The sequence below is a fragment of the Streptomyces luteireticuli genome, from assembly GCF_041519305.1.
In the GTDB taxonomy this organism is placed as follows: domain Bacteria; phylum Actinomycetota; class Actinomycetes; order Streptomycetales; family Streptomycetaceae; genus Streptomyces; species Streptomyces luteireticuli.
On record NZ_CP167927.1, the window covers coordinates 6,017,183 to 6,074,853 of the forward strand.

At 72.0% G+C, this 57,671-nt stretch carries 47 protein-coding genes (1 of these 47 cut by a window edge); 38 read left to right on the forward strand and 9 right to left on the reverse strand.

Features of this window, described 5'->3' with window-relative positions; genetic code table 11:
- The 11 genes from AB8735_RS27180 to AB8735_RS27230 all read left to right on the forward strand — a co-directional run.
- On the forward strand, positions 1–125 hold the final stretch of the coding sequence (locus AB8735_RS27180; protein WP_372409975.1) for a PucR family transcriptional regulator. 1,438 nt of this gene lie to the left of the window's left edge; the window shows 125 of its 1,563 coding nt (coding positions 1,439–1,563); its start codon lies off the left edge, out of view; it ends in the stop codon at positions 123–125.
- A gap of 286 nt (positions 126–411) precedes the next feature.
- Positions 412–1,866: an aldehyde dehydrogenase family protein gene (locus tag AB8735_RS27185; protein ID WP_344030653.1), complete on the forward strand. Its 1,455-nt coding sequence runs from the start codon at positions 412–414 to the stop codon at positions 1,864–1,866.
- A gap of 355 nt (positions 1,867–2,221) precedes the next feature.
- Entirely contained in the window at positions 2,222–3,382 is a 1,161-nt protein-coding gene (locus tag AB8735_RS27190; RefSeq protein WP_372409977.1) for a sensor histidine kinase, read from the forward strand.
- A 43-nt stretch (positions 3,383–3,425) separates the two neighbouring features.
- Entirely contained in the window at positions 3,426–4,133 is a 708-nt protein-coding gene (locus AB8735_RS27195) for a response regulator transcription factor (protein WP_344030648.1), read from the forward strand.
- 141 nt (positions 4,134–4,274) lie between these two features.
- On the forward strand, positions 4,275–6,209 hold the full coding sequence (locus tag AB8735_RS27200) for an acyl-CoA dehydrogenase family protein (protein WP_344030645.1): 1,935 nt from the start codon (positions 4,275–4,277) through the stop codon (positions 6,207–6,209).
- A 503-nt stretch (positions 6,210–6,712) separates the two neighbouring features.
- Positions 6,713–7,972 (forward strand): 1-deoxy-D-xylulose-5-phosphate reductoisomerase, encoded by a 1,260-nt coding sequence (gene dxr / locus AB8735_RS27205; RefSeq protein WP_372409978.1) that lies wholly within the window; start codon positions 6,713–6,715, stop codon positions 7,970–7,972.
- Complete coding sequence (locus AB8735_RS27210; protein ID WP_344030639.1) at positions 7,969–9,270, forward strand: site-2 protease family protein; 1,302 nt, start codon at positions 7,969–7,971, stop codon at positions 9,268–9,270. Before dxr ends, AB8735_RS27210 begins: the two co-directional genes overlap by 4 nt.
- A 172-nt stretch (positions 9,271–9,442) precedes the next feature.
- Entirely contained in the window at positions 9,443–10,603 is a 1,161-nt protein-coding gene (gene ispG, locus AB8735_RS27215) for a flavodoxin-dependent (E)-4-hydroxy-3-methylbut-2-enyl-diphosphate synthase (protein WP_344030636.1), read from the forward strand.
- Positions 10,604–10,765: 162 nt separating this feature from the next.
- Entirely contained in the window at positions 10,766–11,611 is an 846-nt protein-coding gene (locus tag AB8735_RS27220) for a GNAT family N-acetyltransferase (protein WP_344030632.1), read from the forward strand.
- A gap of 41 nt (positions 11,612–11,652) precedes the next feature.
- On the forward strand, positions 11,653–12,186 hold the full coding sequence (locus AB8735_RS27225) for a GNAT family N-acetyltransferase (RefSeq protein ID WP_344030630.1): 534 nt from the start codon (positions 11,653–11,655) through the stop codon (positions 12,184–12,186).
- A gap of 42 nt (positions 12,187–12,228) precedes the next feature.
- Positions 12,229–13,923, forward strand: coding sequence for a proline--tRNA ligase (locus tag AB8735_RS27230; RefSeq protein WP_372409980.1), 1,695 nt, complete (start codon positions 12,229–12,231; stop codon positions 13,921–13,923).
- Between the two features lie 185 nt (positions 13,924–14,108).
- Here AB8735_RS27230 and AB8735_RS27235 read toward each other — a convergent pair whose 3' ends face one another.
- The 3 genes from AB8735_RS27235 to AB8735_RS27245 are packed head-to-tail and all read right to left on the reverse strand — an operon-like array spanning position 14,109 to position 15,987.
- Complete coding sequence (locus AB8735_RS27235) at positions 14,109–14,993, reverse strand: aminoglycoside phosphotransferase family protein (RefSeq protein WP_372409982.1); 885 nt, start codon at positions 14,991–14,993, stop codon at positions 14,109–14,111.
- 29 nt (positions 14,994–15,022) lie between these two features.
- Positions 15,023–15,490, reverse strand: coding sequence for a DUF4439 domain-containing protein (locus AB8735_RS27240; RefSeq protein WP_372409984.1), 468 nt, complete (start codon positions 15,488–15,490; stop codon positions 15,023–15,025).
- Positions 15,487–15,987, reverse strand: a complete 501-nt coding sequence (locus tag AB8735_RS27245; protein WP_372411922.1) for a hypothetical protein — start codon at positions 15,985–15,987, stop codon at positions 15,487–15,489. The genes AB8735_RS27240 and AB8735_RS27245 overlap by 4 nt, the downstream gene beginning before the upstream one ends.
- Before the next feature lie 169 nt (positions 15,988–16,156).
- On the opposite strand from AB8735_RS27245, the gene rimP reads away from it, so the two are divergent.
- From rimP to AB8735_RS27290, 9 genes are all read left to right on the forward strand, one after another.
- Positions 16,157–16,681 carry a ribosome maturation factor RimP gene (gene rimP, locus AB8735_RS27250; protein WP_344030618.1) on the forward strand — a complete coding sequence of 175 codons (525 nt, stop codon included), beginning with the start codon at positions 16,157–16,159 and terminating at the stop codon, positions 16,679–16,681.
- Positions 16,682–16,683: 2 nt separating this feature from the next.
- Positions 16,684–17,676, forward strand: a complete 993-nt coding sequence (nusA, locus tag AB8735_RS27255; RefSeq protein ID WP_344030615.1) for a transcription termination factor NusA — start codon at positions 16,684–16,686, stop codon at positions 17,674–17,676.
- A 158-nt stretch (positions 17,677–17,834) separates the two neighbouring features.
- Positions 17,835–18,131: a YlxR family protein gene (locus tag AB8735_RS27260; protein WP_344030612.1), complete on the forward strand. Its 297-nt coding sequence runs from the start codon at positions 17,835–17,837 to the stop codon at positions 18,129–18,131.
- Between the two features lie 172 nt (positions 18,132–18,303).
- The gene (infB, locus tag AB8735_RS27265) at positions 18,304–21,333 is read left to right on the forward strand and encodes a translation initiation factor IF-2 (RefSeq protein ID WP_372409986.1); all 3,030 of its coding nucleotides are present in this window, start codon (positions 18,304–18,306) and stop codon (positions 21,331–21,333) included.
- 137 nt (positions 21,334–21,470) lie between these two features.
- Positions 21,471–21,767, forward strand: a complete 297-nt coding sequence (locus tag AB8735_RS27270) for a DUF503 domain-containing protein (RefSeq protein ID WP_344030602.1) — start codon at positions 21,471–21,473, stop codon at positions 21,765–21,767.
- A 23-nt stretch (positions 21,768–21,790) separates the two neighbouring features.
- The gene (gene rbfA, locus AB8735_RS27275; RefSeq protein ID WP_344030599.1) at positions 21,791–22,231 is read left to right on the forward strand and encodes a 30S ribosome-binding factor RbfA; all 441 of its coding nucleotides are present in this window, start codon (positions 21,791–21,793) and stop codon (positions 22,229–22,231) included.
- Positions 22,231–23,133 carry a tRNA pseudouridine(55) synthase TruB gene (gene truB / locus AB8735_RS27280; RefSeq protein ID WP_344030596.1) on the forward strand — a complete coding sequence of 301 codons (903 nt, stop codon included), beginning with the start codon at positions 22,231–22,233 and terminating at the stop codon, positions 23,131–23,133. Before rbfA ends, truB begins: the two co-directional genes overlap by 1 nt.
- Before the next feature lie 289 nt (positions 23,134–23,422).
- Entirely contained in the window at positions 23,423–27,259 is a 3,837-nt protein-coding gene (locus AB8735_RS27285) for a trypsin-like peptidase domain-containing protein (RefSeq protein ID WP_372409988.1), read from the forward strand.
- A 51-nt stretch (positions 27,260–27,310) separates the two neighbouring features.
- Positions 27,311–28,270, forward strand: a complete 960-nt coding sequence (locus AB8735_RS27290; RefSeq protein ID WP_344030591.1) for a bifunctional riboflavin kinase/FAD synthetase — start codon at positions 27,311–27,313, stop codon at positions 28,268–28,270.
- 118 nt (positions 28,271–28,388) lie between these two features.
- Here the strand turns inward: AB8735_RS27290 and AB8735_RS27295 are convergent, their stop codons facing one another.
- From AB8735_RS27295 to eccE, 3 genes are all read right to left on the reverse strand, one after another.
- Positions 28,389–30,899 (reverse strand): SCO5717 family growth-regulating ATPase, encoded by a 2,511-nt coding sequence (locus AB8735_RS27295; RefSeq protein WP_372409989.1) that lies wholly within the window; start codon positions 30,897–30,899, stop codon positions 28,389–28,391.
- A gap of 209 nt (positions 30,900–31,108) precedes the next feature.
- Entirely contained in the window at positions 31,109–31,891 is a 783-nt protein-coding gene (locus AB8735_RS27300; protein ID WP_372409990.1) for a hypothetical protein, read from the reverse strand.
- Entirely contained in the window at positions 31,891–33,174 is a 1,284-nt protein-coding gene (gene eccE, locus AB8735_RS27305) for a type VII secretion protein EccE (RefSeq protein ID WP_372409991.1), read from the reverse strand. The genes AB8735_RS27300 and eccE overlap by 1 nt, the downstream gene beginning before the upstream one ends.
- 284 nt (positions 33,175–33,458) lie before the next feature.
- On the opposite strand from eccE, the gene eccB reads away from it, so the two are divergent.
- The 7 genes from eccB to AB8735_RS27340 all read left to right on the forward strand — a co-directional run bounded on the left by eccB (position 33,459) and on the right by AB8735_RS27340 (position 40,531).
- On the forward strand, positions 33,459–35,000 hold the full coding sequence (eccB, locus tag AB8735_RS27310) for a type VII secretion protein EccB (RefSeq protein ID WP_372409993.1): 1,542 nt from the start codon (positions 33,459–33,461) through the stop codon (positions 34,998–35,000).
- A gap of 11 nt (positions 35,001–35,011) precedes the next feature.
- Positions 35,012–36,247 carry a type VII secretion-associated serine protease mycosin gene (gene mycP / locus AB8735_RS27315; RefSeq protein WP_372409995.1) on the forward strand — a complete coding sequence of 412 codons (1,236 nt, stop codon included), beginning with the start codon at positions 35,012–35,014 and terminating at the stop codon, positions 36,245–36,247.
- A gap of 200 nt (positions 36,248–36,447) precedes the next feature.
- Positions 36,448–36,789, forward strand: coding sequence for a WXG100 family type VII secretion target (locus AB8735_RS27320; RefSeq protein WP_372409996.1), 342 nt, complete (start codon positions 36,448–36,450; stop codon positions 36,787–36,789).
- Between the two features lie 43 nt (positions 36,790–36,832).
- Entirely contained in the window at positions 36,833–37,114 is a 282-nt protein-coding gene (locus AB8735_RS27325; protein WP_344030571.1) for a WXG100 family type VII secretion target, read from the forward strand.
- Between the two features lie 106 nt (positions 37,115–37,220).
- The gene (locus AB8735_RS27330; RefSeq protein ID WP_344030568.1) at positions 37,221–37,682 is read left to right on the forward strand and encodes a hypothetical protein; all 462 of its coding nucleotides are present in this window, start codon (positions 37,221–37,223) and stop codon (positions 37,680–37,682) included.
- Between the two features lie 53 nt (positions 37,683–37,735).
- Positions 37,736–39,226 carry a WXG100 family type VII secretion target gene (locus AB8735_RS27335; protein WP_372410000.1) on the forward strand — a complete coding sequence of 497 codons (1,491 nt, stop codon included), beginning with the start codon at positions 37,736–37,738 and terminating at the stop codon, positions 39,224–39,226.
- A gap of 153 nt (positions 39,227–39,379) precedes the next feature.
- Complete coding sequence (locus tag AB8735_RS27340; protein ID WP_372410002.1) at positions 39,380–40,531, forward strand: S8 family serine peptidase; 1,152 nt, start codon at positions 39,380–39,382, stop codon at positions 40,529–40,531.
- 95 nt (positions 40,532–40,626) lie between these two features.
- Here AB8735_RS27340 and AB8735_RS27345 read toward each other — a convergent pair whose 3' ends face one another.
- Positions 40,627–40,887: a DUF397 domain-containing protein gene (locus tag AB8735_RS27345; protein WP_372410004.1), complete on the reverse strand. Its 261-nt coding sequence runs from the start codon at positions 40,885–40,887 to the stop codon at positions 40,627–40,629.
- A gap of 281 nt (positions 40,888–41,168) precedes the next feature.
- Here AB8735_RS27345 and AB8735_RS27350 point away from each other — a divergent pair, with 281 nt between their 5' ends.
- The 5 genes from AB8735_RS27350 to AB8735_RS27370 are packed head-to-tail and all read left to right on the forward strand — an operon-like array spanning position 41,169 to position 45,542.
- Entirely contained in the window at positions 41,169–42,941 is a 1,773-nt protein-coding gene (locus AB8735_RS27350; protein WP_344030557.1) for a YwqJ-related putative deaminase, read from the forward strand.
- 33 nt (positions 42,942–42,974) lie between these two features.
- On the forward strand, positions 42,975–43,451 hold the full coding sequence (locus tag AB8735_RS27355) for an SUKH-3 domain-containing protein (RefSeq protein ID WP_372410006.1): 477 nt from the start codon (positions 42,975–42,977) through the stop codon (positions 43,449–43,451).
- On the forward strand, positions 43,444–43,833 hold the full coding sequence (locus AB8735_RS27360; RefSeq protein ID WP_372410009.1) for a YwqJ-related putative deaminase: 390 nt from the start codon (positions 43,444–43,446) through the stop codon (positions 43,831–43,833). The genes AB8735_RS27355 and AB8735_RS27360 overlap by 8 nt, the downstream gene beginning before the upstream one ends.
- Positions 43,830–44,780 (forward strand): SUKH-3 domain-containing protein, encoded by a 951-nt coding sequence (locus tag AB8735_RS27365; protein WP_372410010.1) that lies wholly within the window; start codon positions 43,830–43,832, stop codon positions 44,778–44,780. Before AB8735_RS27360 ends, AB8735_RS27365 begins: the two co-directional genes overlap by 4 nt.
- Before the next feature lie 48 nt (positions 44,781–44,828).
- Complete coding sequence (locus tag AB8735_RS27370; protein WP_372410011.1) at positions 44,829–45,542, forward strand: SUKH-3 domain-containing protein; 714 nt, start codon at positions 44,829–44,831, stop codon at positions 45,540–45,542.
- 547 nt (positions 45,543–46,089) lie between these two features.
- Here AB8735_RS27370 and eccCa read toward each other — a convergent pair.
- Positions 46,090–50,049, reverse strand: coding sequence for a type VII secretion protein EccCa (gene eccCa / locus AB8735_RS27375; protein ID WP_372410012.1), 3,960 nt, complete (start codon positions 50,047–50,049; stop codon positions 46,090–46,092).
- A 204-nt stretch (positions 50,050–50,253) separates the two neighbouring features.
- Between eccCa and eccD the strand changes: the two genes are divergently transcribed.
- The 6 genes from eccD (at position 50,254) to AB8735_RS27405 (ending at position 57,321) form a co-directional block, all read left to right on the forward strand.
- Positions 50,254–51,723 (forward strand): type VII secretion integral membrane protein EccD, encoded by a 1,470-nt coding sequence (gene eccD, locus AB8735_RS27380; RefSeq protein ID WP_372410013.1) that lies wholly within the window; start codon positions 50,254–50,256, stop codon positions 51,721–51,723.
- Positions 51,724–51,902: 179 nt separating this feature from the next.
- Positions 51,903–52,190, forward strand: coding sequence for a 30S ribosomal protein S15 (gene rpsO / locus AB8735_RS27385; RefSeq protein ID WP_199891303.1), 288 nt, complete (start codon positions 51,903–51,905; stop codon positions 52,188–52,190).
- Positions 52,191–52,479: 289 nt separating this feature from the next.
- On the forward strand, positions 52,480–54,699 hold the full coding sequence (locus AB8735_RS27390) for a polyribonucleotide nucleotidyltransferase (RefSeq protein WP_344030531.1): 2,220 nt from the start codon (positions 52,480–52,482) through the stop codon (positions 54,697–54,699).
- On the forward strand, positions 54,696–56,075 hold the full coding sequence (locus AB8735_RS27395; protein ID WP_344030528.1) for a pitrilysin family protein: 1,380 nt from the start codon (positions 54,696–54,698) through the stop codon (positions 56,073–56,075). Before AB8735_RS27390 ends, AB8735_RS27395 begins: the two co-directional genes overlap by 4 nt.
- A 36-nt stretch (positions 56,076–56,111) precedes the next feature.
- Positions 56,112–56,864, forward strand: coding sequence for a 4-hydroxy-tetrahydrodipicolinate reductase (dapB, locus tag AB8735_RS27400; RefSeq protein ID WP_372410015.1), 753 nt, complete (start codon positions 56,112–56,114; stop codon positions 56,862–56,864).
- A gap of 4 nt (positions 56,865–56,868) precedes the next feature.
- Complete coding sequence (locus tag AB8735_RS27405; RefSeq protein WP_372410016.1) at positions 56,869–57,321, forward strand: hypothetical protein; 453 nt, start codon at positions 56,869–56,871, stop codon at positions 57,319–57,321.
- Positions 57,322–57,399: 78 nt separating this feature from the next.
- Here the strand turns inward: AB8735_RS27405 and AB8735_RS27410 are convergent, their stop codons facing one another.
- The gene (locus AB8735_RS27410) at positions 57,400–57,639 is read right to left on the reverse strand and encodes a hypothetical protein (protein WP_344030519.1); all 240 of its coding nucleotides are present in this window, start codon (positions 57,637–57,639) and stop codon (positions 57,400–57,402) included.
- Positions 57,640–57,671 lie beyond the last annotated feature (32 nt).

Sequence of the window (57,671 nt, forward strand, 5' to 3'; positions counted from 1 at the left end):
ATACGCTGCGGTACCGGATGCGGCGGGTGGAGGAGATTCTGGGGCGGTCGCTGGACGATCCGGATGTGCGGATGGAGTTGTGGCTGGCGTTGAAGGCGACGTCCCCGGCTTCGCCGGGGGAGTGAGCCCCCGCCCCGCCCTTTCACCGTTTCTTTGCGCTCCGCGCGGGTGTCCTCAAACGCCGGACGGGCTGAAATCAGCCCGTCCGGCGTTTGAGGACGAACGCGGCGCAGCCGCGTTGCCCCGCGCGGGAGCGCAAAGAAACGGTGAAAGGGCGGGACCGGGGCATCCTCCCCACCCGCCGATCCGGCGCACCGACAACACCCACCGCTCCACCACGGACAAACAACAGCTCGCCCGGTGCGCCCTACGGTGAGGGCGAACATCCACCACTCCGGAAGGGCCGGGCCCATGACCTCTTCCCCCGCTCCGCACGCCTTCTGGCTGGCCGGCCGCAAGGCCACCGGCGAGGAGTCCTTCGACGTCCACAACTCCTGGGACGGCCGGCTCGTCGGCACGGTCAGCGTGCCGACCGAGGCGCAGGTCGAGGAGGCCGTCGCCGCCGCGCACGCCGTGCGCGAGGAGTTCGCCGCGACGCCCGCCCACGTCCGGACCGCCGCCCTCGACCACGTCGCCAAGCGCCTCACGGAGCGCACCGAGGAGATCGCCCAGCTGATCTCCGCCGAGAACGGCAAGCCGATCAAGTGGGCCCGTGGCGAGGTCGGCCGCGCCGTCTCCGTCTTCCGCTGGGCCGCCGAGGAGGCGCGCCGTTTCAACGCCGGTGACGCCCAGCGCCTGGACACCGACCCGGGCTCCACCGGCCGCCTCGCCCTCACCCGCCGCTTCCCGCGCGGCGCCGTGCTGGGCATCGCGCCCTTCAACTTCCCGCTCAACCTGGCCGCGCACAAGGTCGCCCCCGCCATCGCCGTGGGTGCCCCGATCATCCTCAAGCCGGCCCCGGCGACCCCGCTCTCCTCCCTCGTCCTCGGCGAGCTGCTGGCCGAGACCGAGCTGCCGGCCGGCTCGTGGAGCGTGCTGACCGTCCCCAACGACCGCATGCCCGCGCTCGTCCGGGACGAGCGGCTGCCGGTCATCTCCTTCACCGGCTCCGGCCCCGTCGGCTGGTCGATCCTCGACTCCGTCCCGCGCAAGCACGTCACCCTGGAGCTGGGCGGCAACGGCGCGGCCGTCGTCCTCGCCGACTGGTCCTCCGAGGCGGACCTGGACTGGGCCGCGCAGCGCATCGCGACCTTCTCCAACTACCAGGGCGGCCAGTCCTGCATCTCCGTGCAGCGGGTCATCGCCGACGCGTCGCTGTACGAGCGCCTGGTGCCCAAGGTCGTCGCGGCCGTCGAGGCCCAGGTCACCGGCGACCCGTCGGACGCCGCCACCGACGTCGGCCCCCTCGTCAGCGAGGACGCCGCCAAGCGCGTCGAGTCCTGGGTGGACGAGGCCGTCGCCGCCGGGGCGAAGCTGCTCGCGGGCGGGAAGCGCGAGGGCGCGACCTACGCCCCGACCGTCCTGGCCGACGTCCCCGCCGGCACCACCCTCGCCTGCGAGGAGGTCTTCGGCCCGGTCCTCACCCTCTCGAAGGCCGACGGCGAGGACGCCGCCTTCGCCGCCGTCAACGACTCGCCGTACGGCCTCCAGGCGGGCGTGTTCACCCACGACCTGCAGACCGCCTTCCGCGCGCACCGCGCGCTGGAGACCGGCGGCGTGGTCATCGGCGACGTCCCGTCCTACCGCGCCGACCAGATGCCCTACGGCGGCGCCAAGCAGTCCGGCGTGGGCCGCGAGGGCGTGCGCTACGCCATGGACGACTACACCTACGAGCGGGTGCTCGTCCTGACGGGCCTGGCGCTGTAACGCGCTCTGCAACGCGCCGGCAGTGCGCTCCGGGACCGGTCCCGGAGCGCACTGCCTCCCCCGTGCCGTCGGCACGTTCTTCCCCCGTGTCCCCCGTGACCGTCCGGGGTGCCGACGCGAACGACTCTAGGGAGGCGGCGGGCGGGGGCCATCCCCCGCCCGGTTGAATCCCGGGTCAACTCCCGCGGTATCCCGTCGCTTTCCCTCCAACCGGCGCGGCAGGCGGCATCACCTCCACCGGGCCGATGCCCCGCCGCGCGACACGTGGGACGCTGCGGCGGTGCGGACGGCAGTGGTGCGGACACGGACGCGTGTACAGGCGCTGAGACGACGTGTCGCGGGGTGGCCGCCATGGGTGCGGGACTCGCCGCTGGCGGTGGGCTGCACCGCGACGGGGCTGCTCTACGCCGGCAACCCGTCGACCCTGGGCGATCCCTGGGACCGGCCCGACGCCCTGGGCTACGTGCTGATCTGCGTCATCAACCTGAGCCTGGCGGCCCGTCGGCTGGCGCCCGTCCCCATTTTCGCCCTGACCGGTGTCCTGTGGCTCTGGTACATCGCCGCCGGTTTCTGGCCGGTCATCAACGGCATCGCCCCGATCGTGATGCTGTACACGGTCGCGGCGAGCCGTCCCCGGTGGTGGGCCCTGGCCTGCGGTGTGGGCTTCGCGGTGTGCATGGAGGCGGGGGCGGTGTTCAGCGACACCGACAGCATGCCGAACGTCGCCGCCCAGGCCGTGGTGCTGAACTGCATCGTGCTGAAGTACGGCTTCACCGCGCGCCAACTCGCCGAGCGCAACGCGGCCTTGTCCGGGCTGGCGGCCCAACTGTTCCGGCAGCGCGAGGAGAACGCCCGCCGCGCCGTCGCGGAGGAGCGGGTCCGCATCGCCCGTGAACTGCACGACGTGGTCGCCCACCACATGTCCGTCGTATCGGTGCAGGCCGGGCTCGCCGACTACGTCTTCGCCACCGACCCGGACACCGCCCACGCCGCACTGGGCACGATCTCGGCCACCAGCGGGGAGGCCCTGGACGAACTGCGCCGGCTGCTGGCCGTGCTCCGCGTCGGCCCCGAGGGCGCGGAGCAGGCAGGGGACTTCCTGTACCAGCCGATGCCCGGACTGGACCGGCTGGAGGCGACCGTCGAGCGGGTACGGGCGGCCGGCGTGCACGTGGACCTGGAGGTCGTGGGGGAGCGGCGGCCCCTTCCGGCGGGTCCCGACCTGTGCGCGTACCGGGTCGTCCAGGAGGCGCTGACGAACGTCATCAAGCACGCCGGCGCCGCCCGCGCCGCCGTCCGCGTCGAATTCCGGCCGCACGAGCTGGAGTTGAGCGTCACCGACGACGGCCGGTCCGCGGGCCGGCGGCGGGGAAACGATCCGGCCAACTCGCCGGCCCCCGGCGGACACGGATTGCTGGGCATGCGCGAACGCGCCAGGATCTACGGGGGAAAGGTCGTGGCCGGCCCGCGGGCGGACGGCGGTTTCGAGGTCCGGCTGACCCTTCCCCTCCAGTGATCTCCAGCGATCTCCAGTGATCCGGCGGGGAACGGGGCGGGCCATGACCTTCGAGCAGGGCGGCGCGGAGGAGATACGCGTCCTCGTCGTCGACGACCAGATCCTCATCCGGGCCGGGGTGGCGGCCCTGCTGCGCGCCGCCCCCGGGATGGCCGTGGTGGCCGAGGCCGCGGACGGGCAGGAAGCCGTCGACCTCGCCGTCGCCCACCGCCCGGACGTCGTCCTCATGGACATCCGCATGCCTGGCCTCAGCGGCATCACCGCCACCGAGCGCATCCTCGCCGCCGGCCTCGACCCGGCACCCCGGATCCTCGTCCTCACCACCTTCGACCTCGACGAGTACGTCTACGCCGCGCTGCGCGCCGGAGCCGCCGGCTTCCTGCTCAAGGACGCCGGGCCGCAGCGGCTGCTGGCCGCCGTCACCGCCGTGGCGGGCGGCGACACCCTCTTCTCGCCCAGCGTCACGCGCCGCCTCGTCGAGGCGTTCACCGGCGACGCCGGGCGGCGGACCGACCCCGGCCCCCCGCGGGGCGGGACCCTCGACGCGCTCACCGGCCGCGAACGGGAGGTGCTGCGCCACACCGGGCGCGGCCTGTCCAATGTGGAGATCGCCACCGAGCTCGTCATCAGCGAGGCCACCGTCAAGACCCACCTCAACCGCGCCATGGCCAAACTCGGCCTGTGCAGCCGCGCCCAGGCCGTGGTCCTCGCCTACGAGAGCGGACTCGTGACGCCGGGCGCGCGACACTGAGACGCGCCCTCCGTCCGCGCACCGGGCGCCGGAACCGTGCACGCGGTCTGGTAGACACCGTCCGGATCGGGTACATACGGACGGGTAGCACCGGTCGGTAGTGACCGGGACGACGCCACGACTCGAGCGGCGAGGTGCCACATGTCCGCACCATCCGTACGGCCGGTCTCCGAGCGAGAAGCCCGCCAGGTCGCCGAGGCGGCCCGCGAGCAGGGCTGGAAGAAGCCCAGCTTCGCCAAGGAGCTGTTCCTCGGCAGGTTCCGGCTCGACCTCATCCACCCGTACCCGACGCCCGCTCCGGAGGACGTGCGGCGCGGCGAGGAGTTCCTCGCCCGGCTGCGCGACTTCTGCGAGACCCGGATCGACAGCGCCCGCATCGAGCGCGAGGCACGGATCCCCGACGAGACCGTGCGCGGCCTCAAGGAGCTCGGCGCCCTCGGCATGAAGATCGACGTCAAGTACGGCGGCCTCGGTCTCACCCAGGTCTACTACAACAAGGCCCTGACCCTGGTGGGCTCCGTCAGCCCCGTCGTGGGCGCGCTCCTCTCCGCCCACCAGTCCATCGGCGTCCCCCAGCCGGTCAAGCTCTTCGGCACCCAGGAGCAGAAGGACCTCTTCCTGCCGCGCTGCGCCCGCACCGACATCTCGGCCTTCCTCCTCACCGAGCCGGACGTCGGCTCCGACCCGGCGCGGCTGGCCACCTCCGCCGTGCCCGACGGCGACGACTACGTCCTCGACGGCGTCAAGCTCTGGACGACCAACGGTGTCGTCGCCGACCTGCTGGTCGTCATGGCCCGGGTGCCGAGGAGCGAGGGGCACAAGGGCGGCATCACGGCCTTCGTCGTCGAGGCGACGGCCGAGGGCGTCACCGTCGAGAACCGCAACGCGTTCATGGGCCTGCGCGGCATCGAGAACGGCGTCACCCGCTTCCACCAGGTCCGGGTGCCCGCGGCCCACCGCATCGGCCCCGAGGGCGCCGGGCTGAAGATCGCGCTGACCACGCTGAACACCGGGCGGCTGTCCATCCCCGCCATGTGCGTCTCCGCCGGAAAGTGGTGCCTGAAGATCTCCCGAGAGTGGTCCGCCGCCCGGGAGCAGTGGGGCAAATCCATCGCCAGGCACGAGGCCGTGGGCTCGAAGATCTCCTTCATCGCCGCCACGACCTTCGCCCTGGAGGCGATCCTCGACCTCTCCAGCCAGATGGCTGACGAGGACCGCAACGACATCCGCATCGAGGCGGCCCTCGCCAAGCTCTACGGCAGCGAGATGGCCTGGCTGATGACCGACGAGCTCGTCCAGATCCGCGGCGGGCGCGGCTACGAGAGCGCGGCGTCGCTGGCCGCGCGCGGCGAACGGGCCGTCCCCGCCGAGCAGATGCTCCGCGACGCGCGCATCAACCGGATCTTCGAGGGCTCGACCGAGATCATGCACCTGCTCATCGCGCGGGAGGCGGTGGACGCCCACCTCTCCGTCGCCGGCGACCTCATCGACCCCGAGAAGTCCCTCGGCGACAAGGCCAGGGCGGGGGCCCGGGCCGGCGGCTTCTACGCCCGCTGGCTGCCGAAGCTGGTCGCCGGCCCGGGCCAGCTGCCGACCAGCTATACCGCGTTCCACCCGGCCGGGTGCCGCGACCTCTCCGGGCACCTGCGCTACGTCGAACGCTCCTCGCGCCGGCTCGCGCGCTCCACCTTCTACGCCATGTCGCGCTGGCAGGGCCGACTGGAGACCAAACAGGGCTTCCTGGGGCGCGTGGTGGACATCGGGGCCGAGCTCTTCGCGATGAGCGCGGCGTGCGTACGCGCCGAACGACTGCGCTCGGAGGGCGCGCACGGGACGGAGGCGTACGAGCTCGCGGACGCGTTCTGCCGCCAGGCGCGGGTGCGGGCGGACGAGCTGTTCGCCCGCCTGTGGACGAACACGGACGGGGTGGACCGGAAGGTGGTGGGGCGGGTGATGTCCGGGTCGTACGAGTGGCTGGAGGCGGGCATCCTCGACCCGAGCGGCGACGGCCCCTGGATCGCGGACGCGACGCCGGGCCCGTCGAAGGCGGAGAACGTCCACCGGCCGGTCGACTGAGCGCGCCGGGGGCGGGGCGGGGCGCCCTGCGGGCGGTTGGGTGCCCCTGCCCCGCCCTTTCACCTCCCCCAGAGGGGGTGCCCCCATTCCGGGGCTCCGCCCCGGGGCCCGGCACCGCGCTTCGCGCGGGTGGGCGGGGCTTCGCCCCTGCGCCCCACCGGGGGCTGCGCCCCCTGACCCCCCGCAAACCGCGCTTCGCGCGGTTGTCCTCAAGCGCCGGACGGGCTGAATAGCCCGTCCGGCGCTTGAGGACAATGCGGCGCAGCCGCATTGCGGGGCCCGGGGCGGAGCCCGAAGCAGGGGTGCAGGGGGCGCAGCCCCCGCCCACCCGCGCGAAGCGCGATACCCACGCCCACCGCGCCGAGCGCGGGCCCCGCGCGCCCCCGCGCGCCACGGGGTTCCGAAGGGGGCCGAGCCCCCTTCGGAAGAGGGTTGGGGCGGGACCGGGGCGAGAATCCCGGCCGCCCGCCCGGCACCGCCGCGCGTGCGGCAACAATAGGGGGATGACCGACTCCCTCGCTGACCCCCATCTGCGCTATTCCGCCCCCCTCCCCCCGGGCACCCCGCGCGAGATCGTCATCCTCGGCTCGACCGGCTCGATCGGCACCCAGGCCATCGACCTTGTGCTCCGCAACCCCGGGCGGTTCCGGGTGACGGGCCTGTCCGCCGCCGGCGGCCGGGTCGAGCTGCTCGCGGAGCAGGCGCACCGGCTGAGGGTGGCCAGGGTCGGCATCGCCCGGCGGGACAAGGCGCCCGCGCTGCGCGAGGCGCTGGAGCAGCGGTACGGGAGCGAGCCGCTGCCGGAGATCCTCGCCGGGCCGGACGCGGCCACGGAGCTGGCCGGCAGCGAGTGCCACACCGTCCTCAACGGCATCACGGGGTCGATCGGCCTGGCCCCGACCCTGGCCGCCCTGGAGGCCGGCCGGTCGCTGGCGCTGGCGAACAAGGAGTCGCTGATCGTCGGCGGTCCGCTGGTGAAGGCCGTGGCCAAGCCGGGGCAGATCGTCCCGGTGGACTCCGAGCACGCCGCACTGTTCCAGGCGCTGCTGGGCGGGGCCCGTTCCGAGGTCCGCAAGCTGGTGGTCACCGCGTCCGGCGGCCCGTTCCGCGGCCGGACGAAGGACGAGCTGGCGGCGGTCACCCCGGCGGACGCCCTCGCGCATCCGACCTGGTCGATGGGCCCGGTGATCACCGTCAACTCGGCGACCCTGGTCAACAAGGGCCTGGAGGTGATCGAGGCGCACCTGCTCTACGACATCCCCTTCGACCGCATCGAGGTCGTCGTCCACCCGCAGTCCTACGTCCACTCGATGGTGGAGTTCACGGACGGTTCGACGCTGGCCCAGGCGACCCCGCCGGACATGCGCGGCCCGATCGCGATCGGCCTGGGCTGGCCCGAGCGGGTGCCCGACGCCGCCCCGGCGTTCGACTGGTCTAAGGCCTCGACCTGGGAGTTCTTCCCGCTGGACGAGGAGGCGTTCCCCTCGGTCGCCCTGGCCCGGCACGTCGGCACCCTGGGCGGCACGGCCCCGGCGGTCTTCAACGCGGCGAACGAGGAGTGCGTGGACGCGTTCCTCGCCGGCGCGCTGCCGTTCAATGGCATCGTGGACACCGTCGCCGAGGTCGTCGCGGAGCACGGCACCCCCGCCGCGGGAACTTCCCTGACGCTCCCGGACGTCCTGGAGGCGGAGGCCTGGGCCCGTGCCCGGGCCCGTGAACTGGCGGCCCGTACGGCCGCAACGACCTCGGAGGCCCGCGCATGACGACACTGATGACGGTCCTCGGGATAGTCGTCTTCGTGGTGGGCCTGCTCTTCTCGATCGCCTGGCACGAGCTGGGCCACCTCTCCACGGCCAAGATGTTCGGCATCCGGGTCCCGCAGTACATGGTCGGCTTCGGGCCGACGCTGTTCTCGCGGAAGAAGGGCGACACCGAGTACGGCGTCAAGGCCGTCCCGCTGGGCGGCTACATCCGCATGATCGGCATGTTCCCGCCCGGCGAGGACGGGAAGATCGCGGCCCGCTCCACCTCGCCCTGGCGGGGCATGATCGAGGACGCCCGGTCGGCGGCGTTCGAGGAGCTCCAGCCCGGCGACGAGTCGCGGCTGTTCTACACGCGCAAGCCCTGGAAGCGCGTGATCGTGATGTTCGCCGGCCCGTTCATGAACCTGGTGCTGGCCGTCGCGCTGTTCCTCGGCATCCTGATGACCTTCGGCATCAGCACCGAGACCACCCAGGTCAGCTCCGTGCAGGACTGCGTGGTCAAGGCGTCGTCCGCCACCGACACCTGTCCCAAGGACGCCCCGAAGTCCCCGGCCAACGCGGCGGGCCTCAAGCCCAAGGACAAGATCGTCGCCTTCAACGGCGAGCCCACGCCGGACTGGAAGACGATCCAGCAGGACATCCGCAGGACCACCGGCCCGGCGACGATCACCGTCGAGCGGGACGGCAAGCGCCTCGACCTGCACGCCAGCCTGATCGAGAACCAGGTCCAGAAGTACGACGGCAAGGGCAACCCGATCCGCGGCGAGTACGTCACGGCGGGCTTCCTGGGCTTCGCGCCCGCCCGCGGCGTCGTCCCGCAGTCCTTCGGCCAGTCCGTGGACCGCATGGGCGACATGGTCCAGTCCGGTGTGGAGTCGCTGGTCAGCCTGCCGGCCAAGATCCCGGACCTGTGGAACGCGGCCTTCGACGGGGGCGAGCGCAAGGCCGACTCCCCGATGGGCGTCGTCGGCGCCGCCCGGGTCGGCGGCGAGGTGTTCAACCTCGACATCCCGCCGTCCCAGCAGATCGCGACGATGCTGCTCCTGCTGGCGGGCTTCAACCTGTCACTGTTCCTGTTCAACATGCTGCCGCTGCTGCCGCTGGACGGCGGGCACATCGCCGGGGCGCTCTGGGAATCCCTGCGGCGGGCCGTCGCCAAGGTCTTCCGCCGGCCCGACCCGGGCCCCTTCGACGTGGCCAAGCTGATGCCGGTCGCCTATGTCGTGGCGGGCGTCTTCATCTGCTTCACGCTGCTGGTGCTCGTCGCCGACGTGGTCAACCCCGTGCGTCTGACCTGATCCGCGGCGGGGAGGCGGGCGAGGGCGGCCGGACACGTTCCGTGTCCGGCCACCTCTCGTTCGTGTGGTGTTCGAGGCGGGATGTGCCTCGGGGGGATCGCTTGCCGTAACCTCGGATGCCGGAGCCCGCCGATATCGGGACCATGATTCAGACCTTGGGGTTGCTCGCCAGATGACTGCCATTTCGCTGGGAATGCCGTCCGTTCCGACCAAGCTCGCCGACCGCAGGGTCAGCCGCAAGATCCAGGTCGGTTCCGTGGCCGTCGGAGGCGACGCCCCCGTGTCGGTGCAGTCGATGACGACGACGCGGACGTCGGACATCGGTGCGACGTTGCAGCAGATCGCGGAGCTGACGGCGTCGGGCTGCCAGATCGTGCGCGTGGCCTGTCCCACGCAGGACGACGCCGATGCGTTGAAGATCATTGCCGCCAAGTCGCAGATTCCGGTGATCGCGGACATCCACTTCCAGCCGAAGTACGTCTTCGCCGCCATCGACGCCGGCTGCGCCGCGGTCCGCGTGAACCCCGGCAACATCAAGCAGTTCGACGACAAGGTGAAGGAGATCGCCAAGGCGGCCTCCGACGCCGGCACCCCCATCCGCATCGGTGTCAACGCCGGCTCGCTGGACCGGCGCCTGCTGCAGAAGTACGGCAAGGCCACCCCCGAGGCCCTGGTCGAGTCGGCGCTGTGGGAGGCGTCGCTCTTCGAGGAGCACGGTTTCCGGGACATCAAGATCTCGGTCAAGCACAACGACCCGGTCGTGATGGTCAACGCCTACCGCCAGCTGGCCGCCCAGTGCGACTACCCGCTGCACCTGGGCGTCACCGAGGCCGGTCCGGCGTTCCAGGGCACCATCAAGTCCGCGGTGGCCTTCGGCGCCCTGCTGTCCGAGGGCATCGGCGACACGATCCGCGTCTCCCTCTCCGCCCCGCCGGCGGAGGAGGTCAAGGTCGGCATCCAGATCCTGGAGTCGCTGAACCTGCGCCAGCGCCGTCTGGAGATCGTCTCCTGCCCGTCCTGCGGCCGCGCCCAGGTGGACGTCTACAAGCTGGCGGACGAGGTGACCGCGGGCCTGGACGGCATGGAGGTCCCGCTGCGGGTGGCGGTCATGGGCTGCGTCGTCAACGGTCCGGGCGAGGCCCGCGAGGCCGACCTCGGTGTGGCCTCGGGCAACGGCAAGGGCCAGATCTTCGTGAAGGGCGAGGTCATCAAGACCGTCCCCGAGTCGAAGATCGTCGAGACCCTCATCGAAGAGGCCCAGAAGCTCGCCGCACAGATGGAGAAGGAGGGCGTCGCCTCGGGCACGCCCACCGTCGTCGCCGCGGGCGAGTAGCGGTCGCGGCACCGCCGGCGGGGACGGCGTCATGTCCCCGCCCGCGGAGGGCTGCCCGCGGGAGCGGAGAGGTACTGTGTCTGCCCGGGGGAACACCCCCGGACACCCGCCCAGGACCCCATCCCCCGGCCTCCGGCCCGCGACGGTGAGGCAATCCCACACGTGCTGACGACGACCACCACCAAGGTCCTCGAGCCCGGCGAACTCGACGCCGCCCTCGCCGTCCTCGACCGGGAGCCGGTCGCCAACGCCTTCGTCGCCGCCCGCGTCCGGGTCGCCGGGCTCGACCCCTGGCGGCTCGGCGGCGAGATGTGGGGCTGGTACACGGACGGGCGCCTCGAATCGCTCTGCTACGCCGGCGCCAACCTCGTCCCCATCTGCGCCGGCCCCGAGGCCGTCCGCGCCTTCGCCGACCGCGCCCGCCGCGCGGGCCGCCGCTGCTCCTCCATCGTCGGCCCCGCCGGGCCCACCGCCGCGCTCTGGTCGCTCCTCGAACCGCACTGGGGCCCGGCCCGCGAGGTCCGCCCCCATCAGCCGCTGATGGTCACCCGCACCCTCCCGGCGGACATCGAGCCCGACCCGTTCGTCCGCCGCGTCCGCAAGGACGAGATGGAAACGATCCTGCCCGCGTGCGTGGCCATGTTCACCGAAGAGGTCGGGGTCTCGCCGCTCGCCGGGGACGGCGGGCTCCTCTACCAGGCCCGCGTCGCCGAACTCGTCGGCTCCGGACGCTCCTTCGCCCGCATCGAGGACGGCCGCGTCGTCTTCAAGGCCGAGATCGGCGCCGCCACCGACCGCGCCTGCCAGATCCAGGGCGTCTGGGTCGCCCCCGAGCACCGCGGCCGCGGCCTGTCCGTCACCGGCATGGCCGCCGTACTGCGCTACGCCCTGCGGGACGTCGCCCCCGTCGCCAGCCTCTACGTCAACGACTACAACGCCGCGGCGCGGGCGGCGTACCGGCGGGTGGGCTTCGTGGAGGACGGCGCGTTCATGAGCGTGCTGTTCTGACCCGGGTCCGGTGGGGCCTGCCGGCCGGGTAGCCTCCGGGCATGGATGACATCGTGGTCGGGCCGCTCGACCTCGCCGCGCGGGTGGACGACGCGCTGGCCGTACAGGCGCTGGCCTTCGGGCTCAGCGCGGAGGAGGTCGGCGTCCGGCGCCACATCGTGCTCCGCCACCTCACCAGCCCCGGCGCCCGGGCCCTCGGGGCGACGACGGAGGACGGGCGGCTGGTCGGCTTCGTCTACGGCATGCCCAACGACCGCCGGCACTGGTGGTCCACCGTCGTCGAGCCGTATCTGCGGGCCACCGGGCACGAGGACTGGCTCGACGACGTCTTTGTGATCACCGAGCTGCATGTCCACCCCGCGTTCCAGAACCGGCGCATCGGTCGCACGCTCATCACCGGCCTCACCGCCGACGCCGGGGAACCGCGCTCGATCCTCTCCGCGATCGACACCGAGAGCCCGGCGCGGGCGCTGTACCGCAAGCTGGGCTACCGGGACCTGGCCCGGCAGGTGGTCTTCCCGAGCGCGGCGAGCCCGTACGTGGTGATGGGCGCGGAGTTGCCGTTGTCGGGCTGAAATCGGGTGAAGGATGCCCGGGTCCGCCGCTAATCTCCGCGCATGACCCATGTCCAGCGCCTGTCCACCCTGCTGTTCAAGACCCTGCGCGACGACCCGGCGGACGCCGAGACCGCCAGCCACCGGCTGCTGGTCCGCGCCGGCTACGTCCGCCGGACCGCCGCCGGCGTCTGGACCTGGCTGCCACTGGGCAAGCGGGTGCTGGACAACGTCGCCCGGGTGGTGCGCGAGGAGATGGACGCCATCGGCGGCCAGGAGGTCCTGCTGCCCGCGCTGCTCCCCAAGGAGCCCTACGAGGTCAGCGGGCGCTGGAAGGAGTACGGCGACCTCCTCTTCCGCCTCCGGGACCGCAAGGGTGCCGACTATCTGCTCGGCCCCACGCACGAGGAGGTCTTCGCCCTCACGGTCAAGGACCAGTGCACGTCCTACAAGGACCTGCCCGTGATCCTCTATCAGGTCCAGAACAAGTACCGCGACGAGGCCCGGCCCCGCTCGGGGGTCCTGCGCGGCCGCGAGTTCCTGATGAAGGACGCGTACTCCTTCGATGTCACGGACGGGGGCCTGGCCGAGTCGTACCGGCTCCACCGGCAGGCGTACGTGCGGATCTTCGAGCGGCTCGGGCTGGACCACCGGATCGTCTCCGCCGTCTCCGGCGCGATGGGCGGCTCGGCGTCCGAGGAGTTCCTCGCCCCGGCGGCGGCCGGGGAGGACACGTTCGCGGACTGCCCCCGGTGCGACTACGCGGCCAACACGGAGGCGGTCACCGTGGCCGCCGGGCCGGTCGCGGACACCGCCCACGGCGCACCGCGGGAGCTGGACACCCCCGCGACCCCCACCATCGAGTCGCTCGCCGCACACCTGGACGTGCCCGCCTCGGCGATCCTCAAGAACGTCCTGGTCAAGGTGGACGGCGAGATCGTGGCCGTCGGCGTGCCCGGCGACCGCGAGGTGGACCTCGGCCGCCTCGCCGAGCACCTCGCCCCCGCCGAGGTGGAGCTGGTGACCGCGGACGACTTCGCCGGCCGGCCCGGGCTGGTCCGCGGCTACGTGGGCCCGCAGGGGCTCGACGTGCCCTACTACGCCGATCCCCGGGTGGCCCCCGGCACGGCCTGGATCACCGGCGCCAACAAGCCGGACACCCATGTGCGCGACGTCGTCTGCGGACGCGACTTCACGGTCGACCGGTACCTGGACGTGGTCGTCGTCGAGCCGGGCGACCCCTGCCCCCGCTGCGGCGCGGGGCTGGAGATCGGCCGGGCGATCGAGATCGGCCACATCTTCCAGCTGGGGCGCAAGTACGCCGACGCGTTCGGCCTGGACGTCCTCGGCCCCGAGGGCAGGCCGGTGCGCGTCACCATGGGCTCCTACGGCATCGGCGTCTCGCGCGCCGTCGCCGCGCTCGCCGAGCAGACGCACGACGAGCACGGGCTGTGCTGGCCGCGCGAGGTCGCCCCCGCGGATGTGCACGTCGTCGCGGCCGGGAAGACCGGGCAGATCGAATTGGCCCTGGACGTAGCGGCGTTGCTCGCGGACGCGGGGGTGCGGGTGCTGGTCGACGACCGGGCGGGGGTGTCGGCCGGGGTGAAGTTCGCGGATGCGGAGTTGATCGGGGTGCCGACGCTTTTGATCGTGGGACGGGGTGCGGCCGAGGGCCGCGTCGAGGTCCGGGACCGGAAGTCCGGGGCGCGGGAGGAGTTGACGGTGGAGGAGGCGGTGGCGCGCCTTACGGCGGGTTGAGCCCCGGACCCGCCCTTTCACCGTTTCTTTGCGCTCCGCGCGGGTGTCCTCAAGCGCCGGACGGGCTGATATTCAGCCCGTCCGGCGTTTGAGGACTTCGCCCGAAGGGCGAATGGGGGTCCGGGGGTCTCCCCCGGAAGAAACGGTGAAAGGGCGGGACCGGGGCACAAAACCGCGCAGCGGCCCTACAGCAACGCCGCGAACTCCAGGAGCAATTCGCTCCGCTCCCGCACCCCCGCCTCCACCGTCCGGAACAGCGTCCACCCCCGCAGCCGCTCCCGGTCCACCTCCAGCGAATCCGCCAGCTTCGCGACCCGCCGGCGGACGATCGCCGCCGCTCCCGGCGAGGCCAGCAGCGTGTCGGCACGGTCCCGGACGAGCGAGGCCAGGTCGTAGGCGCGGTCGCCGACCAGGGGGCGGGGCGAGACGGCCAGCCAGGGCACGCGGTCCGCCGAGAGCACCTTGCCCTGGCGGTAGTCGCCGTGCAGCAGGCACGCCGACTCCCCGCCCGCCAGCGCGTCCCGCAGTTCCAGCGCCTCGTCCACAAGGGCGCGGGCCTCCACGGGCCAGGTGTCCGCCCGCAACTCCCCGGCCAGGGCGGCCGTGTGCTCGTCCACGGACGGGAGCGGGAAGTCCTCCGGCGGCGCCACCCACAGCCGCTGGAGCGTCGCCGACGCCTCCAGCAGCGCCTTCTGCTCCGGCAGGGACCGCAGGCTCACGTCCCCGTGCAACCGCTCCAGCAGCAGTGCCCCCTCCTCCGGCTCCGCCCGCAGCACCCGCACGGCGCCGAAGCCGTTCCAGTGCTCCAGCGCGGCGAGTTCGGCCGCGGCCCGGCCGTCGGGGAGGGCGAGCTTGAGCAGGGCAGGAGTGCCGTCGGAGCGCCGGACGAGGACGGCCATGCTGGACCGCCCGCCCGGGGTCTGCACCCGTTCGGGTGTCAGCTCCCAGCGCTCCAGGTACTCCTGAACGGTCATCGGGAGGCTCGCGAGCCACTGCCGCGCGCCCCCCGTCGCGCCTGCCGCGCGCACCAACCGCTCCGGCGGTTCGAGGCGGTCGTTCGCCTGGCCCATCCCTGTGCCGTCCCCTTCGTTCTTGCTGGTCAGGGCCGCGCCGTGGGGGAAGTCCGCTCGGCGAGCCCAGGGAAGGCTACGCCAGTGCCGCGCCAGCGGACCGCCCGCACCGCCGCCTCGCGCAGCGCGGCCGCCGCCTCGGTGCGCAGGCCGCCCCGGGCAGCCGGCACGAGGTCGGCGTAGACGGCCGCCACCCGGCTCTCCAGCTCCGCCGCGAGCCGTACGGCGGCGTCCGCGTCCGGCACGGGGAAGGGCAGGGCGTATGCCGCGGTGGCCGCCGCCGGGGTGCCGCCCAGGTCGTGGACGGCGCGCCGCATGGCGTCCCGGCGGGCGCGGTGCGCCTCGTACGCCTCACGGGCCTCCTTGGCCCGGTCCTCGGCAACCCGGGCGCCGACGACCCCGTATCCGTAGACGGCGGCGTACTCGGCGGCCAGCGCCGCCTGGGCGGCGGTCAGGGCGGTGTCCGCGGCAGCGGTCGCGGCGGGGGAGTCCGTCATGCCTCCACCCCCAGCAGATAGGCGTGGGCGGCGCCCGCGGCGGCCACCGAGGCGAGGAGGCGGGCGAGTTCGGGCGATGCGGAGCCGAGGGCCGCGGCCCGGTCGTCGGCGGTGCGCCGCTCGGCGTCGGCGAGCGCGGCGAGCGCGGACTTCTCGTCCCCGGGAACGGACGGGGAGGAGGGCGCGGAGGGGGAAGGGGAAGGAGAGGCGGGCGAGGAGCCGAACGCCTCGGCGTGCCGGGCGACTTCGGCCCGCAGCGGGCGCAGCCGCCCGGCGAGCCCGGCGTGCGCGGCGATCGTCGCGTCGTACGCGGCCAGCAGCGTCGCCGAGTCCCGTCCGGCGCGGGCGCGCAGCCGCTCCTCGGCGCGGGCGCGTTCGTCCGCCTTCCCGTCGTGTCCGCCGGAGCAGCCGGTGACGAGCAGCGCCGCCGCGCCCCCGGCCAGCAGCGTCCGTCTGCGCGGGCCGTTCCCGGCCCGTGTCGTCGTCGTGAGCGCCACGTTCCTCTTTCCGCCGTCTCCCCTGATGATCACCGCACGTGAGCGTACCGGCGCGGCGCCGGGCGGCACGGGCGAGGCACCGAATCGTCAGTCGGCTGCCGGAACAGATAGGCTTTGACCTGACACGCGACTTTCCCACAACAGCACACGCGGCCGAGGAGTCACCCGGATGAGCACCACCCAGAGCGAGCGGCTGCGCGAGCTGCTCGCCCCTCTCGTCGACGCGCGGGAGCTGGATCTGGAAGAGGTCGAAGTGACACCGGCCGGCAAGCGGCGTGTGCTGCGGGTCGTGGTGGATTCCGACGAGGGCGTCCAGCTGGACGAGTGTGCGGAACTGAGCCGCGAGATCTCCGCGAAGCTCGACGAGGCGGACGTGATGGGCGGTGCCCCCTACGTCCTGGAGGTCACCTCGCCCGGCGCCGACCGTCCCCTGACGCAGCACCGCCACTATGTGCGGGCCACCGGTCGTCTGATCAAGGCCCAGCTCACCGAGGGCGGTGAACTGGTCGCGCGCATCGTGGCCGTGGACGACGAGGGCCTCGACCTGGAGGTCCCCGGCGTCAAGGGCCGCAAGCCCACCGGGCGCCGTCTGGCGTTCGCGGACATCGCGAAGGCCCGAGTGGAGATCGAGTTCAACCGCCCGGGGGCCGACAAGGCCGCAGCCGGGACCGACGAGAGCCAAGAGGAGGCGTAGCCGTGGACATCGACATGAGTGCCCTGCGGGGTCTGGTGCGAGAGAAGGAGATCTCCTTCGACCTGTTGGTCGAAGCGATCGAGTCGGCCCTCCTCATCGCCTACCACCGCACCGAGGGAAGCCGCCGCCGCGCCCGCGTGGTGCTCGACCGGCAGTCCGGTCATGTGACGGTGTGGGCCAAGGAGGATCCGCAGGACCTCGCCGAGGGCGAGGAGCCCAAGGAGTTCGACGACACCCCCTCCGGCTTCGGCCGGATCGCCGCGACCACCGCGAAGCAGGTCATCCTCCAGCGTCTGCGCGACGCCGAGGACGAGATCACTTTCGGTGAGTTCGCCGGCCGCGAGGGTGACGTCGTCGCGGGCGTCGTCCAGCAGGGCAAGGACCCCAAGAACGTCCTGGTGGACATCGGCAAGCTGGAGGCCATCCTGCCGGTGCAGGAGCAGGTGCCCGGCGAGGAGTACACCCACGGCACGCGCCTGCGGACGTATGTCGTCCGGGTCGCCAAGGGCGTGCGCGGTCCGTCCGTGACCCTGTCCCGCACCCACCCGAACCTGGTGAAGAAGCTCTTCGCCCTGGAGGTTCCGGAGATCGCCGACGGTTCGGTGGAGATCGCCGCCATCGCCCGCGAGGCCGGTCACCGCACCAAGATCGCCGTCCGCTCGACCCGTTCCGGCCTGAACGCCAAGGGCGCCTGCATCGGCCCGATGGGCGGCCGGGTGCGCAATGTGATGGCCGAGCTCAACGGCGAGAAGATCGACATCGTCGACTGGTCGGACGACCCCGCCGAGCTGGTGGCGCACGCGCTGTCCCCCGCGCGGGTGAGCAAGGTCGAGGTCGTGGACCTCGCCGCCCGCTCCGCCCGGGTGACCGTGCCCGACTACCAGCTCTCCCTCGCCATCGGCAAGGAGGGGCAGAACGCCCGGCTCGCCGCGCGGCTCACCGGCTGGCGGATCGACATCCGTCCGGACACCGAGCAGCAGGACAAGCCGGAGTAGAACAGCGGCGCGCGGGAGCGGCCGGGGGCGCACGGGAGCGAAGCCGAGAGGCTGCGCAGTTCCGTGCCTCCGGTCGCTCCCGGCGTGGTGAAGGAAAGAGATGTGGCCGATCTGTCCCCCAAAGGGGTGCGGTCGGTCCGGGGAGGTAGACTTAATCAGTGTCTGGCCGGACGCATGCCCGCGCATGCCCTGAACGCACCTGTGTGGGGTGCCGGGAGCGAGCGGCCAAGGGCGATCTGTTGCGGATCGTGATGATCGAGGGCGCCTGCGCCCCCGATCCTCGCGGTACGCTGCCCGGCCGGGGTGCCTCTGTGCACCCCACACTGGTCTGTCTCGACCTGGCGGTCCGCCGCCGGGCGTTCCCCCGGGCCTTCAAGGTCCAAGGGCCGCTCGACACGGCGGAGCTGCGACGGTATGTCGAAGGCGCCGCGGAGGCCGGGCGGATCGAGCAGTGAAGAGTTAGACCCCGCGTCAGCGGGGATGTCCCAGGCACGGGTATCCGTGCGGTCAGGTACCTCGCGAGTTGGAAGTAGGTCGAGATTGCGATGAGCACTCGATGAGTACGCGATGAGTACGCCCATGAAGTAGCGACGGTCCGGTTGACAACCCGGACCTAGAAGGAGCGAAGTGGCTAAGGTCCGGGTATACGAACTCGCCAAGGAGTTCGGAGTGGAGAGCAAGGTCGTCATGGCCAAGCTCCAAGAACTTGGTGAATTCGTCCGTTCGGCGTCCTCGACGATCGAGGCGCCGGTCGTCCGCAAGTTGACTGACGCGCTGCAGGGGCCCGGCGGCAACGCCGGCAAGTCCGCTGCCAAGCCCGCGGCGCCGCGCAAGGCGGCCCCCGCGAAGCCGGGCGCGCCCACTCCGGGCGCCCCCCGGCCCGCCGCACCGGCCCCCAAGCCGGCCGCGGCCCCCACCCCCAAGCCCGCCGGTGCCGCGCCCACTCCGGGCCCGCGCCCCGGCCCCAAGCCCGGTCCGGCCGCCCCGGCTCCGGCCAAGCCCAGCCCGGTCGCCCCGGTGCCCGCGGCGGAGTTCTCCGCCCCGGCCCCGAGCCAGCCGGCGCAGCGCCCCGCCGCGACCCCCGGCCCGCGCCCGTCCGGTCCCCGTCCGGGTCCGGCCGGCCAGCAGCGTGACGGCGGCCGTCCCGAGCGCGCCCCGCGCCCCGGCGGCCAGGGCGCCCCGCGTCCCGGTGGCCGTCCGGCCGGTCCCCGTCCGGGCAACAACCCCTTCACCTCCGGTGGCTCCACCGGCATGGCCCGTCCGCAGGCCCCCCGTCCGGGTGGCGCCCCGCGTCCGGGTGCCGGCGGCCCCGGTGCGCCGCGTCCGCAGGGCGGTCCCGGCGGTGCCCCGCGCCCGCAGGGCCAGGGCCCGCGCCCGACGCCCGGTGGCATGCCCCGTCCGCAGGCTCCCGGTGGCGCCCCGCGTCCCGGCGCCCCGGCCGGTAACCGTCCGAACCCGGGCATGATGCCGCAGCGTCCCGCTGCCGGCCCGCGTCCGGGCCCCGGCGGCGGCGGTCGCGGTCCCGGCGGCGCCGGCCGTCCCGGCGGCGGTGCCGGTCGTCCGGGCTTCGCCGGTCGTCCGGCCGGTCCCGGCGGCGGCGGTCGTCCCGGTGGCGGCGGCGGCTTCGCCGGTCGTCCCGGTGGCGGTGGCCCCGGTGGCGGCGGCGGCTTCGGCGGCGGTCGTCCCGGCGGCTTCGGCGGTCGTCCCGGTGGCCCGGGTGCCCGTGGCGGCACGCAGGGCGCCTTCGGCCGCCCCGGCGGTCCGGCCCGTCGTGGCCGCAAGTCCAAGCGCCAGCGTCGCCAGGAGTACGAGGCCATGCAGGCCCCGTCCGTGGGCGGCGTGATGCTGCCCCGCGGCAACGGCGACACCATTCGCCTGTCGCGCGGTGCCTCCCTCACCGACTTCGCGGAGAAGATCGGCGCCAACCCGGCGTCGCTCGTCGCCGTGATGATGAACCTCGGCGAGATGGTCACGGCCACGCAGTCGGTCTCCGACGAGACGCTGACGCTCCTCGGCGACGAGATGAACTACACGGTTCAGATCGTCAGCCCCGAGGAGGAGGACCGCGAGCTGCTCGAGTCCTTCGACATCGAGTTCGGCGAGAACGAGGGCGGCGAGGAGATGCTCGTCGCGCGTCCGCCGGTCGTGACCGTCATGGGTCACGTCGACCACGGCAAGACGCGACTCCTCGACGCGATCCGCAAGACCAACGTGGTCGCGGGCGAGGCCGGTGGCATCACCCAGCACATCGGTGCCTACCAGGTCGCGACCGAGGTCAACGACGAAGAGCGCAAGATCACCTTCATCGACACCCCGGGTCACGAGGCGTTCACCGCCATGCGTGCCCGTGGTGCCAAGTCGACCGACATCGCGATCCTCGTGGTGGCGGCCAACGACGGTGTCATGCCGCAGACGATCGAGGCCCTGAACCACGCCAAGGCGGCCGACGTGCCGATCGTGGTCGCGGTCAACAAGATCGACGTCGAGGGCGCCGACCCGACCAAGGTCCGCGGTCAGCTGACCGAGTTCGGCCTGGTGGCAGAGGAGTACGGCGGCGACACGATGTTCGTCGACATCTCCGCCAAGCAGGGCGAGAACATCGACAAGCTGCTCGAGGCCGTCGTCCTCACCGCCGACGCCGCGCTCGACCTGCGCGCCAACGCGGAGCAGGACGCGCAGGGCATCGCGATCGAGGCCCACCTCGACCGCGGCCGCGGCGCCGTGGCCACCGTCCTCGTCCAGCGCGGTACCCTCCGCGTCGGCGACACGATGGTCGCCGGTGACGCGTACGGCCGCGTGCGGGCCATGCTCGACGACAAGGGCCAGAACGTGGAGGAGGCGGGTCCCTCGACCCCGGTCCTCGTCCTCGGTCTGACCAACGTCCCGGGCGCCGGCGACAACTTCCTCGTCGTCGACGAGGACCGCACGGCCCGCCAGATCGCCGAGAAGCGCGCTGCGCGCGAGCGCAACGCCGCCTTCGCCAAGCGCACCCGCCGGGTGTCCCTCGAGGACCTCGACAAGGTGCTCAAGGCCGGCGAGATCCAGCAGCTCAACCTCATCATCAAGGGCGACGCGTCCGGTTCGGTCGAGGCTCTCGAGTCCTCGCTGCTCCAGCTCGATGTGGGCGAGGAGGTCGACATCCGCGTGCTGCACCGCGGCGTGGGTGCGGTCACCGAGTCCGACATCAACCTGGCGTCCGGCTCCGACGCGATCGTCATCGGCTTCAACGTCCGCGCCGAGGGCCGTGCCACGCAGATGGCCGAGCGCGAGGGCGTCGACGTCCGGTACTACTCGGTCATCTACCAGGCGATCGAGGAGATCGAGGCGGCCCTCAAGGGCATGCTGAAGCCGGAGTACGAAGAGGTCGAGCTCGGTACGGCGGAGATCCGCGAGATCTTCCGCTCGTCCAAGCTGGGCAACATCGCGGGTGTTCTCATCCGCTCCGGCGAGGTCAAGCGCAACACCAAGGCGCGCCTCATCCGCGACGGCAAGGTCGTGGCCGAGGAGCTCAACATCGTCGGTCTGCGTCGCTTCAAGGACGACGTCACCGAGATCCGCGAGGGCTTCGAGGGCGGTATCAACCTCGGAAACTTCAACGACATCAAGGTCGACGACGTCATCGCGACGTACGAGATGCGCGAGAAGCCGCGCGGCTGATCGCACTGACCGCACCGGGGCCGGTCGGCGGGGAAATCCCGTCGATCGGCCCCGGCCGTTGCGTGTACGGTTTCGAATGAGCCGTACACATCACGGACAACCGATGGCCCCACGGGTGGCATGAAGACCCGCACCATATGTACGTAGGGACTCTGTCCTTCGACCTCCTCCTCGGCGACGTACGGTCGCTGAAGGAGAAGCGCTCCGTCGTCCGCCCGATCGTCGCCGAGCTGCACCGCAAGTACGCGGTGAGCGTGGCGGAGGTCGGCGACCAGGACCTCCACCGCAGGGCCGTCATCGGCCTCGCGGCGGTCTCCGGCGACATGGGGCACCTCACGGACCTACTGGACCGCTGCGAGCGCTGGGTCGCCGCACGTCCTGAAGTGGATCTGCTGTCCGCGCGGCGGCGGTTCCACGGCGAGCACGACGACTGAAACACCAAGAAGGAGAAGGACCAGTGGCCGACAACGCTCGGGCGAAGAAGCTGGCGGACCTCATCCGGGAGGTGGTCGCCCAGAAGCTGCAGCGCGGAATCAAGGACCCGCGTCTCGGTACGCACGTGACCATCACGGACACCCGGGTCACCGGCGACCTGCGGGAGGCGACGGTCTTCTACACGGTCTACGGCGACGACGAGGACCGGGCCAGCGCGGCCGCCGGGCTGGAGAGCGCCAAGGGAATGCTGCGCTCGGCGGTCGGGAAGGCGGCCGGCACCAAGTTCACGCCGACCCTGGCCTTCGTGGCCGACGCCCTGCCGGAGAACGCCCGGACCATCGAGGACCTGCTCGACCGCGCCCGCGCCTCGGACGCCCAGGTGCGCGAGGCGTCCTCGGGCAAGGGCTACGCCGGCGAGGCGGACCCGTACCGCAAGCCGGGCGACGAGGACACGACCGCCTGATGAACCGCACGCCCAGCACCCCGGACGGCCTGGTCATCGTCGACAAGCCGGCCGGCTTCACCTCGCACGACGTGGTCGCCAAGATGCGCGGGATCGCGAAGACCCGCCGCGTCGGCCACGCGGGGACGCTCGACCCGATGGCGACCGGTGTGCTCGTCCTCGGCGTCGAGCGGGCCACCAAGCTCCTCGGTCACCTCGCGCTGACCGAGAAGGAGTACGTGGCCACGATCCGTCTCGGCCAGAACACCGTGACGGACGACGCCGAGGGCGAGATCACCTCGTCCGCCGATGCCTCCGGGGTCACCCGCGAGGCGATCGACGCCGGTGTCGCCAAGATGACTGGGGACATCATGCAGGTCCCCTCCAAGGTCAGCGCCATCAAGATCGATGGCAAGCGCTCCTACAAGCGGGCGCGGGAGGGCGAGGACTTCGAGATCCCGGCCCGCCCGGTGACGGTCTCCTCCTTCACCGTGCACGCCGTCCACCCGGCCGAGGCCGAGGACGGCACGCCGGTGCAGGACATCCTGGTCTCCGTCGTCTGCTCGTCCGGTACCTACGTCCGCGCGCTCGCCCGCGACCTGGGCGCGGACACCGGCGTCGGCGGTCACCTCACGGCGCTGCGGCGCACCCGCGTCGGTCCCTACCGGATCTCCGACGCGCGCACGCTCGACCGGCTCCAGGAGGAGCTGACCGTGATGCCCGTGGCCGAGGCCGCGGCGGCCGCGTTCCGGCGCTGGGACGTGACCGCGGAGCAGGCCAAGCTGCTGGGCAACGGCGTGCGGGTGCGGGTGCCGCTCTTCGAGGGCACCGGGCCTATCGCCGTCTTCGGGCCGGACGGCCGCTTCCTGGCCCTGGTCGAGAACCAGGGCGGGCGGGCCAAGAGCCTCGCCGTCTTCGGCTGACCCGCGGACCGGAGCACCGTGGGGCGGGGCGCGTGACCGCGCTCCCCGCCCCACGACCCCCCTCCCCTTCTCTATCCATCTGATACGTCGGATTCACCCCAACGGGCAGGCGCTCGGAGTGAACCACGGGGGTGGAAGGGGGCGCGTTCGGCCCGCGATCTGTCCCGCCGATCAACCGCTGCCTACCGTCGGAACGTACGGGCGTTTGGCTGCCGCCATCCTGCGTCTCCCGGGGGACACCGCGTCCTACAGCACTGTGTGACGGGCGTACGGCGGGGAGGTTCGGCGGATGAGCGGTCGGCGGGCCGATGCTGACGAGTCCTTGGTGCGCATCAGGGACCTGGCGGGGCGGCGGCGCGGGACGGGCTTCGCGGTCGACGACCGCTCCACCCTGATCACCAGCCACGAGGCGGTGGACGGCCTGGCCTGCCTGGTCCTGCACGCCGCCGGGGACCGCACCGTGATCGTCGGGGCCGACGCGGTCACCTCGCTGCCCGAGTACGACCTGGCGATCGTGCGCACCGAGGGGCTGGGCGTCCCGCCGCTGGCCGTGGCCGCGGCCCCCGAGGTCGCGGACGGCACCGCGGTCCGGCTGCGCGCCGGCCGCTGGCACGACGCCCGCGTCGTGGGCGCCCCCCTGGTGACCTACACCGCCACCGACCGCTTCCACCTGCTGGGCACCGCCCTGGAGCTCTCCCTTCCGGAGCGGACCCCGCTGCGGCTGGGCGAGGAGGCCACCGGCGGGCCCGTCCTGGACGCGCGGACGGGAGCGGTGGTCGCCGTCCTCGGTACCGCGCTGCACTCCGAGCGCCGGGCCGGCGGCTTCGCGATCCCGCTGCGGGTCACCGCCGCCGCCGACCCGGGCGGCCCGCTCGCCGGGATCCTGGAGCGGAACGCGGCGACCGTCCCCGCCTGGGGCCGCGACCTCAACCTCGCGGGCGCGCTCCAGCTCACCGGCACCTCGCTCGGTTCCGTGGTCACCCCCCGGACCTGGCGCGAGCCCGTCGAACGCCCCGAGCTGGTAAGGGAGTTCGCCCACTTCCTGAGCGGGTCCGAGGAGCCGGACGGGCGGGTGCTGACCCGCGCGGGGGAGAGCGCCCCCGCCGTGCCGCCCTATGTCCTCGGCCTGGTCGGCGAGCCCGGCACGGGCCGGACGACCGAGCTCGGCGCGCTCGCCGCCCGGCGCTCGCGCGGCGCCGAGCCCGCCCCCACGCTCTGGCTGCGCGGCGCCGACCTGCGGGCCGACGACGAGAGCGTGCGCGATGCCGTCGAGCGGGCGCTGAAGGCCGCGGGCCGCATCGTCACCGCCTCGGCCGGCCCCGGCAGCACCGTCGGCGACACCTCCACCGCCACCCCCGAGGCCGTCGCGGAGCTCGGCCACCGGGTGGGCCGGCCCCTGCTGGTCCTCCTCGACGGGCCTGAGGAGATGCCGCCGCTGCTCGCCCACGCGCTGCCCGCCTGGACCGAGGCGTCCGCGCGCTGGCTGGAGCGGACCGGCACCCGGATGGTCGTCGCCTGCCGCCCGGAGCACTGGGAGACGGCCGGCGCCCTCTTCCCGCCCGGGGCCCTGCGCTCGCCGGTCACCGTCCTGGGCACCGGCGGCCCCGCGATCACCGCCGTGCCCCCGGCCGCCCTCCCGCCCTGCCTCCGGCTCATCGGCCCCGGCCCCGACCTCGCGGGGGAGATCCGCGCCTCCTACGGCATCCCCGCCGACGCCCTCGCGTCCGCCGACGCCGGCCACCCGCTGGCGCTGCGGCTGCTCGCCGAGGTCCGCGCGGCCCTCCCCGACGGCGCGGTGGGCGCGACCGGGGAGGACGCCCCCGACCGCTGGGACGTCTTCGCCGCCCACCTCGACCTGGTCTGCCTGCGGATCGCGGTCCGGCTCGCCGCCTCCCGCCGGCCCCCGCTGCGCGGCACCGCCGTCCGGCGGCTGGCCGCCAAGGTCGCCGGGCAGGTCCACGAGGCGGCCCGGCAGTGCCTGGGTCCCGGCCAGGGCGAGCTGGAGCGGGAGACGTTCGAGCAGCTCTTCCCCTGGCGCACCGGCTGGGCCTCCGCCGTCCTCACCGAGGGGCTGCTCGTCCCGGCCGGCAGCGGCTACCGCTTCGCCCACGAGGAGTTCGCCGACTGGCTGCACGGCACCCATCTCGACCTCGACGCCGCCCTGCACGCCCTGGTCCACCGCTGGTACGAGCCGGAGGGCCCGCCCGCCGAGGCCGTCGTCCGGCTGCCCTCCCGGCGCGGCGGCGAGCCCGCCCCCGTGCCCGAGGGACACGTCCCGCCCCCGCCGGGCTCCCGCACGCCCCCCAGGCGCCGGGGCAAACGCGGCGCGGGCCGGGAGGGGCAGCAGCCCACTCCGCTGCCCGTCCCGCGGCACCGGGTCGGCCCCGTCCTCCAGGCCCTCCTGCTGCTCGGCCGCCGCTCGGGCCCCACCGAGCTCTCCCGCCGGCTGACCGCCCTGGTGCACGCCGTGGAGACGCTCTCGGTCCCCGGGGGCGCTCCCGGCCCGCTCCCCGATCCCACCTGGTGGGCCGCCCACCTGCTGCGCGAGGCACTGCTCCGGGTCCCCGACGCCACCCCCTACCTCGCCGTCCTCCGGCTGCTGGCCGAGCGCGTCACCGCCTGCGCGCGCTCCGCCGGCGGCTTCGACAGCGGCGCCACCGCCGCCCTCGGCGGCCTCACCCGCTTCGGCCCCGCCTTCTGGCTCCAGCTGCCGCTCGGCCTGGCCGACCGCCTCGACCTGCTGCGGCTGCTCGTCCCCGCCGACGGACCGCCGCCCGGCGCGGCCGGCACGGCGCCCCAGCCGGTCCCGACGGACCGCTTCCTGCCCGCCGCGGCGGCCCTCCTCGGCGACAACCCCTGCACCGCCCAGCCCCTCGTCTGCCGCTGGTTCGCCGACGACCGCCCGCTGCTCACCGCCCCCGGCGCCGACGGCGAGTTCGCCGCGCCCACCGTCGCCACCGCCGCGCAGGCGCTGCTCCACACCCACCGCCGGCGCGCCGTGGACGACCTCACCGACGCCCTGGTCGGCGCCGCGCACCCGCGCGCCGACGAGCTGCTGGCCGCCCTCGCCGAGGACGAGCCCTCCGCGGTCTGCCGGGCGGTGGACCGCTGGGCGCACGACGACCGCGTCGAACTGCACGTGGCCGCCGCGGCATACGGGCTCAAGGCCGTCTCCCACGTCACCTCCGACGCCGACCGCGAGCTGCTGCGCTACTCCGCGCTCGCCCTGCTCGCCCGCCCCGCCGAGGGCGCCCTGCACGGCACGGCCCTCGCCGTGCTCGTCCGCGACCGGCAGACCCGGGCCAAGCACCTGGCCGAGGCCATCGCGCGCTTCACCGCCGGGGATCCGAACGTGCCGGCCAGCGCGCTGGCCGCCGCCCTCGGCACCCATCCCGAGCCCGTCCTCGCCGCCTTCCGGGCCCGGCTCTTCCAGCCCGGCGACGCCCCGGGGCCGGTCCTGCGCGCCCTCGCCCAGATCACCAACCCGGCGCTCGCCCGCCGGGCGGCCTCGCTCGTCCGGGAGCACGTCGAGCACCGGCCCGACAGCGCCCCGCACGTCGCGGCCTTCATCGACCGGCGGCTGGAGGAGGGCTCCGCCGCCCGCGCCGTCCTCTTCCCGCTCGTCAGCCATATGCTGCGCACCCGTCCCGCGCAGGTCCGGAGGGCTCTCGCCCCGGTGCTCGCCGGGCCCGGCACCCCGGTCTCCCGCGCCCTGCGGCGCGAGCTGCTGGAGGTGCTGCTGGAGCGGGAGGAACAGGAGACGGACGAGCAGGACCTCACCGTCGCCGACGCCCTGCTCCGCGCCCTGGCCGAGGGCGTGACCGAGCGGGCCGACATCCGCACCCGGGAACTGGTGCTCCGGACCGGCCTGCTGATGACCCGCACCACCGAGGGGGCGGCCCACTTCGACCGCCGGCTCGTCCAGCTCGTCCGTGAGGTCCCGGCCTTCCGCCCCCGTCTGCGCAGGTGGCTGGTGACCGCCCCCGCCGAGTGGGCGCCGGTCGTCGGACCCGGCGCACGGGTCCGGCTGACCGCCGGGGGCGCGGGGGAGGGCGCGGGCGGTCCGGGAACGAGCCCCCGAACCCCGGCCGATGCGGACCGCCGCCAACCGGCATGGCACTCTTAGACCTGCGTAATCGACAGACAAGAGTTCGGGTTCGGGCGAGGAGCGGGCACAGTGCAGCGCTGGCGTGGCTTGGAGGACATCCCCCAGGACTGGGGGCGCAGCGTCGTCACCATCGGCTCGTACGACGGTGTCCACCGCGGGCACCAAGTGATCATCGGCCGTGCGGTGGAGCGGGCGCGCGAGCTGGGTGTGCCGTCGGTCGTGGTGACCTTCGACCCGCACCCCATGGAGGTCGTGCGGCCGGGCAGCCACCCGCCGCTGCTGGCCCCGCACCACCGGCGCGCCGAGCTCCTCGCGGAGCTGGGCGTCGACGCGGTGCTGGTGCTGCCCTTCACGGCGGAGTTCTCCAAGCTCCCCGCGGCCGACTTCGTGGTCAAGGTGCTCGTCGACAAGCTCCACGCCAAGCTGGTCGTGGAGGGCCCCAACTTCCGCTTCGGGCACCGGGCCGCGGGCGACGTGGCCCTGCTGGAGAAGCTCGGCGGCACATACGACTACGGCGTCGAGGTCGTCGGCCTGGAGCTGTCCGGGGCCGGCGAGGACGGGGACGCGCTCCCCTTCTCCTCCACCCTCACCCGCCGCCTCGTCGCCGAGGGCGACGTCGAGGGCGCCCTGAAGGTCCTCGGCCACCCGCACCGCGTCGAGGGCATCGTGGTCCGCGGCGCCCAGCGCGGCCGCGAACTGGGCTTCCCGACGGCCAACCTGGAGACCCTGCCGCACACGGCGATCCCCGCGGACGGGGTCTACGCCGGGTGGCTGGTCGTCGGCGGCGAGTCCATGCCCGCCGCGATCTCGGTCGGCACGAACGTGCAGTTCGACGCCACCGAGCGCACGGTGGAGGCGTACGCGATCGACCGCGTGGACCTCGACCTGTACGGTCTGCACGCCGCGGTCGACTTCCTGGCCTATCTGCGCGGCATGGAGAAGTTCGACTCCATCGAGGCGCTGCTGGAGCGGATGGCGGACGACGTGAAGCGGGCGCGGGAGCTGGTTTCGGCGCGCGAAGCGCGCTGAAATTCAGCCTGTCCGGCGCCTGAGGACTTCGCCCGAAGGGCGAATGGGGGGTCCGGGGTCTCCCCGGAAGAAACGGTGAAAGGGCGGGGCAGGGGCTCAACACCCCCGCCCCGCGCGGTCACTGCGGCTGCTGCCACGCCCCGTACGGGTTGTAGCCCCCCGCCGACGGCGGCTGCTGACCCGGCAGCGGCTGAGCCGCCCCGGGCTGCGGGGGCAGCGGCTGAGCGGCCGGCGGCTGCCCATAGCCCGGCACAGCCCCGGGCCCCGGCTGAGGCGCCGGCACCGCCGCCGGCCCCCCGCCCGCCCCCCACAGCCCCTGCTGCTGCTGGGCCCGGACGAAGTCCTCCGCCACCATCGCCGCCAGCCCGAAGTACGCCTCCCGCGTCTTCGGCCGCATCATCTCCAGGTCCAGCTCGGCCCCCGCGGCGAGGTGCTCGTCGAACGGCACGACGACCACGCCCCGGCACCGGGTCTCGAAGTGGGAGACGATGTCCTCCACCTTGATCATCTTGCCGGTCTCCCGCACTCCGGAGATGACCGTGAGGCTGCGCCCCACCAACTCGGCGTATCCGTGCGCCGACAGCCAGTCCAGCGTGGTGCTCGCGCTGCTCGCGCCGTCCACCGACGGGGTGGAGACGATGATCAGCTGGTCCGCGAGGTCCAGGACCCCGCGCATCGCGCTGTACAGCAGACCCGTTCCCGAGTCCGTCAGGATGATCGGGTACTGGCGTCCCAGGACGTCTATGGCCCGCCGGTAGTCCTCGTCGTTGAACGTGGTCGAGACCGCCGGGTCCACGTCGTTGGCGATGATCTCCAGCCCGGACGGCGCCTGCGAGGTGTAACGGCGGATGTCCATGTAGCTGTTGAGGCCCGGGATGGCCTGCACCAGGTCACGGATGGTCGCGCCCGTCTCGCGCCGCACCCGGCGGCCGAGCGTGCCCGCGTCCGGGTTGGCGTCGATCGCGAGGATCTTGTCCTGCCGCTCGGTGGCGAGCGTCGCGCCGAGGGCGGTGGTGGTCGTGGTCTTGCCGACGCCGCCCTTGAGGCTGATGACCGCGATGCGGTAGCAGGACAGGACGGGCGTACGGATCGTCTCCAGCTTGCGCTGCCGCTCCGCCTCCTCCTTCTTGCCGCCGAACTTGAACCGGCCCGAACTCTGCTTCCGCGCCTTGGGCTTGCTCTTCAGCAGCCGCTCCGAGGACAGCTCCACGGCGGCGGTGTACCCCAGCGGCGCCCCGTGCACGGAACGCTGCCGCTGCTCGGGCGTCACGGTCGGCCAGCCGCCGGTCCGCGGGTCCACGGGGGCGGCGGGCGGCGCCTCGGCGGCGGGCATCTCGGCCGGGGGCAGGGCGCCCGGCCCCTGCTGCGGCGCGTACGCACCGGGGAGCGCGGGCGGCTGCGCCGATGCGCCGTCCCCGACGGGGCGCGGGAACCCGTACCCGCTCTGCGGCGCGGCGGAGTCCGGCGCGGGCTGCCCGCCCGGTGCACCTGCGACGTCCCCGGCGGGGCGGGGGAAGCCGTATCCGCTCCGGGGCGCGCCGGTGCCGCTCTCGGCCGGGGACGGTGCGGGGACGCCGTAACCGCCCTGCGGGGCAGGGGTGTTCGGCACGCCGGCCGAGGGCTGTGCGGCGCCGGGCGTCCCATAGGTACCAGGGGCGTGCGCCCCCGGCGGTACGGGGGTGGGCGCGCCGTCCCCGGCGGGCGACGGAAGGCCGTAGCCCCCCTGCGGGGGAACGGGAGCGGCGGGCGGGAGCGCCGGGGGAGCGGGCTGCGCGGCGGGGGGCAGCGCGAAGTCGCCCTGCGCGGCGGGCGGCTGCGGCGCGGGCGCGGCGGGCCCCGCCCCGTACGCCGGGAGCGCGGGCGACGCCGCGGCCGGGAGGGCGGGAGCGCCCTGCCCCGCCGGCGGGGTGCCGTAACCGCCCGGCGCCGCGGCGGAGTTGCCGCCCGGCTGCCACGGCGCGGCGGAGGAGCCGCCCTCCGGGGGCGTCGCCGGCGGGAAGTTGGGCGGCAGGGGCGGCAGCGACGCCGGCGGGACCGACGGCGGAGTCCAGGACTCCGTGGAGGTGCTGGGTGCGTCGGGCGCGTCCGGCGTCTCCGAGGGCGCGCCGGCACCGTCCGCCGCGTCCACCGGACCCGTACGGTTCCGCAGGGACGCCGGGGAGAACCGCATCGTCCCCTCGCTGCGCAGGCTGCCGCCGTCCTGCTCGCCCTCGGGGAGCTCCGCCTCCGGATCCCCGGCCGTTTCAGGCGACTTGTCGCTTTCGCCGGCCTCCGGTGCGCGAGCCGCGATCTCGTCCCGCAGCGCGGACGCGGAGAACCGCATCGTGGCGGGCGTCCTCTCCTCGGCGGGCGCCGACTCCTCCTCGGAGGAGTCCGCTCCGTCCGGAGCCACCGGGGCGGCGGGGGCGGCCTGATGGGCCGGAGTCTCGGGCGGGGCCGGGGGCACGGCGGCGGGGGGCGGAGCCGTCGCGGCGGACGGCGTCGTCTGGACGTACCAGGCGGGCGGCGTGTAGTCGATGGTGAACTCGCCGGTGTGTTCCTGCTCCTGGTCCTGCTCGTGGTCGGCGTCGGACCGGTTCTCGCCGGCTGTGGTCCCGGCCGCGCGGATCTCGTCCCGATCGCTGCTCACAATGCCTCCTGCTGGTGTGGTCCGGCGCCTGGCGGAACCGCCTGCCGGCACGGACCGTTCCCGTGGTCCCGCCGCCCGGATTCCCCATGCGTCACGCTGCGGGCCCCCGGCGTCGGGTTCTCCATGCGTACGGTCATCAAGACTAATCGTCATCCGTAGCACTGCGGCAGGCCCGCTCGATCCGGACCGGGGCTCCGGCCGTGCGGCCCTCAGTCCATCCGACGCGCCGCCCCCAGCAGCCCCGCCTCCGGATCCGTCGGACCCGTCGTGACGTATGTGCGCGATCCCCGGGTGCACCACAGCGTCACCCCGTCCGGCAGGGACGACAGCGCCTCCACATCCTCCTGCGGCAGCCCCATCGTCCGGCCGATCTGCACGGCCTCCTCGGGGGCCACCCGCTGGACGCCGACCACGTCCGCGTGGGCCATCAACCGCGCGGTCGTGGGGCCGGGGTAGGGGAGCAGGGTCAGCACCGACTGCCAGGGCGCGGACCGCACCCGGCCCAGCGGAGGGCGCACCCCGCAGTCGCGGACGACGAGCACCGGGCTGTGCACGGACGGCCCTTGCGGAGGCACCCGGCCGACGTCGTGCAGAGTGATCGACTGCTGGCCGGTGTTGGCCGCCTGCGCGAGCGCGGTCCACAGCTGCTGGCGGCCGCTCTCCACGGCGACCCGGCCGCCCGTGCCGACCGTGCGCAGCGCGATGACCTGCGCCGTCCACGCGCCGCCGACCAGGACCACGTCGAAGGGGGCGGGCCGCATCAGGCCGAGCACGGCGGGCGCGCCCTGCGCGTCGGTGCCGATGACCACCCCGTCGTCGCCCACGGGCAGCCCCAGGTCCTCGAACTGGTCGAGCGTCGGCTCGTGCCGCTCGCGGCGGGGCCCGACGAGCCCGAACCCCGGCCTGGCGGCAGCCGTTCCGTTCGTACCGTTCGTGCCTCTCGCGCGGTTCGTGTTGCTCGTGTTGCTCGTACGGCTCAAGAAGCGGCCCATCAGCGCGTCCCTCCCAGCGGCAGCGTGGCGAGGACGCCCGGTATCTGCTCGTGGTCCAGGCGGACCAGTCCGACCTTCACCCCGCGGGCGGCCCGCTCCAGCTCCCTCCGGACCTCGCCCAGCTCGTCGGCGCTGCGGCCGCACACCCGGACGTGGCCGGTGACCGTCGGCGCCTGCGTGCCGCCGCGCGCCCGGCCGCGGCCCAGCGTCAGGCTCATCGTCGTCGACAGCGCGGGCAGCGAGGTGAGCAGCGCGGCCAACTGCGGCAGCGACGCGGCGCCCTGGCCGAGCTGCGGCCAGCGGCTCACCCAGTACGTGGTGTGCCAGCGGTCGTCGCAGCGCCAGGTGCGGGAGGTCTCGGCGGTGCGCCGGGCCCCCGCGCCGTTGCGGCCGGCCTGGGCCGTCGCCGCGGGGTTGACGCTGGCGGCGGTCGACAGGGCCGTCGTCAGCCCGTCCTCGGAGAGCAGCGTCGCCCGGAACCCGGCGCCCTGCAGCCGGCTCGCCAACTGCCCCGCCGCCCGCAGCACACAGCGCCGCGCGCCCTCCACTCCGCCGCCCCGGGCCGCCACGGCCTCCGGGCACAGCTCGGGGTCGAGCTTGAGCGCGATCCAGGTCATCCGCACCGCGGGCGAACCCGTCAGCGCCTGCAGCGGTGCGTAGTTCCGCGCGGCCAGCGCCTGGGCGGGCAGATGCGGGGCGGGCGAGGGCAGGGCGCTCTGCACCACCTGCACGGACTCCAGCCGGACGTCCGCCACGTCCATCGCGTCCCGCAACAGCCCCAGCGGCAGCGCCTTGTCGGTCCGCCGCGGGCGCAACGGGGCGTCCACAGCCTCCACCTGGAGGACCGCGGTCACGAACGTGCCGTCCCCGACGACGCCGACGGAGCGGCCCTCGCGATCGGTGAACGACCCGGTGCGCAGCGCCGGATCGCACTCCACGACGGGGGCCAGCGAGGGGGCGGTGTCCGCCGGGACGGCCATCGCCGTGCGACGGGCACGGCGGCGCAGCGCGAGCACTGCGCCGATCCACTCCGGGACGGGCCGCTGCCGGCGCCGGGCCAGCGCCAGCACCGCCAGCACCAGCGCCACGCCGCCGGCGGGCGCGGCCAGCAGCGGATCGACGACGTACCCGACGAGCACCAGCGCCGCGGCGACCTCCAGCAGCACCAACTGCTGCAGCCGCACCGGGCCCAGGTTGCCCGGACCGGACTGCCGGCGCAGGGCCGTGGCCTGGCCGCCGGCCTGTCCCGACCGGGCCTGCCCCGATCGCGCCGCGGACGCCATACCCGCAACCCCCTCACGTCCGTAAAGCGGTGCGAAGCACCGAAAGACCACCGAAAAGCACCGAAAGACCGCTGAAAGACCGTCGGAAGAGCACTGCCCGGGACGTCGCCACCGGCCGATGGCGCACCCGGACAGCGGGACCGGACGGTCAACAGGCATAGTAGGGGGCCGGTCTGACAACGCGGACCGTGGGCACGATCCGACCGGTCACGCCGGCGGTCCTGCGGCCGGTTCCGGTGACCGGGCACGCCAGGCGCCCGGCGACAGGGGGAGTACTTCGGCACATGGCAACACGGCGGGACGAGCTCAACGCCTACACCTTCGCGCGGAAGCGGATGGTCGCCGCGTTCCTCCGGCCCACGGCGGCGGGGACGGACGAGGGCGCGCCGCGCCCGCTGCGGGCCGTGCTGCCCGGCATGGTCGTCGGCGCCCTCGTGCTGGCCGGGTTCGGCGCCTGGGGCATCTTCAAACCCAAGGCCCCCGCGGGCTGGTCGGAGCCGGGGGCGCACGTCATCGTCGGCAGCAAGTCCACGACGCGGTACGTCGTCCTGAAGACCGGTGGCACCAAGCGCCTGCACCCGGTCCTCAACTTCTCCTCCGCGAAGCTCCTCCTGAAGGCCGAGAAGTCCTCGGTCATCAAGGTCGAGGAGTCGGAGCTGGACAGCGGACGGATCCAGCGCGGACCCACGCTGGGCATCCCCTACGCCCCCGACCGGTTGCCGGACGACAAGGAAGCCGGCAAGCAGAAGAACTGGGCCGTGTGCGAACAGCCCGGCAGCGGCGGGAAGACCGTGCAGAAGGCGGTCTTCCTGCTCGCCGACCGCGAGGCCGCCAAGGTCGGCGGAAGCCGTCAACTCCACGACGGACAGGCCCTCTACGTCGAGGGACCCACCGGCGAGCGCTACCTCGTGGACCCCGGCGGCACCCGGCACCTCATCGGTCCGCCCGTCGGCGTCGCCCCCTCCGCGCGCGACCAGGTGCTGCGCCGCTCGCTCTTCAGCGAGGGCGCCCAGCCGCAGAAGGTCAGCAAGGAGTGGCTGGGCACCCTCCACGAGGGCAGCGCCATCACCTTCCCCCGGCTCCCCGGGAAGATCGGCGCCCCCGCCGGCGTCGCCAGCCTCGACCCGCGCCTCGACAAGGTCGGCACCGTCCTCACGGCCGTGGCGGGCAAGGGCATGCAGCAGTACGTCGTCCTGCCCGGCCGGGTGGCCCCCGTCTCCGACCTGGTGGCCCGGCTGCTGCTCACCAGCCCCGACGCGGTGGCGCTCGGCCAGAACGCCCGGGCCGCCGAGGTCGGGCCGCAGTCCTTCACCTCCTCCCCGGAGTGGTTCCACGACGACCAGGGCTGGCCGAAGCTCGTCCCCACCCAGGTCAACGACGCGTCCACCGGCGTCCGCACGGTGTGCAACGTGCTGCACGGCGTGGACGACAAGGGCGGCACCCAGCTCACCACCTGGGCCGGGACCAACTACCCCGCACAGATCGTGGACGGCGCCACCAGCGCGTACGTCACCCCCGGCAGCGGCCTGCTCTACCGGCAGGTCAACGGCTCCTCGACCAGCGTCGGCTCGCTCTTCCTGGTGACCGACACCGGGCTGCGCTACGCGGTGCAGACCAACAACGACAGCAGCGCGGGCCGCTCGGGCATCGGTGACGACGACGGGTCCAAGGACCCGCAGGAACGGGCCGCCGAGGTCAACACGGCGCAGATCCGGCTCGGCTACAAGGACGTCAAGCCCGTCCCGGTGCCGGACAACTGGTCCGCGTTCCTGCCCAAGGGACCCCGGCTCGACGCCAACAGCGCCAGCCAGCCGCAGAGTTCGTGAGGGGCCCGCAGATGACCGTACGCAGGGCGGCCGTGGCGCTGCTCACGCTTCTCGCTTCGGTTCCGGTGAATGCCGCGGCCGCCTCCGGCCTGTCGCTCGACGGCAACGGCGAGTGCACCTTCCCGATGAAGCAGCAGATATCGGGCATGCCATGGGCCCTGCAACGGGTCGTCTTCGACCGGCTGTGGCAGGACACCAAGGGCAAGGGCGTCCGGGTCGCGGTCATCGACACCGGGGTTGACATCGACAACCCGCAGCTCACGCGCGCCGTCGACCGGTCCGCCGGCCTCGACCTCCTGCCCAGGGACAAGAACGCGCCCGAGGAGAAGGGCGCGCGCACGGACGGGACCACGGACCCCGTCGGCCACGGCACCAAGGTCGCCGGGATCATCGCCGCCCGTCCGCGCCAGGGCACCGGCTTCGTCGGCCTCGCCCCCGAGGCCACGATCATCCCGATACGGCAGAACGACGAGAAGGGCAGCGGGAAGACGAAGACGCTGGCCGCCGCCATCCGGCACGCCGTCAAGCAGCACGCCCAGGTCATCAACATCTCCCAGGACACCACCCGGGCGCTGCTGCCCGGGGCGGACCTGGAGCTCGCCGTCGAGGAGGCCCTGCGCGCCGATGTCGTCGTGGTCGCCTCCGCGGGCAACGACGGGCTCGACGGAAAGGTCAAGAAGACCTATCCGGCGGCCTATCCGGGCGTCCTCGCCGTGGCCGCCTCCGACCGGAACAACGAACGCGCCTCCTTTTCCCAGGCGGGCGATTTCGTCGGCGTCGCGGCCCCCGGCGTCGAAATGGTGTCGACCGTGCCGAAAGGCGGACAGTGCGTCGACAGCGGCACGAGTTTCTCGGCCCCGTACGTCGCCGGTATCGCCGCTCTGCTCCGTGCCAAACACCCCGACTGGAAACAGAACCAGGTCGTCGCGCAGATCGAACAGACCGCGGAAAGAGCCATCAAGGGACGCGACGACTTCGTCGGCTGGGGCGTCGCCGACCCGGTGCGCGCCCTCACCGAGGACGACGGGCCCATCGACCGTCCGACCCCCGACCGGGCCGTCTCGGCCGGCCGCGGTGTCCCGCAACCGGCCGCGCTGACACTGGGCGAAACCCCCAGGGAGCGGGACGAACGCCTCGCCACGTACGCTCTGATCACGGCCGGAGTGCTGATCGCCGCGATCGCCGGCACGGCGGTCGCGCTGCGGGATCACCGCCGCCGACGGGGCGTTGTCAGACCCCCGGCATAGGGTCTGTGCGTGGTCGTCCCGTTGTTGTCCGGACCAATGACCGTCCCATCCGGGGATGAACTCGCGTCCGTCGCATACAGGTTGGACGTAAACTCGCGAGTGGCTAGAGTGGCAGCCGACAACTTCGATCCGATGCAAAGGGAACGCGCGGGAACGCGCGACTTCCACGGGGCATCCGATTCATGGGGGGTAGGTGCACAATGAGCGGCAAGCTGAAGCTTGAAGACGAAAAACTCGATTCCCTGATCAGGGACCTCGGGCACATGCACGACACGCTCGAGGCCAAGATCAACAGCCTCACCAACGTCGTGCACTCGGTGCAGGGCGTCTGGAAGGGCGACGCGGCCCAGGCCTACAACGGCCTGCAGGAGCGTGTGAACCAGGACGTGCGCAAGCTGAAGCAGCTCCTGAACTTCACCAAGGAAGCGATGGAGGCGAGCAAGAAGGGCTTCACCCAGGAGGAGTCCGACCGCCTCAACAGCTTCAAGGGCATCGGCGAGGGCGGCGTCACCGGCGCCCTGGGAGCCTTCCACGTCTCCTAGTCACCCCTTCCCTCAGCCGTAGGACCCTTCAGGAGAAGCACACATGGAGATCACGTACGCCGGCGTGACCGAGGCCGCCAACCAGGTGAAGTCCTCGGCCGACGCCATCAACTCCCAGCTGGAGTCCCTCGACTCCCGCGTCAAGGACGTCATCAGCCACTGGGACGGTGAGACCCGCGAGGCGTTCCACGCGCGCCACCAGGGCTGGGACGCGAACGTCAAGGACATGCACCAGACGCTGCTGACCATCGCGTCGAAGCTGCACGAGGCCGTGGACGGCTACGGCGCCAACGACCGTCGCCAGGCGGGGCGTTTCGGCGGCTGAGCCACGCGCTCGGTACGACCCGTGGGTGCGGGCGCGGCCCGGCCGCGCCCGCACCCACGCTTTGTTTTGTTGATTTCTTTGCACAGGCATTCAGGGGAGGTGCCTCATGGCGTCATCGGACCTGGACGCTTCCGACGACTCGCTGCAAGGCTTCAAGAAGCGCGTCGACAAGCTGCTCCACGACCTGGACGCGTCCGCCGCCTCGCACCGGCACATCGGCGACCAGAAGGTGGCGCAGGCGGCCTACGGCAGCTTCAAGGAGGGCGAGGATCTGTCGAGGGCGTACGACAAGGTGCACGCCCAGTTGGAACTGCTCTCGCGCATGCTGGGCGACCAGTTGGAGGCGATGGGCATCGCGGTGGACATGGCCGACCGCGATTACCAGGGCGTCGACCACGAACACGCCGCCCGCCTGGCCGCCATTCAGAAGCAGTCCGCCAAGGACTGGGAGCAGCAGCAGAAGTGGGCCGCAGAGGCGAAGGGCGGTCACCCGCCGGCGGAGAAGCCGAAGTACGGTCCGTTCCCGCCGTCGTCGCCGTCCGGAACCGGCACGGTCGGGCAGAAGTGAGACGGGGGTAACGCGAGATGGCAGCAGAGGGCGGGCCCACGAGTTTTGACGGTATGTCCGTCGAGAGCATGTATGCCAGCATCATCGGGTCCAATGGGGCCGATGTCTCGGCCAAGGGCAATGCGCTGGTGGATGCGAAGGACAAGATCCAGAGCATCGGTGACGACCTCAAGGCCCATGTCGGCCGGACCAAGTGGGTCGGCGAAGGCGGCGACGCCTTCCGTGAATGGGGCGACGCCTTCGCCAAGCAGATCATCAAGCTTGCGCATGTGGCGGGAGTCACCGGTGACCACATGGTCCACGCGGGCGACGCGATCAAGGCTGCCGCCGAGACGATGCGCAAGGAAGCCCCGGCGGGCTCCATGGGCATGTGCTTCGCGGACGCGGACAAGGAGAAGGCGCGCATCAAGGAGATGGAGGACCTGAAGGAGAAGGTCCTTCCTCAGCTGCGGACGGCGGCTTCGGCCTGCCGGGTGGCGGCGAGTGACATCGGGGGGTTGGAGGCGCCGCAGTTCCGGCCGATGCCGGCGGATGTGGCCCCGACTCCCGGGATCGAAGACTGGAGCGTGCCCTACGAGTCGTCGGGTGGTACGTCGACGGAAGGTTCCGGTGGCGCAGGGGCCCTGGGAGCTTCCGGTGTCGGCGGACCAAGGGCTGACGGCAGCAGTACAGGCGGACAGAGCTCGGGCGCGGCGCACTCCGGTACGGCCCAGCACCAGGTGCATGTACCGGCGCACAGTGGTTCTGATGACGGCTCTCCCAGTAGTCCGACTCCGGCACACGACAACAACACGGGTACGAGAGTCGACAGCACCACGACTGTGCCCCAGCCGCCCTCGCCGACGAATCCTTCAGGGCCCAGCACCCCTTCGTCGCCCGGGCCTTCGCATCATGGCGGACCGGTCTCCGTTCCGCCGGTGCCGCCGCCGTCGACTTCACGTGACACCGGAGCAACCAGGAAGACTCCCGGCGATCGTGGCCGTGGCGGTCCGGAGCCGCGTCCGACTCTTCCTGGAAGCATGGGGAAAACGGGGAGCCCAGGTGGCCCCGGGCGTATCGGCGGGCAGGGGAATCTGAAGGTCCCCCCGGTTCCCCGAGCCGACACCGGAGTCATCGGCGGTATGCCATCACCAGGGCAACAAGGGCCTGTATCTGCGAAGGGCGGTCCCCGAGGGACCGTCATTGGCGGCGAATCGCAGCAGACGGGCCGTGGAATGATGGGCCCTGGTGGCGCGCCAGGAGGCATGGGGTCCAGCCCAGTCCGAGGATATGGCGGTGCCGCCAGGCGAGTTGCTTCGCAGCCTGGTGGTGTGGTGGACGCGCCATCGGGCTCGCGAGGAAACCGGCGTGAATTCACTCCTGGCGGAAGTGGCCTGGTGCGTGGAGGAAACGCTGCGGGCGGCAATGCAATGGGCCCGGCTCAGGGCGCGCAGCGCAGTGCGGCGAAAAACCGTGGGCGCAATGACCGCCCAGGATATCTGACAGAGGATGAGGAGACCTGGAGCACCGGCGGGCCCGACAGCGTACCGCCGGTTATTCAGTAGGGCCTCAGAAACGACACCCGGATGGTGAGCAGAGAACACGTGAACAAGTCAAAGATCAGAGGCGCTTGCGTCCGTGCCGCGGCTGCTGCGTCCGTGCTCTGTTCTCTGCTCGCCGGTGGCGCCATCGGCGCGGCACCTGCGAGCGCTGGGACCATGCGGGAACGCCAGTGGTACCTGGAAACCATGCAGGCCGAGCAGATGTGGCAGGTGACCACGGGCAAGGGCATCACCGTTGCCGTCATTGACAGCGGGGTGCGCTCGTCGCAGCCGGAACTGCAAGGAAGGGTTCGGCCGGGGAAAGATTTCACCCGGAGCGGGGAACTGCACAGCGAGTGGGAGGACACGGACTCTCACGGGACTGCAATGGCGACGCTCATCGCAGGCGATGGTGCAGGGGGGCAAGGCATCAAGGGACTTGCTCCGGACGCTGAAATCCTGCCGGTGAAGGTGGGGGCCCGTAACGTCCCTGCAAGCAGGTTGGCTGCAGCGATCCGGTATGCAGCCGACAGCAAAGCGCAAATCATTAGCATGTCTCTCGGCATGCAGTCGTACTTGTTGTCCGACAAGGCCAAGGGTGCGCTTCAGGATGCTGTCAACTACGCCTTGAAGCATGGGAAGCTGCTCCTCGCCGGCTCGGGCAACGATGGTGACAAGGACAACGCCGTCTCGTATCCGGCTGCGACCCGGGGCGTTGTGGGTATTGCATCCGTTGATGCAAATTACAAGACGGCCAAGTATTCGACTCACGGTTCCCAGGTGGCGCTCGCCGCACCCGGCGAAAACCTTCCTACGCCCTGTTGGAAGGGCTCCGGCTACTGCCGCAGCGGCGGCACCAGCCAGGCAACAGCCATCGCCTCCGCCAGCGCAGCCCTCGTCTGGTCCCTGCACCCCAAGTGGACCAACAACCAGGTCCTCCGCGTCCTGATGGACACCGCCGGCAAGCCCACCGACGGCCCCGTCCCCAGTCAGTACATCGGCTACGGCACGATCCGCCCCCGCATCCCCGTCCTGGAGAAGAAGGGCAACCCGGGCGCCCCCGACGTCAGTCCGCTGGCGGAAGGCGCCAAGGCATCCGACGGCAAGGCGGCCAAGCCCGGCCCCGCCCCGTCCTCCGAGGCGCAGAAGTCCAAGGACAAGGCCAAGAAGGACAAGGACGACAACCTGCCCTGGTTCATCGGAGGCGCGATCGCCGTCGCGGTCCCCGGTGCCGTCCTTCTCGCCCTCATCTTCCGCCGCAGGTCGAGGGCGCGAGCACGGGCACGCGCACAGCAGCAGCCCACCGCTCTGCCGCCCACCGCGCCGTAATCGACAAACACTTCGGCCCCTGTCGCTGCCTCCTCGCGGAGCAGAGACAGGGGCCGAAGCGCTACGTACGCCCGTAAACGCCCTACTCCAACGCCCTACTCCGCCGGAGAATCGCCCTCCGGCTCGACCTCGATGTCGAACTCGCCATCCCGCACACCGAGCACGAACGCATGCCACTCGCTGGCCGTGTACCGCAGCACCACATCCGGATCCTCGGAGTTGCGCATCGCCACGGCCCCGCCCGGGAGATAGGCGATCTCGACCCGTTCCTTCGTCGGACTGTCAGGAGCGCTGAGCCACTCGACGCCGGAAATGTCCATGGCGTACAGAGCTTCCGTCTCTTCCTTGGTGGCCATCTGAGGAGAGTCCTTTCGGCACGGATGACGAACCGCCGCCGTCAGGCTACCGGTCCCGGCGAACCTCCATACGTGGCTTGGGAGAAGAAGTCGATCTGCTCGCCGACAAGACCCACAGGGAAGCCGATATCGCATATTTCGCCCACGCATGAAGTGGTGGCATTGCCTCGTTCCTGGCGAAGTGCCCACATCCCGTCATGGAATTGGGGAACCGGCCTCCGCATGTCTAGAGTCGTAGCCCTTGTCGCACTGACATGTGCTCACCAGGGGGATTGAGAGAGATGGGTGTCGTCCTTCCGGACAAACTGGCCTTTGTCCTGGACCTGATCGGTGTCAACTGGCCGAACGTCGACGAGGACGACTACCGCGACATGGCCAAGTCGCTCCGCGGCTTCGCGGACGACGTGGACGCCGGCCGCGGTGACTCCAACGTGGCGCTCAACCGTCTCCTCTCCACCAACCGCGGTGAGATGACGGAAGCGATCGAGGCGCACGTCAAGAAGCTCAACGGCAAGCACCTGCACAACCTCGCCGAGGGCGGACGTCTGCTGGCCGGGGGCCTGGACGCCGCGGCGGTCGTCGTCGCGGGCGCCAAGGGCGCGGCCATCTTCCAACTCGGCCTGCTGGCCACGGAGGTCGCGGCGGCCCAGGCGGCGGCGCCCCTCACCCTCGGCCTCTCCGAACTCGGCGCCCTCGGCGGCGTCGCGATCACCCGCACCGTCGTCAAACGCATCCTCAAGGGAGCCGCGGAGGCCGCCGCCCAGGAAGTCCTCTCCATCGTCACGGGACCGGTCTTCGCCGCTCTCGACTCGATGGCCACCGACCTCGTCGTCCAGGTCGTCTCCGACGGCCTCGGTGCCCAGGACGGCATCGACCTCAAGCAGACGCTCCAGGCGGGCAAGGACAACCTGAAGATAGCCAGCGCGGGCGGCGACGGCGGCCTGATCCTGGCGAGCGCGGGCGGCGGTGGAGGCGGCGGCGACCTGGTCTTCGACGAGCACGAGCACAACACCTTCACGGGCAAGGTGCACGATCACTCCCGGCATCTGCACGAAAAGGGCGGCAAGCACCTCAGTACGACCCACCACCACTTCAACCGCACCCGCGGCCGGGGCGCCCTCGCCAAGGCGATCGAGGGGGTCGCCGAGAAGGCGATGAAGTCCCTCGACAAGGCGCAGGGCGAACTGACGAAGCACCTCGACGACGTCGGCAAGGGCCTGACCGAGGCGGGCAAGGGCCAGAAGAAGCACGACCAGCACGTCGAAGGCGGGATGAAGGGCGTCAAGCACCATCGTCCCGACCAGAAGCCGGCGGATGCCTCCGGCGGAGGCGGCGGGGGCAAGAGCGGCGGCCATGGGCAGGGCGGCTCCGGCCAGGGCGGTTCATCGGGCAGGGGCGGACAGGGTGAGCCATTGGATCCCCGGCCGGGCTGGCATGGACAGACGGCGGGCGGTATGAAGCACTACCGCCGCGACGGGCTGCGGGTGGATCACCTGAGCGAGGAGGAGCAGCTCCGGTCGGTGAAGAGCGAGACCAGGGCCTTGGCGGACGAAACCAAGGCGATTGCCGAAGCCAACGCCGAGAAGGTCGCGGCCGGTGGCAAGGTGACGAAGGCGGACACAGGACAGGACGGCCTGAAGTCCGGGTGTTCCGGGAGTCTGCTGCACAATGGAGTGATTACTTCTCACTCGAGCATGACGAAGAAGGACGGAATCGGGCAGCCGAAGACCCACCCGGCCCTGCAGGGCATGTATGACAAAGTTGCCGCCGACATGAAGGCCGAGGGCGATTTTCCAGGTGCAGGCCACGGCAAATGTGCCGAAGTCGCCCTGATATCCGACCGGCTGCATCAACTCGACCCGACGGGCCAGAACATCCGCACACCCGAGCAGGCCCGCGAGGCCATGCAAGGCGCGGCGGTGTACACACAGCAGATCGGGGATATGCCGGCCCGAAAGCCTGGAGAGGTGGGCCTCTCCCACGGTGACTACAAGCCCCCATGTCGTTCGTGCAGTCGGGTGTTGCCCGCGTTGGGTATCAAGGCACACCGCTGAGCCGGTGTCGGGAAGACGATCGGAGAGGGAGAGATGCGACCAAGGAAGACTCCTGACGACATCGAGATGTGGCTCAGGGAGAACGGGTGGTCCCCGGAGCGCAACGTCGAGAAGGACGCAGAGGACGCCATCGCGCGGAGGGAAGAGGATCTGCGTCGGCAGGGCTACCCCATGAGGGCACCCGCCGTGGTCCATGACTTCCTGCGCTCCTACGGACTCCTTGAACTGTCCTATCCGGGGGCTCCCGAGCTGGCCCTCTGCCTGAATCCCGAGATCGGCTACACGAGCGACGGCGAAGAGATCGCCGAGCTCGCAGGAAACCTGGGCACTTCCCTCTTTCCCGTGGGATTCGAAACGGAAGAGGGCGGGGTCATCGTGATGGATGAGAGCGGGCGCGTCTTCTACATCCATCACACGGGTTTCTACTTTATGGGGCAGAGTTTCTACGAAGCGCTTATCTCGCGCCTTTCGGGTGACTTGCTGCAGGATGCGGAGGATTTCTATGTCTGACCTGGTTCCCGGCGTTGCCGCCAGCCTCCTCGTCCAAGGGAAGATCTTCAGTATGACCAACCTGACGGGCGAGGGAACTCCCAACCTCCACCCGGCAGTACGCGAATTCTTCGATGACCTCCCCACGGAGCTGCGCGAGCCCTTCCTCGGGCACTGCGCCGAATCCGCTCTGATCTCCGATCAGTTCTGGGGCCTGGACGAGGGCCGGGCCGACGGTCGCTGGACGAAGCTCGACGACGCCGCCCCGCACTTCGCCCGCTCCATGATGATGTCCGTCAAGATCCGCGAATCCGGTGACCCCGAGCACGGGCAGAGCACGCTTCCGTGCCGCGCCTGCACGGCTCTCCTGAACCGGTTGGGAGTGGAGATCGCGGACTCGTGAGCACCATCGGCACCGATGCGCTGCGCACGGCGGGTTGGCGGCCGGGCAGGGACGCCGGGGACGACGCCCTGCTCGGCATGCTGACCGCTGTCGGCACGGTTTCCCCCCACGGTGAGCAGGCATGGGAACTGTTCCCTGCCGCCGAACGCGCCCTGCGCGAGTTCCACGGCCTGACGATCGCACCCGTCGCCCCCGGGACGGACGTGGCCGCCACCGGCTGCGCCATCGATCCGACAGCCGCCCGCTTCGCCCCGCGCACAGCGGGTTCCTTCGCCCGCGCGATCGGCCAACGCCTCTTCCCCTTCGGCCGCACCGAAGCCGACACCCTCCTCTTCCTCGACGAGAAAGGCCGGCTCTTCGCCGTCGACCACGGCGGCTGGTGGCTCCTGGGCGATTCGGCCGAAGCGGGCCTGACCGCGCTCGTCGAAGGCCGGGCACCCCGGCGCATCGCGCCGCGCTCGCACCACTGGCAACTGGCCCGTCTCCCCGCCGAAGACGAGCTGACCGACCTGGTCAGGACGGCCATGGTCCCCGTCTACGTCCTGCACCGCCATGGCTTGCTCACGGCCCGTGCGGCCCGCTTCCGCATCATCGGCCTCCGCGGTCACGGCCCGGTCCGACTGGACGAAGCGTTCCCGCTCGCCCCTGGATCGCTCGACGACAGTGCCGTACTGCTGCTGAAGGGCGTCCGGCAGGCTCTGGACCCGATTCCCCTGGCCTCGGCCGAGACTTCAATCGAGCTGTGCAATGCGGCAGTCGGCAAATCGCCGCGCGCGGGCATTGGCTGCTCGATCTCCACTGGACGACAAGGCGACCAGGGGATCAACATCCGCCTGACAGCGGATACGAAGACCGTTCTGGAATCGGGCGCCGAACTGGCCGACGCCACGGCAGAGCTCGAGGCCTACGCGAGCCGACGCGTGGTACGTGCCGCTCCGGTGAGCTGACCCTGGTGCGGCGGTCCGTGTGTCTTGGGAAATTGCTGGAGCCATAAAGTGGTTGAGGAGCGGGAACGGATTGGCAAAGCTGGTTCCGTGCGGGACAGTGAGACCGATCCCCGGACCCTGATCACCGAGTTCCAGGTCTACACCCAGCTGTTGGTCGCGGGATGGATGCCAGGGCGTTCTGTGGGTGGTGAAGCTGTTGCCCTGACCGGTGACATTGCTGCTTCCCTGACATCCTGCGGATACGAGGTGGAGCCGTCCCCGGCGGCAGTGGATTTCATCAAGGAATTCGCCTTCCTGCGGGTCAGGTTCACCGACGATCCGCCTGGCAGGCATTCAGTCTGGTTCGATGTGCGCGACTACGATGAAGTCGATGCCGAGGCGATCGCAGAACTGTCCGAATGGCTTGGGCAGCCGCTCTTCCCCGTGGCCTGTGGATCTGAAGGCCAGATCGCGTTGATCGACCCGCGAGGAAGATTCTTCCTCACCCATTGGAGCGGCGATTACTACTTGGGAAAGAGTTACTACGAGGTATTCGCCTGTCTGCTCACGAATCGCCACCTCGACCTCGGGAAGGCTCCCGGCGATGACTGGTCTTCCGGTGCCGAGGCAGAGCGAATCTCGGCGCAGGCGCGTAACTGGTCCTGGCCGCGGTGGAACTGGGAGGGCATGTCGGTGCCAGGCAACCCCTTCCCTAAGTCATGGCCAATCGCAGGAAGGCTCAACGGCCATCGCCAGGTCAGGGCGACCTCGGGGGATGAATGACAACTCAGGCAAAACGGCGTTGGTGTGTGACGAGCCCGTCCGTACGAGGTAGGTCGGATCGTCCCTGGCAGGCAGAGCGGACTGCGGCTCGTTCAGCTGACGCGAGCGACATACACAACCTGCCGTCAAGGCTGGTGACTTGTGCCCTCCCATTGTCCTGGCCGGTCAGTCCCCAGGCGAGGACTTGAGGCCGGCGGTCACCGGACTCGGTGATGTGCTCCTCGACAATGGCGAAGGAGCGGGTGCGGTGGCTCCGGTTATAGGAGAGCGGCGAGCCCGAGACCGTGCTCAGATCGACTCGGGGAACGCTGCACGGCCTTCTTGACGGCCATAAATGCCGACCGATTGGCAGGCGGCCAGGGAGCGCGATGAGCACTTCCCGGGACTTCGGCCGCGCGCGCCGCCCGCTGCCGGCATTCGGCCTCCACCCGTGGTGCTGCACATGCGCAACGGCCGGCATGGGCGTCGCCACGAGCCGGGCTCCGGCTTGTGACGACGCCCATCGAGGCAGATGCCGCCCGTCGGCACGAGCAGGCGCAACCTTTTGCTACTCCGTCGCCAACCACCCCGTCTGCACCAGCGACGTCCCGCCCTTCCGCGACACGAACAACCCCCGCCCCGCAGGCAGCGGCCGTGCCTTCACATTGCCCAGCAGCTCGCCCTCGTTCGGGTTGCCCGACAGCACCACACCCTGCGCGCCCAGCTCCTTGAAGCGCTGGATGAACTGCTCGTACGCCGAGCGGCCCGCGCCCGCGCTGCTGCGGGCGAGGATGATGTTGACGCCGGCGTCGCGGGCGTAGGGCAGGTTGTCCACCAGCTGGGCCATCGGGTTGCCGGAGGACGTGGCGACGAGGTCGTAGTCGTCGACGACGATGAAAGCCCGCGGGCCCTTCCACCAACTGCGGTCGCGCAGCTGCTGCGGGGTCACGTCCGTGCCCGGGATGCGGCTGCTGATGAGGGTGTTCATGTCGGTGAGGTACTGGTCGAAGGCGTTCTGCGTGGTGGAGTAGCCGACCAGGTACGGCTCGGGCACGCACTCCAGCAGGCTGCGCCGGTAGTCGCCGACGCAGAACAGCGCCTCCTGCGGCGTGTAGCGCTCGGTGAGCTGCTTGATGAGCAGGCGCAGCAGCGCCGTCTTGCCGGACTCGCTCTCGCCGTAGACCGCGAAGAACGGGTCGGTGTCGAAGTTGACGAAGACGGGGGCGAGGTTCATCTCGTCGAGGCCGATGGCGACGCCGCGCTCGGGGTGGGCGTGGCCGTCGGGGAGTTCGCGCACCGACAACAGGCGCGGGAGCATGCGCACCTGGGGGGCGTGCGGGCCCGGCCAGGCGTCGCCGACGGTCTTGACGAACGAGGCCGTCGCGTCGGAGAGGTCGTCCCCGCCGCCCGAACCGCCTTCGATGCGCGGCAGACCGGCCAGGAAGTGCAGCTTCTCCGCCGTGATGCCGCGCCCGGGCACGCCCACCGGCACGTTCACCGCGACCTTGCGGTCGAGCTCCGAGTCGAGCGGGTCGCCGAGCCGCAGCTCCAGCCGGCTGAGGAACTGGTCCTTGAGCGCGGCACGCATCTCCATGTAGCGGGAGACCGTCACCACCAGGTGGACGCCGAGGCCGAGACCGCGGGTGGTGATGTCCGCTATGTACGGCTCCAGCATCTCGTAGTCCGTCTTGAACGTCTGCCAGCCGTCGATGACGAGGAAGACGTCGCCCCAGGGCTCGTCGGGCAGCCGGCCGGCCGCGCGCAGCCGGCGGTACGTGGCGATGGAGTCGATGTTGTGGTCGCGGAAGAACTCCTCCCGCCGGTTGAGGATGCCCGTCACCTCGGCGACGGTGCGGCGCACCTTCTCGGGGTCGAGGCGGGAGGCGATGCCGCCGACGTGCGGAAGCTCCTCGACCGCGCCCAGCCCTCCGCCGCCGAAGTCGAGCCCGTAGAACTGCACTTCGTGCGGGGTGTGGGTGAGCGCGAAGCCGCCGACGAGGGTCCGCAGCAGCGTGGACTTGCCGGAGCGGGGGCCGCCGACGATCAGCATGTGGCCGGCCGCGCCGGAGAAGTCACGGACGAGGACGTCGCGGCGCTGCTCGAAGGGCTTGTCCAGCAGGCCCAGCGGCACCCGCAGTCCGCCGCTCGCGGCCGGGTCGGGGCAGTGCAGCCCGCGCTCGGGGGTGGCCGTCAGCCGGGGCACCAGCTGGTCGAGGGAGGGCGCCTTGGTCAGCGGCGGCAGCCACACCTGGTGGGCGGCCGGGCCCTGGCCCTCCAGCCGCCGGACGATGACGTCGAGGACGGTGTCGGCCAGCGCGTCGTCCTCGGAACGGGCCGGTGTCCAGCGGAAGTCGGGGTCGGGTGCCCGGTAGCGCACCGGCACGGGAGCCGCGGTGAAGAGCACCGGCCGCCGGTCCGTCGGCAGCGGGCCGCCGCGGGTGAGCGCGGCGGCGCCGTCGCGGTACGTGCCGGAGACGTACGCGGCCTTGAACCGCGTCATCTCATCCGTCCCGAACTTCAGGTAGCCGGAGCCGGGCACGGACGGCAGGTGGTACGCGTCCGGCACGCCCAGCGCCGTGCGCGACTCGGCGGCGGAGAAGGTGCGCAGACCGATGCGGTACGAGAGATAGGTGTCCAGACCGCGCAGGCGGCCCTCCTCCAGGCGCTGCGAGGCCAGCAGCAGATGGACGCCCAGCGACCGGCCGATCCGGCCGATCTGGATGAACATGTCGATGAAGTCCGGCTTGGCCGTCAGGAGTTCGCTGAACTCGTCGATGACGAGCACCAGGGAGGCCAGCGGCTCCAGCGGGGCACCGGCCGCCCGCGCCTTCTCGTAGTCGTTGAGGTTGGCGTAGTTGCCCGCCGCGCGCAGCAGCTCCTGGCGCCGCTGGAGCTCACCGGTGATGGAGTCGCGCATGCGGTCCACGAGGGTGAGGTCGTCGGCGAGGTTGGTGATGACCGCGGCGACGTGCGGCAGTTCGGCCATGCCGGAGAACGTCGCGCCGCCCTTGAAGTCGGCGAGGACGAAGTTGAGGTTCTCGGAGGAGTGGGTGACCGCCAGCCCCAGGACGAGCGTGCGCAGGAGCTCGGACTTGCCGGAACCTGTCGCGCCGACGCACAGGCCGTGCGGGCCCATGCCGTCCTCCGCCGCCTCCTTGAGGTCGAGCATGACGGGGGTGCCGTCCTCGCCGACGCCGATGGGCACGCGCAGCCGCTCGGCGCGGGAGCGCGGCCGCCAGGTGGTGGCGGTCTCCACGGAGGCGGCGTCGCCCAGCCCCAGCAGATCGGTGAAGTCGAGGTTGGCGAGCAGGGGTTCCTCGTCGTCCGTGCCGCCGCCCAGGCACAGCGGGGCCAGCTGCCGGCCGAGCGCCTCGGCCGCGGGGACGGAGAGATGATCGGGGACGCCCAGATACGTGGCCGTCGCCGACTCCAGGCGCAGCCTGCCCGGGCGCACCGTGATGGACAGACCGCCGCGCGGCTCCTCCTCGTCGCCGGGGGCGATCTCCACGACGGTCACGCCCTGGAGTCCCTCGGCGGAGGCCAGCAGGGAGTCGGGCGGCACCAGGCCGCCGTCCAGCACGACCACGATGTGCGGCTGGTCCAGCAGCGGCTGGCTGTCCCGGCCGAACCGGGGGCGGCCCTCCAGCCGATGGCCCAGCAGCTCCTCGACCTCGGGCAGGTCGTCGCCGAACAGCCGCCTGGTGCCGGCGCCGTCGGCCGTCCCGGGCGCCTGGGTGTGCGGCAGCCACTTGGTCCAGTCCCACTCCGGTGTCACGTCCTTGGCCGCGACGACCGCGACGACCAGGTCGTCGGGGGAGTGCAGCGCGGCGAGGCCGGCCACCATCGAACGGGCCGCGCCGCGCACGGAGTCGGCCTCGCCGGATATCACCACGTGGTAGAAGGCGCGCAGCGACACGGCCACGGGCAGCCCGTCCAGCGAGCCGTGCGTCGCCAGGAACTGCTGCATGGCGCCCGCCGCCAGCGGCTCCAGCTCGTCCACCGGCGCCGTGGTCGGCGCCACCAGCGGCGTCCACAGCTGCTGCGGCCCGAGGCCGATGCGCACCTGACCGAAGTCCTTGTCGGAGATGCGGCGCTCCCACAGCCGGCTGCGCTCGGCCACCAGGGCCCACAGCTGGTCCGGGCCGGGGTGCAGATAGAACTGGGCGTCGCGCTGGGCGGTGGCCGTGCGCCGCACCTTGCGCCGCGTCTGGGCCAGGTACTTGAGGTAGTCGCGGCGGCCGTCGGCCGCGGCGCCCTGCGTGCCCTTGCGGTAGCGGATCAGCTGGGCGACGGCCATCGCCACCGTCGAGGCCAGCATCATCACGCCCATGATCTTCATGAAGGGCTGGGTGCCCGGCATGAAGAAGAAGACGACGGACGAGCCCATGCCCAGCATCGGCAGCAGCTGCATCGCCATGCCCTCCTGCTGCCCGCGGGGCAGTTCGGGAGGGGACTCGAGCTGCAGCTGCTCCGCTTCGGGCTCGGGTGGCACGACCCGGGGCGGGCGCTTGACGACGATCTGACTCACCGGCGTAATCAATCCCTCGGTACGGCTGGGCAGCTGAGGACCGGCGCCCCCCGTAGTGGTGGCCGCTCTCCGCGCGAACGATGATCCTACGTGCCACTGACAACGGGGGCGGCGGGTATCGTGCCGTCCCGTCACCCCACGGCCCCGCGAAGGCGAAGGCCCGTGCGTGGCGGAGCGACAGCAGGCAACGAGGGGGCCCTCCAGGTGAGTTCGACCACAACGACCGGTTTCTGCCGAGTGACGGTCGTCGCTCCCGACAGCCGGATCGACGTCGCCCTCCCCGACGACGTCGCCGTCGCCGACCTTCTCCCGGAAATCCTGCGGCTGAGCGGCCACGCCCCGCAGGGCACCACCCCGCCCGGCCACCACCTCGTGGGCACCGACGGCGCCGTGCTGGACCCGGCGCGTTCCCTGGCCGCCCAGCGCGTGCTCGACGGCGCGCTCCTGCGCCTGCGCCCGTTCACCGAGTCGCTGCCGCCCGCCGTGTACGACGACGTCGCCGACGCCGTCGCCTCGGCCGTCGCCCGGGACCGCACCCTGTGGAGCGAGCGGCTGCTGCGCGTCTCGGGCCTCTTCGGCGGCGCGCTGCTGCTGGTGCTCCTGGGCTTCGTCCTCTGGTTCGCCGACCCGGTCCGGCACGACATGCACGGCCTGCCGGGCATCATCGCGGCCTCCGTCGGCGTCCTCCTGACCGCGCTGGCGGGTGTGCGCGCCCGGGTCTACGACGACCGGGCGTCCGCCGTCGCGATGGGCCTGGCCGCCCTGCCGCACCTGATGATCGCGGGTTCGGGGCTGCTCTCCCTGCCGGCCGGCGAGGGCGTGGGCCGGCTGCAGTTCCTCCTCGGGTGCGTCACCGTCCTCGTCGCCTCGGTCGCCCTGGCCGCCGTCGTACCGAGCGGGGACGCCCCCTTCGTCGCCGCGGTCTTCGCCTCGGCCGTCGGCACCCTCGCCACGTTCGTCGCCATCCTCACCGGGGCGAGCCCCACCGACACCGCGGCCGTCTGCGCGGTGGTCGCGATCGGCGCCGTCGCCTTCCTGCCGGGCCTGTCGGCCCGCGTCGCCCGGCTGCCCATCGGCTACGCCGCCCCCCGCTCCGCCGCGGCGGACGACCCCGACCGGGAGCCGGGCGCCACGGCCGGCGGCGAGCCGGTGGACGCGGACCGCATCGCGGACCGGGCCCGGCGCGGCCACGAGATGCTGCTCGGCCTGGTCGGCGGCAGCTCGGCCGTCGTGGTGGGCGCGGCCGCCGTGCTCGGCTTCTCGCACGACATGTGGGCCCAGCTGCTGGCCCTGGCGACTGGGGTCGCCATGCTGCTGCGGGCCCGCCTCTTCCGCTACACCGCCCAGGTGGCGGCGGTCCTCGGGGCCGGTCTGGCGGCGCTGGGCCTGCTCGTGCTGGGACTGTCCCTCAATCCGCCGGCGGGGGCCCTGCGCGCGATGACGGAGGGCGACCACGGCCCGATCGACGTCCGCACCGTCTGGCTCGCCGCGGCCGTCGCCGCCGGGTCGGCGCTGGTCGTCGGCATCGCGCTGATCGTCCCGAAGAAGGGGCTGTCCCCTTTCTGGGGCCGGCTGTCCGATCTGGCCGAGAGCGCGTTCCTGCTGTCCCTCGTGCCGCTGTGCCTGGCCGTCCTGGACGTGTACTCCGCGGCCCGGAGCATGACCAGCGGGTGAGGGCCCACCGCGCTGCTGGTACTCTGTGTGACGGCCGTATGTGTACGCGCCTCCGGACCGCCGTTCGCGGCGTCTGGGGACAGCGCCCAGCGGACCCCGCCTCCCGAGTAACGGAAGCTCCCCTGAGACACAGACCAGGGGCACTCGGTGGCCGAAACGAGACTCAGAAGGAGTATCGCGTGTCGCTCGACGCCGCTACGAAGAAGCAGATCATGTCCGAGTTCGCCACCAAGGAGGGCGACACCGGCTCCCCCGAGGTCCAGGTCGCGCTGCTGACCCGTCGCATCTCGGACCTGACCGAGCACCTCAAGGCCCACAAGCACGACCACCACTCCCGCCGTGGTCTGCTGCTGCTGGTCGGCCAGCGTCGCCGTCTGCTGCAGTACCTGGCCAAGAAGGACATCACGCGCTTCCGCGCCCTGGTCGAGCGCCTCGGCATCCGCCGTGGTGCCGCGGGCGCCAAGTAAGACGCGGTGAAGGGAGCGGTTCCCACCTTTGGGGAGCCGCTCCCTTTGCGTATCTCGTGGGACGCGGAAGCTTTGTAGTCTGGTCCCACAACGGAACAACGCACGTCATAACGACAGAATCATGAACGAGGAGGAGCGCCAGCCTCTCTGCCGGTCCTCGGTAGTGGCCTCCGGAACGGGGAATTCCGGGTGCTTCGATCGAAGACCGGCCCGCACAGAGCACAGGCGCCCTCCGCCACCGTCCCTCCGCCACACGGGCGGGGAGGACGAAGACGAGGAGAGAACGCTAGTGGAGAACGAGACCCACTACGCCGAGGCCGTCATCGACAACGGCACCTTCGGCACCCGCACGATCCGCTTCGAGACGGGCCGCCTGGCCAAGCAGGCCGCCGGCTCCGCCGTCGCGTACCTGGACGACGACACCATGGTGCTGTCGGCCACCAGCGCCTCCAAGACGCCCAAGGACCAGCTGGACTTCTTCCCGCTGACCGTCGACGTCGAGGAGCGGATGTACGCCGCCGGGAAGATCCCCGGTTCCTTCTTCCGCCGTGAGGGCCGGCCCTCCGAGGACGCGATCCTCACCTGCCGCCTGATCGACCGCCCGCTGCGCCCGTCCTTCAAGAAGGGCCTGCGCAACGAGATCCAGGTCGTCGCGACGATCATGGCCCTCAACCCCGACCACCTGTACGACGTCGTGGCGATCAACGCCGCGTCCGCGTCCACGCAGCTGGCCGGCCTGCCCTTCTCCGGCCCGATCGGCGGCGTCCGCGTCGCGCTGATCAACGGCCAGTGGGTCGCGTTCCCGACGCACACCGAGCTCGAGGACGCCGTCTTCGACATGGTGGTCGCGGGCCGCGCCCTGGAGGACGGCGACGTCGCGATCATGATGGTCGAGGCCGAGGCCACCGAGAAGACCATCCAGCTGGTCAAGGGCGGCGCCGAGGCCCCCACCGAGGAGGTCGTGGCCGCCGGTCTGGAGGCCGCGAAGCCCTTCATCAAGGTCCTCTGCAAGGCCCAGGCCGACCTCGCCGCGAAGGCCGCCAAGCCCACCGGCGAGTTCCCGGTCTTCCTGGACTACCAGGACGACGTCCTGGAGGCGCTCACCGCCGCCGTCCGCCCCGAGCTCGCCCAGGCGCTGACCATCGCCGGCAAGCAGGAGCGCGAGGCCGAGCTGGACCGCGTCAAGGGTCTGGCCGCCGAGAAGCTCCTGCCGGAGTTCGAGGGCCGCGAGAAGGAGATCTCCGCCGCGTACCGCTCGCTGACCAAGTCCCTGGTCCGTGAGCGCGTCATCAAGGAGAAGAAGCGCATCGACGGCCGTGGGGTGACGGACATCCGTACCCTCGCCGCCGAGGTCGAGGCCATCCCGCGGGTCCACGGCTCCGCGCTGTTCGAGCGTGGCGAGACCCAGATCCTGGGCGTCACCACCCTGAACATGCTCCGCATGGAGCAGCAGCTGGACACCCTCTCCCCGGTGACCCGCAAGCGCTACATGCACAACTACAACTTCCCGCCGTACTCCGTCGGCGAGACCGGCCGCGTCGGTTCGCCGAAGCGCCGCGAGATCGGCCACGGCGCCCTCGCCGAGCGCGCCATCGTGCCGGTCCTGCCGACGCGCGAGGAGTTCCCCTACGCGATCCGTCAGGTCTCCGAGGCGCTGGGCTCCAACGGCTCGACCTCCATGGGCTCGGTCTGCGCCTCCACCATGTCGCTGCTGAACGCCGGTGTGCCGCTGAAGGCCCCGGTCGCCGGCATCGCCATGGGCCTGATCTCCCAGGAGATCAACGGCGAGACGCACTACGTCGCCCTCACCGACATCCTCGGTGCGGAGGACGCCTTCGGCGACATGGACTTCAAGGTCGCCGGCACCAAGGAGTTCGTGACCGCCCTCCAGCTCGACACCAAGCTGGACGGCATCCCGGCCTCCGTCCTGGCCGCGGCCCTCAAGCAGGCCCGCGACGCCCGTCTGCACATCCTCGACGTGATGATGGAGGCCATCGACACGCCGGACGAGATGTCCCCCAACGCCCCGCGGATCATCACCGTGAAGATCCCCGTGGACAAGATCGGTGAGGTCATCGGCCCCAAGGGCAAGATGATCAACCAGATCCAGGAGGACACCGGCGCCGAGATCACCATCGAGGACGACGGCACCATCTACATCGGTGCCGCCGACGGCCCGGCCGCCGAGGCCGCCCGCGCCACGATCAACGCGATCGCCAACCCGACCATGCCGGAGGTCGGCGAGCGCTACCTGGGCACGGTCGTCAAGACCACGACCTTCGGTGCGTTCGTCTCCCTCATGCCGGGCAAGGACGGTCTGCTGCACATCTCGCAGATCCGCAAGCTGGCCGGCGGCAAGCGCGTCGAGAACGTCGAGGACGTCCTCGGTGTCGGCGCCAAGGTGCAGGTCGAGATCGCCGAGATCGACCAGCGCGGCAAGCTCTCCCTGATCCCCGTGATCGAGGGCGAGGACGGCGACGCCGAGGGCAAGGACGAGTCCGCCAAGTGACGTCCCGTAGTGCACGGATGACGGCCCGCACCTCTTCGGAGGGGCGGGCCGTCGCCCGTACCCAAACGCTTCTCCAGGGTGAGAACGGCATCGGCACGGTCCGCCGGACCACCCTCCCCGGCGGTCTGCGGATCGTCACCGAGACCCTGCCGTCGGTGCGCTCCGCCACCTTCGGCATCTGGGCCAACGTGGGGTCCCGCGACGAGACCCCGTCCCTCAACGGCGCCACGCACTACCTGGAGCACCTGCTCTTCAAGGGCACCCGCAAGCGCAGCGCGCTCGACATCTCGGCCGCGATCGACGCGGTCGGCGGCGAGATGAACGCCTTCACGGCGAAGGAGTACACGTGCTACTACGCACGGGTGCTCGACACCGACCTGCCGCTGGCCATCGACGTCGTCTGCGACATGCTCACCGGCTCGCTGATCGACGCGGCGGACGTGGACGCCGAGCGCGGGGTGATTCTCGAAGAGATCGCCATGACCGAGGACGACCCCGGCGACTGTGTGCACGACCTGTTCGCGCACACCATGCTGGGCGACACCCCGCTCGGCCGCCCGGTCCTCGGCACCGTCGACACGATCAACGCGCTGACCCGCGAGCAGATCGCCCGCTTCTACAAGAAGCACTACGACCCGACCCGTCTGGTCGTGGCCGCCGCGGGCAACGTCGACCACGCCAAGGTCGTCCGCCAGGTGCGCGCCGCCTTCGAGAAGGCCGGAGCGCTGACCCGTACGGACGCCGTGCCCGTCGATCCGCGCTCCGGTGCCCGGACGATCCGCACGGCCGGCCGGGTCGAGCTGCTGGGCCGCAAGACCGAGCAGGCACACGTCGTCCTCGGCATGCCGGGCCTGGCCCGCACCGACGAGCGGCGCTGGGCGCTCGGGGTGCTCAACACGGCGCTGGGCGGCGGCATGAGCTCGCGGCTCTTCCAGGAGGTCCGGGAGAAGCGCGGCCTGGCGTACTCGGTGTACTCGTACACCTCCGGGTTCGCCGACTGCGGCCTGTTCGGCGTCTACGCCGGCTGCCGTCCCAGCCAGGTCCACGACGTGCTGCGGATCTGCCGCGACCAGCTCGACCTGGTGGCCGCCGAGGGCCTGTCCGACGAGGAGATCGGCCGTGCCGTCGGCCAGCTCGCCGGCTCCACGGTCCTCGGCCTGGAGGACACCGGGGCGCTGATGAACCGCATCGGCAAGAGCGAGCTGTGCTGGGGAGAGCAGATGTCGGTCGACGACATGCTGGCCCGCATCTCGGCCGTCACCCCGGACGAGGTCCGCGCGGTGGCCCGCGATGTACTGGGACAGCGTCCTTCGCTGTCCGTGATCGGGCCGCTGAAGGACCGGCAGGCCGCCCGCCTGCACGAGGCCGTCTCCTAACCCACTGCCTGAGTTCGTATCGAGGAAGCAGGAACGATGAGCAAGCTGCGCGTGGCGGTCATCGGCGCCCGGGGCCGCATCGGCTCCGAGGCCGTCCGGGCCGTGGAGGCCGCGGACGACATGGAGCTGGTGGCCGCGCTGGGCCGGGGCGACAGCCTGGAGGCCCTGACCGGGGCGGGAGCCCAGGTCGCGGTCGAGCTGACCCACCCCGACTCGGTGATGGAGAACCTGGAGTTCTGCGTCCGCAACGGCATCCACGGAGTTGTCGGGACCACCGGCTGGACCGAGGACCGGCTCGCGCTGCTGCGCTCCTGGCTGGCCGGGTCCCCGTCGACCGGTGTGCTCATCGCGCCGAACTTCTCCATCGGCGCCGTGCTGACCATGGCCTTCGCCCAGCAGGCGGCCCGGTTCTTCGAGTCCGTCGAGGTCGTCGAACTGCACCACCCGAACAAGGCGGACGCCCCGTCCGGCACCGCCACCCGCACCGCGCAGCTGATCGCCGCCGCACGGCGCGAGGCCGGCTGCGCGCCGCAGCCCGACGCCACCACGACGGCCCTGGACGGCGCGCGCGGTGCCGACGTCGACGGGGTGCCCGTCCACTCCGTCCGGCTGCGCGGGCTGCTCGCCCACCAGGAGGTGCTGCTCGGCGACACCGGCGAGACGCTGACCATCCGGCACGACTCGCTGCACCACAGCTGCTTCATGCCGGGCATCCTGCTGGGCGCCCGTCGCGTGACGCAGACCCCGGGGCTGACCTTCGGCCTCGAGCACTTCCTGGATCTGGGCTGACACGATGCGTGCGAAGGTCGTCTATTTCGCGCTGGCCGCCGTCCTGGTCGTCTACTTCGTCCTGGTCGGCAGCCGCGGCGTGATGCTCGTCCGGCAGGGCACCGCGATCACCGTCGCCTTCGGCGTCGCGGTGCTGGTCCTGCCGTTCATCGGGGCCTGGTTCCTGTACCAGACCACCAAGTTCGCCCGGGACGCCAACCGGCTGGCCAAGGAGCTGGAGGCCGAGGGCGGACTGCCCGTCGACGACCTCGCGCGGACGCCGGGCGGCCGGATCGACCGGGATTCGGCGGACGAGGTCTTCGCCCGCCGCCGGGCCGAGACCGAGGCCGCCCCGGGCGACTGGCGCACCTGGTTCCGGCTCGCGGTCGCCTACCACGACGCCCGGGATACCCCGCGGGCCCGCAAGGCCATGCAGCGGGCGATCGCGCTGCACGACGGCAAGCCGGTGCGTGCGTAGCCACCGGACGCGAAAGGGCCCGGCCACCTTGCGGTGGCCGGGCCCTTTTCGGCTGGACGGCTCAGCGGTCCGGTCGGCTCAGCGGTTGGACGCCTGCGAACTCTGCGCGTGCTGAGGGTTCTGCGTGTTGGTGTCCATCGCGGGCAGCCCGAACAGCAGCGCCCCGACCAGCCCCGCGGTGACCGTCAGCCCCATGAGCACCCGACCGGCTATCTGCGAGCGGCTGGCACGGCTCCTGGGCGGCGGCGTGACGTTGCTGCGATAGCGCTCGGACTCGGCGACGAAGGCGAACGGTACGGGCTCTCGCCGGCGGAACATGAAGCTCTCCTAGGAACCTCGAAGTGGGCTGT

Bases quoted from the DNA above. Each gene is read 5' to 3' on its own strand.
- AB8735_RS27185 (WP_344030653.1), top strand. From the start codon at position 412: ATGACCTCTTCCCCCGCTCCGCACGCCTTCTGGCTGGCCGGCCGCAAG.
- mycP (WP_372409995.1), top strand. From the start codon at position 35,012: ATGACCGTACGCAGGGCGGCCGTGGCGCTGCTCACGCTTCTCGCTTCG.
- AB8735_RS27285 (WP_372409988.1), top strand. From the start codon at position 23,423: ATGAGCGGTCGGCGGGCCGATGCTGACGAGTCCTTGGTGCGCATCAGG.
- AB8735_RS27235 (WP_372409982.1), bottom strand. From the start codon at position 14,993: ATGGGCCAGGCGAACGACCGCCTCGAACCGCCGGAGCGGTTGGTGCGC.
- AB8735_RS27330 (WP_344030568.1), top strand. From the start codon at position 37,221: ATGGCGTCATCGGACCTGGACGCTTCCGACGACTCGCTGCAAGGCTTC.
- AB8735_RS27360 (WP_372410009.1), top strand. From the start codon at position 43,444: ATGTCTGACCTGGTTCCCGGCGTTGCCGCCAGCCTCCTCGTCCAAGGG.
- AB8735_RS27195 (WP_344030648.1), top strand. From the start codon at position 3,426: ATGACCTTCGAGCAGGGCGGCGCGGAGGAGATACGCGTCCTCGTCGTC.
- AB8735_RS27335 (WP_372410000.1), top strand. From the start codon at position 37,736: ATGTCCGTCGAGAGCATGTATGCCAGCATCATCGGGTCCAATGGGGCC.
- AB8735_RS27355 (WP_372410006.1), top strand. From the start codon at position 42,975: ATGCGACCAAGGAAGACTCCTGACGACATCGAGATGTGGCTCAGGGAG.
- dapB (WP_372410015.1), top strand. From the start codon at position 56,112: ATGAGCAAGCTGCGCGTGGCGGTCATCGGCGCCCGGGGCCGCATCGGC.
- dxr (WP_372409978.1), top strand. From the start codon at position 6,713: ATGACCGACTCCCTCGCTGACCCCCATCTGCGCTATTCCGCCCCCCTC.
- eccE (WP_372409991.1), bottom strand. From the start codon at position 33,174: ATGGCGTCCGCGGCGCGATCGGGGCAGGCCCGGTCGGGACAGGCCGGC.
- eccB (WP_372409993.1), top strand. From the start codon at position 33,459: ATGGCAACACGGCGGGACGAGCTCAACGCCTACACCTTCGCGCGGAAG.
- AB8735_RS27230 (WP_372409980.1), top strand. From the start codon at position 12,229: ATGACCCATGTCCAGCGCCTGTCCACCCTGCTGTTCAAGACCCTGCGC.
- AB8735_RS27320 (WP_372409996.1), top strand. From the start codon at position 36,448: ATGAGCGGCAAGCTGAAGCTTGAAGACGAAAAACTCGATTCCCTGATC.
- AB8735_RS27325 (WP_344030571.1), top strand. From the start codon at position 36,833: ATGGAGATCACGTACGCCGGCGTGACCGAGGCCGCCAACCAGGTGAAG.
- ispG (WP_344030636.1), top strand. From the start codon at position 9,443: ATGACTGCCATTTCGCTGGGAATGCCGTCCGTTCCGACCAAGCTCGCC.
- AB8735_RS27410 (WP_344030519.1), bottom strand. From the start codon at position 57,639: ATGTTCCGCCGGCGAGAGCCCGTACCGTTCGCCTTCGTCGCCGAGTCC.
- AB8735_RS27240 (WP_372409984.1), bottom strand. From the start codon at position 15,490: ATGACGGACTCCCCCGCCGCGACCGCTGCCGCGGACACCGCCCTGACC.
- rimP (WP_344030618.1), top strand. From the start codon at position 16,157: ATGAGCACCACCCAGAGCGAGCGGCTGCGCGAGCTGCTCGCCCCTCTC.
- AB8735_RS27210 (WP_344030639.1), top strand. From the start codon at position 7,969: ATGACGACACTGATGACGGTCCTCGGGATAGTCGTCTTCGTGGTGGGC.
- truB (WP_344030596.1), top strand. From the start codon at position 22,231: ATGAACCGCACGCCCAGCACCCCGGACGGCCTGGTCATCGTCGACAAG.
- AB8735_RS27340 (WP_372410002.1), top strand. From the start codon at position 39,380: ATGCGGGAACGCCAGTGGTACCTGGAAACCATGCAGGCCGAGCAGATG.
- AB8735_RS27350 (WP_344030557.1), top strand. From the start codon at position 41,169: ATGGGTGTCGTCCTTCCGGACAAACTGGCCTTTGTCCTGGACCTGATC.
- AB8735_RS27405 (WP_372410016.1), top strand. From the start codon at position 56,869: ATGCGTGCGAAGGTCGTCTATTTCGCGCTGGCCGCCGTCCTGGTCGTC.
- AB8735_RS27200 (WP_344030645.1), top strand. From the start codon at position 4,275: ATGTCCGCACCATCCGTACGGCCGGTCTCCGAGCGAGAAGCCCGCCAG.
- AB8735_RS27225 (WP_344030630.1), top strand. From the start codon at position 11,653: ATGGATGACATCGTGGTCGGGCCGCTCGACCTCGCCGCGCGGGTGGAC.
- AB8735_RS27300 (WP_372409990.1), bottom strand. From the start codon at position 31,891: ATGGGCCGCTTCTTGAGCCGTACGAGCAACACGAGCAACACGAACCGC.
- AB8735_RS27270 (WP_344030602.1), top strand. From the start codon at position 21,471: ATGTACGTAGGGACTCTGTCCTTCGACCTCCTCCTCGGCGACGTACGG.
- AB8735_RS27345 (WP_372410004.1), bottom strand. From the start codon at position 40,887: ATGGCCACCAAGGAAGAGACGGAAGCTCTGTACGCCATGGACATTTCC.